General features: G+C 33.1%; 41 protein-coding genes. 10 read left to right on the top strand and 31 right to left on the bottom strand.

Features of this window, described 5'->3' with window-relative positions; genetic code table 11:
- Positions 1 to 45: 45 nt before the first annotated feature.
- Together DM397_RS05385 and DM397_RS05380 are read right to left on the bottom strand one after the other, a co-directional pair.
- Positions 46 to 1281 (bottom strand): ABC transporter permease, encoded by a 1236-nt coding sequence (locus DM397_RS05385; RefSeq protein ID WP_111376548.1) that lies wholly within the window; start codon positions 1279 to 1281, stop codon positions 46 to 48.
- Positions 1282 to 1381: 100 nt separating this feature from the next.
- Complete coding sequence (locus tag DM397_RS05380; protein WP_111376547.1) at positions 1382 to 1876, bottom strand: YkgJ family cysteine cluster protein; 495 nt, start codon at positions 1874 to 1876, stop codon at positions 1382 to 1384.
- A gap of 72 nt (positions 1877 to 1948) precedes the next feature.
- Here DM397_RS05380 and DM397_RS05375 point away from each other — a divergent pair, with 72 nt between their 5' ends.
- Both DM397_RS05375 and DM397_RS05370 read left to right on the top strand, forming a co-directional pair.
- The gene (locus DM397_RS05375; RefSeq protein ID WP_111376546.1) at positions 1949 to 2656 is read left to right on the top strand and encodes a class I SAM-dependent methyltransferase; all 708 of its coding nucleotides are present in this window, start codon (positions 1949 to 1951) and stop codon (positions 2654 to 2656) included.
- A 17-nt stretch (positions 2657 to 2673) separates the two neighbouring features.
- Complete coding sequence (locus tag DM397_RS05370) at positions 2674 to 3219, top strand: YfiT family bacillithiol transferase (protein ID WP_111376545.1); 546 nt, start codon at positions 2674 to 2676, stop codon at positions 3217 to 3219.
- Between the two features lie 78 nt (positions 3220 to 3297).
- Here DM397_RS05370 and DM397_RS05365 read toward each other — a convergent pair whose 3' ends face one another.
- The 8 genes from DM397_RS05365 to DM397_RS05330 all read right to left on the bottom strand — a co-directional run bounded on the left by DM397_RS05365 (position 3298) and on the right by DM397_RS05330 (position 9767).
- Positions 3298 to 3930 carry a 7-carboxy-7-deazaguanine synthase QueE gene (locus DM397_RS05365; protein WP_111376544.1) on the bottom strand — a complete coding sequence of 211 codons (633 nt, stop codon included), beginning with the start codon at positions 3928 to 3930 and terminating at the stop codon, positions 3298 to 3300.
- Between the two features lie 103 nt (positions 3931 to 4033).
- Complete coding sequence (locus DM397_RS05360; RefSeq protein WP_111376543.1) at positions 4034 to 5701, bottom strand: tetratricopeptide repeat protein; 1668 nt, start codon at positions 5699 to 5701, stop codon at positions 4034 to 4036.
- Positions 5702 to 5717: 16 nt separating this feature from the next.
- Positions 5718 to 6641 carry a PstS family phosphate ABC transporter substrate-binding protein gene (locus DM397_RS05355; protein ID WP_111376542.1) on the bottom strand — a complete coding sequence of 308 codons (924 nt, stop codon included), beginning with the start codon at positions 6639 to 6641 and terminating at the stop codon, positions 5718 to 5720.
- Between the two features lie 2 nt (positions 6642 to 6643).
- Positions 6644 to 6874, bottom strand: a complete 231-nt coding sequence (locus tag DM397_RS23995; protein WP_111365906.1) for a hypothetical protein — start codon at positions 6872 to 6874, stop codon at positions 6644 to 6646.
- Positions 6874 to 7674, bottom strand: coding sequence for an energy transducer TonB (locus tag DM397_RS05345; RefSeq protein WP_111376541.1), 801 nt, complete (start codon positions 7672 to 7674; stop codon positions 6874 to 6876). The genes DM397_RS23995 and DM397_RS05345 overlap by 1 nt, the downstream gene beginning before the upstream one ends.
- A 38-nt stretch (positions 7675 to 7712) precedes the next feature.
- Positions 7713 to 8270, bottom strand: a complete 558-nt coding sequence (locus DM397_RS05340; RefSeq protein ID WP_111376540.1) for an ExbD/TolR family protein — start codon at positions 8268 to 8270, stop codon at positions 7713 to 7715.
- 19 nt (positions 8271 to 8289) lie between these two features.
- Positions 8290 to 8901, bottom strand: coding sequence for an ExbD/TolR family protein (locus tag DM397_RS05335; protein WP_111376539.1), 612 nt, complete (start codon positions 8899 to 8901; stop codon positions 8290 to 8292).
- A 41-nt stretch (positions 8902 to 8942) separates the two neighbouring features.
- Entirely contained in the window at positions 8943 to 9767 is an 825-nt protein-coding gene (locus tag DM397_RS05330) for a MotA/TolQ/ExbB proton channel family protein (protein WP_111376538.1), read from the bottom strand.
- A gap of 381 nt (positions 9768 to 10148) precedes the next feature.
- Between DM397_RS05330 and DM397_RS05325 the strand changes: the two genes are divergently transcribed.
- Positions 10149 to 11666, top strand: coding sequence for a helicase HerA-like domain-containing protein (locus DM397_RS05325; RefSeq protein ID WP_111376537.1), 1518 nt, complete (start codon positions 10149 to 10151; stop codon positions 11664 to 11666).
- A gap of 140 nt (positions 11667 to 11806) precedes the next feature.
- Here DM397_RS05325 and DM397_RS05320 read toward each other — a convergent pair whose 3' ends face one another.
- The gene (locus DM397_RS05320; RefSeq protein ID WP_111376536.1) at positions 11807 to 13150 is read right to left on the bottom strand and encodes an FAD-dependent oxidoreductase; all 1344 of its coding nucleotides are present in this window, start codon (positions 13148 to 13150) and stop codon (positions 11807 to 11809) included.
- A 217-nt stretch (positions 13151 to 13367) separates the two neighbouring features.
- On the opposite strand from DM397_RS05320, the gene DM397_RS05315 reads away from it, so the two are divergent.
- From DM397_RS05315 to DM397_RS05295, 5 genes are all read left to right on the top strand, one after another.
- Positions 13368 to 13961: a GNAT family N-acetyltransferase gene (locus tag DM397_RS05315; RefSeq protein WP_111376535.1), complete on the top strand. Its 594-nt coding sequence runs from the start codon at positions 13368 to 13370 to the stop codon at positions 13959 to 13961.
- Positions 13962 to 14027: 66 nt separating this feature from the next.
- On the top strand, positions 14028 to 14822 hold the full coding sequence (locus DM397_RS05310) for a helix-turn-helix domain-containing protein (protein ID WP_111376534.1): 795 nt from the start codon (positions 14028 to 14030) through the stop codon (positions 14820 to 14822).
- Positions 14823 to 14897: 75 nt separating this feature from the next.
- Positions 14898 to 16406, top strand: coding sequence for a serine hydrolase (locus DM397_RS05305; protein WP_111376533.1), 1509 nt, complete (start codon positions 14898 to 14900; stop codon positions 16404 to 16406).
- Positions 16407 to 16734: 328 nt separating this feature from the next.
- Complete coding sequence (locus tag DM397_RS05300; RefSeq protein ID WP_111376532.1) at positions 16735 to 18183, top strand: serine hydrolase; 1449 nt, start codon at positions 16735 to 16737, stop codon at positions 18181 to 18183.
- 162 nt (positions 18184 to 18345) lie between these two features.
- Complete coding sequence (locus DM397_RS05295) at positions 18346 to 18789, top strand: hypothetical protein (RefSeq protein WP_111376531.1); 444 nt, start codon at positions 18346 to 18348, stop codon at positions 18787 to 18789.
- 123 nt (positions 18790 to 18912) lie between these two features.
- On the opposite strand, the gene DM397_RS05290 is transcribed toward DM397_RS05295, so the two are convergent.
- A complete protein-coding gene (locus DM397_RS05290; RefSeq protein WP_111376530.1) occupies positions 18913 to 21303 on the bottom strand; it encodes a penicillin acylase family protein in 2391 nt (796 codons plus the stop codon).
- Between the two features lie 107 nt (positions 21304 to 21410).
- Here DM397_RS05290 and DM397_RS05285 point away from each other — a divergent pair, with 107 nt between their 5' ends.
- Together DM397_RS05285 and DM397_RS05280 are read left to right on the top strand one after the other, a co-directional pair.
- Positions 21411 to 22967, top strand: coding sequence for a hypothetical protein (locus DM397_RS05285; RefSeq protein WP_111376529.1), 1557 nt, complete (start codon positions 21411 to 21413; stop codon positions 22965 to 22967).
- A gap of 175 nt (positions 22968 to 23142) precedes the next feature.
- A complete protein-coding gene (locus DM397_RS05280) occupies positions 23143 to 24939 on the top strand; it encodes a hypothetical protein (RefSeq protein ID WP_111376528.1) in 1797 nt (598 codons plus the stop codon).
- A gap of 55 nt (positions 24940 to 24994) precedes the next feature.
- On the opposite strand, the gene DM397_RS05275 is transcribed toward DM397_RS05280, so the two are convergent.
- The 19 genes from DM397_RS05275 to DM397_RS05185 all read right to left on the bottom strand — a co-directional run bounded on the left by DM397_RS05275 (position 24995) and on the right by DM397_RS05185 (position 51345).
- On the bottom strand, positions 24995 to 25420 hold the full coding sequence (locus DM397_RS05275; RefSeq protein WP_111376527.1) for a YMGG-like glycine zipper-containing protein: 426 nt from the start codon (positions 25418 to 25420) through the stop codon (positions 24995 to 24997).
- Positions 25421 to 25847: 427 nt separating this feature from the next.
- On the bottom strand, positions 25848 to 27122 hold the full coding sequence (kynU, locus tag DM397_RS05270) for a kynureninase (RefSeq protein WP_111376526.1): 1275 nt from the start codon (positions 27120 to 27122) through the stop codon (positions 25848 to 25850).
- Between the two features lie 306 nt (positions 27123 to 27428).
- Positions 27429 to 28478, bottom strand: coding sequence for a tRNA preQ1(34) S-adenosylmethionine ribosyltransferase-isomerase QueA (gene queA / locus DM397_RS05265; RefSeq protein WP_111376525.1), 1050 nt, complete (start codon positions 28476 to 28478; stop codon positions 27429 to 27431).
- 366 nt (positions 28479 to 28844) lie between these two features.
- On the bottom strand, positions 28845 to 30074 hold the full coding sequence (aroA, locus tag DM397_RS05260) for a 3-phosphoshikimate 1-carboxyvinyltransferase (protein ID WP_111376524.1): 1230 nt from the start codon (positions 30072 to 30074) through the stop codon (positions 28845 to 28847).
- A 98-nt stretch (positions 30075 to 30172) separates the two neighbouring features.
- Entirely contained in the window at positions 30173 to 30499 is a 327-nt protein-coding gene (locus tag DM397_RS05255) for a nucleotide pyrophosphohydrolase (RefSeq protein ID WP_012022600.1), read from the bottom strand.
- Between the two features lie 3 nt (positions 30500 to 30502).
- Entirely contained in the window at positions 30503 to 32491 is a 1989-nt protein-coding gene (locus DM397_RS05250) for a DUF3857 domain-containing protein (RefSeq protein ID WP_111376523.1), read from the bottom strand.
- Positions 32492 to 32494: 3 nt separating this feature from the next.
- A complete protein-coding gene (locus tag DM397_RS05245) occupies positions 32495 to 34507 on the bottom strand; it encodes a transglutaminase domain-containing protein (RefSeq protein ID WP_111376522.1) in 2013 nt (670 codons plus the stop codon).
- A 42-nt stretch (positions 34508 to 34549) separates the two neighbouring features.
- Entirely contained in the window at positions 34550 to 36457 is a 1908-nt protein-coding gene (locus DM397_RS05240; RefSeq protein ID WP_111376521.1) for a DUF3857 domain-containing protein, read from the bottom strand.
- A gap of 64 nt (positions 36458 to 36521) precedes the next feature.
- A complete protein-coding gene (gene dtd / locus DM397_RS05235) occupies positions 36522 to 36974 on the bottom strand; it encodes a D-aminoacyl-tRNA deacylase (RefSeq protein ID WP_111376520.1) in 453 nt (150 codons plus the stop codon).
- Between the two features lie 34 nt (positions 36975 to 37008).
- The gene (locus tag DM397_RS05230) at positions 37009 to 37371 is read right to left on the bottom strand and encodes a four helix bundle protein (protein WP_111376519.1); all 363 of its coding nucleotides are present in this window, start codon (positions 37369 to 37371) and stop codon (positions 37009 to 37011) included.
- 23 nt (positions 37372 to 37394) lie between these two features.
- Positions 37395 to 38372 carry a ribosome small subunit-dependent GTPase A gene (rsgA, locus tag DM397_RS05225; RefSeq protein WP_111376518.1) on the bottom strand — a complete coding sequence of 326 codons (978 nt, stop codon included), beginning with the start codon at positions 38370 to 38372 and terminating at the stop codon, positions 37395 to 37397.
- 141 nt (positions 38373 to 38513) lie between these two features.
- Positions 38514 to 41909: a VIT domain-containing protein gene (locus DM397_RS05220; protein WP_111376517.1), complete on the bottom strand. Its 3396-nt coding sequence runs from the start codon at positions 41907 to 41909 to the stop codon at positions 38514 to 38516.
- Between the two features lie 219 nt (positions 41910 to 42128).
- Positions 42129 to 43211: a bifunctional 3-deoxy-7-phosphoheptulonate synthase/chorismate mutase type II gene (locus DM397_RS05215; RefSeq protein WP_026728420.1), complete on the bottom strand. Its 1083-nt coding sequence runs from the start codon at positions 43209 to 43211 to the stop codon at positions 42129 to 42131.
- 12 nt (positions 43212 to 43223) lie between these two features.
- On the bottom strand, positions 43224 to 44081 hold the full coding sequence (locus tag DM397_RS05210) for a prephenate dehydrogenase (protein ID WP_111376516.1): 858 nt from the start codon (positions 44079 to 44081) through the stop codon (positions 43224 to 43226).
- Positions 44082 to 44195: 114 nt separating this feature from the next.
- Positions 44196 to 45341, bottom strand: coding sequence for a pyridoxal phosphate-dependent aminotransferase (locus DM397_RS05205; RefSeq protein ID WP_111376515.1), 1146 nt, complete (start codon positions 45339 to 45341; stop codon positions 44196 to 44198).
- 83 nt (positions 45342 to 45424) lie between these two features.
- Positions 45425 to 46264: a prephenate dehydratase gene (locus tag DM397_RS05200; protein ID WP_111376514.1), complete on the bottom strand. Its 840-nt coding sequence runs from the start codon at positions 46262 to 46264 to the stop codon at positions 45425 to 45427.
- A 540-nt stretch (positions 46265 to 46804) separates the two neighbouring features.
- Entirely contained in the window at positions 46805 to 49198 is a 2394-nt protein-coding gene (locus DM397_RS05195) for a ribonucleoside-diphosphate reductase subunit alpha (RefSeq protein WP_111376513.1), read from the bottom strand.
- Between the two features lie 263 nt (positions 49199 to 49461).
- Positions 49462 to 50439, bottom strand: a complete 978-nt coding sequence (locus DM397_RS05190; RefSeq protein WP_026728414.1) for a ribonucleotide-diphosphate reductase subunit beta — start codon at positions 50437 to 50439, stop codon at positions 49462 to 49464.
- A 336-nt stretch (positions 50440 to 50775) separates the two neighbouring features.
- Positions 50776 to 51345, bottom strand: a complete 570-nt coding sequence (locus tag DM397_RS05185) for a DUF3109 family protein (protein WP_111376512.1) — start codon at positions 51343 to 51345, stop codon at positions 50776 to 50778.
- Positions 51346 to 51355 lie beyond the last annotated feature (10 nt).

The raw sequence follows: 51355 nt of genomic DNA, 5'->3' as shown, positions 1-51355 counted from the left end.
GGTTTTGAAAACCTGTCGGGTTGTATTTATGCTAAATCTCTTTATCTAATCGAAACGAATGGCTTTTACTGGAGATATTTTGGTTATTATATAAGACGGGATTAACAATACCAAGAAACAAACAGTAACAGTAAGCAAATTCAACAAGAGTATATAAATCCAATTTAGATAAACTGGAGCTTGATTAACATAATAATTTTCAGGGTTGAGCTGAATTACTCCAAATTGCTGCTGAATTAAAAGAATTGAGATTCCGATTAGATTTCCCCAGAACAATCCACGTAGAATTAAGTAAAAGGCATTATACAAAAATATTTTACGAACCGACCAGTTATTTGCTCCCATCGATTTTAGAATTCCAATCATCTGGGTTCTTTCTAGAATAAGAACTAAGAGCGCAACTATCATATTAATAGTTGCAACCATAATCATAATGCCTAAAATGATTACAATATTAAAATCAAATAACTGGAGCCAATCAAAAATGTAGCTGTATTTTTCTATAATGGTTTTTGTATCGAGATTAGACGAAGTTGATTCGTAAACTTTATTCCCAACTGCTTTAATTTCGTCAAAATCGTTGACAAAAATTTCAAACGCTCCAATTTGATCTTCCCTCCATTTATTAATTCTTTGTATGTGGCGAATATCACCTATAATGTATGTAGCATCAAAATCTTGAAATCCCGAATTAAATATAGCTGCGATTTTAAAACGGCGACTGTTTGGAAGTTTACCTTGCTCTTCTTTTATAAAAAAGGTATTGAATTCGTCTCCGACTTTCAAATTTAAACGGTCTGCTAGAAACCTTGAAATAATAACATCTTCATTTAATGCTTTTGTAAAATCTGGCAGTTTCCCTTCTACGATGTACTCCTTAATATTGTTCCAATCGTAATCTGCCCCTACTCCCTTAAATACAATCCCTTCAAATGCGTTTTCTGTTCTTATAATTCCAGCTTTACTTGCGACTGCTTGAATATGGCTTACTTCTGGAACTGATTTAAAATTAGGGTAAAAATCTTGTTTTTTCGAAATTGGAACTGTGGTAACTTCTGAATTATTATTATCATAATTAGAAATTATAATTTGGCCATTGAATGCAGAGACCTTATCTCGAATTTTTTTCTGCAAACCAATTCCAGTTGCTACAGAAACTATCATCATAATAATTCCGATCGCTATTGCAGAAATAGCAATTTTTATAATAGGTGCCGAAATACTGCTTTTATAATCTTTTGCAGTAATAAGTCTTTTGGCTATAAAATATTCTAAGTTCAAGTTATAAATTTTCTCTAGATTGATTAATTATTCCTTCCTCAAAAGTACATCTTAAAAAAGGAAAACGGAGATATTCTTGTTAACAATTGTCCGTTTCTATTTATAACGGTAATTTCTTTTTCATTTCTTCTACAATATTATATGCCGCAGGACAAATTTCAACGTTTTTCAAAGTTAAGTTTGAAATCTGATAAAATTTGTTTCTATCTGTATGAGGAAACTCTCGACAGGCTTTTGGACGAACATCATAAATCATACAATAATTCTCATTATCCAAAAAAGTGCAGGGAACGCTTTTCAAAACATAATCTTTATCCTCATCTATTCGCAAATACTGATCAATAAATTGCTGTGGTTTTTGTCTAAAATGTTTTGAAATTCGCTCAATATCTGCCAAAGTAAATAGCGGCCCTGTTGTTTTACAGCAATTAGCGCATTTTAAGCAATCCGTTCTTTTAAATTCAGCATCGTGCAAATCTTGCATTATGTAATCTAATTTTTTTGGCGGTTTCTTTTTAAGCTTATCGAAATACTTTTTATTCTCGTTATGCTTATCTTTGGCTAACTTACTTAAGTTATTTAAAATCTGTTTCAAGTTTAAAATTTAAAGTTGATATGCAAAATTAAACAACTTTAAACTTGAAACCTTAAACTTTGAACTAAAACAATGAAAGATCTTTTTGGAAAAGCGATATTTGACTTTTATACAAAAAATTCGCCTGAAGATATTATTACTGAAACTTCGATTTCTGAAGAAGATGAAATGAGTGTTGAATATCTTTTCCGTACTTATAATGAAATGCCAAAAATTGAGCAAAAGGCTTTACAATTAGCAAAAGGCAAAACATTAGATGTAGGATGTGGCGCAGGAAGTCATGCTTTATCATTGCAAATTGAACGTAATCTAGAAGTAACTGCTATTGATATTTCAGAAAAAGCGGTTGAAACTTGTCGTCTTAGAGGAATAAAAAATGCTAAAGTTGAAAATATCTTAGATTTTGAAGGAGAAAAATTTGATACAATTCTACTTCTAATGAATGGAACAGGTATTTTTGGCCAATTAAAAAATTGTAATAAATATTTATCTAAATTAAAATCTCTTTTAAATCCTGGCGGTCAAATTTTAATTGACAGCTCTGACATCATTTATATGTTTGATGAAGATGAAGATGGAGGTAAATGGATTCCGTCTGAAAATGACTATTACGGTGAGCTTGTCTTTAACATTAGCTATAAAGGAGAAAAAGAAGAACCTTTTGATTGGTTATATTTGGATTTCAACACACTCCAAAATGCAGCAATTGCCAACGGTTTTAACTGCGAGCTTATTCTTGAAGGAGAACATTACGATTACTTAGCTAAACTTTCCATTTAAAAACAAACCATAAAACCATGAATGAACTAGATTTAGAGAAGTTAAAATATCCGATTGGAAAATTTACAGCTCCAGACCAATATTCTGCAGAGTATCTTTCTGAAAAAATTACAGAAATTGAAACTCTTCCAGAAAAATTAGCAAAAGAAACAATTCATTTAACCGACGAACAACTGGACACTCCTTATCGTCCTGGCGGATGGACAGTGAGACAAGTTATTCATCATTGTGCCGAAAGCCATATGAATTGCTACGTTCGCCTAAAATGGGCTTTGACAGAAAACAATCCCGTAATTAAGCCTTATGACGAAGTACTTTGGGCTGAATTAAGCGACAATCTGACAATGCCAATCCAACCAACTCTAGATTTATTAAAAGGACTTCATTTCAGATTAGGCTATATCATGCGAAGTTTATCAGCATCTGATTTAGAAAAAACTTTTATACATCCTTCTGATAATTCAGAAATTAAACTCAAAAGAATGATTGGAATGTATGCTTGGCATGGAAACCATCATTTGGCACACATTACCTCTCTGAAAAATCATAAAAATTGGAAATAAAAGAATGTGTTTATTTTTTACACAGCTTGTATACTTCCATAAAACAGAAAATCTCTTCGTGTGAAGAGATTTTCTGTTTTATGGAATATTAAGATATTTATGAGTCTGTAATGAAACTCTCCATTTTGGATTATTCATAACATAATCAACAATAAGCGGAGTCATTTCTTCTTTTTTACTCCATTCTGGCTGAAGGAACAAAATTGCATTGTCATTTACTAATTCTGCTTGTTCTTCGGCAAAAATAAAATCATGCTTGTTGTAGATAATCACTTTTAACTCATGAGCGTTATCATACACTGTCTGAGTTGGCAATTTATTCTTTTTAGGTGAAAGACAAATCCAGTCCCAAGTTCCTGATAATGGAAAAGCACCTGAAGTTTCAATATGTACTTTTAAATTTTTCTCTTTTAAACGTTTTGTCAAAAAAGTCATATCCCATGACAAAGGCTCTCCACCAGTTACAACAACTGTATCAGCATATTTTGCAGCATTTTCCACAATTAAATCTACTTTCGTTGGAGGATGAAGTTCAGCATTCCAGCTTTCTTTCACATCACACCAATGACAACCTACATCACACCCACCAATCCTAATAAAGTAAGCAGCTCTTCCTGTATGCGAACCTTCTCCTTGAATGGTATAAAATTCTTCCATCAACGGAAGCATGGCTCCTTTATTTACTTCTAATTGTATTTCTTTTGGTAACATTATACTATTTTAAGAGTGCAAAGATAGTCAATAAAATACGGAACAAAAAAACCGATAGTTTTTTAGAACTATCGGTTTTTATATTCTCTTTAAAATTTATCAATTATTTTAAAGCTTTTATAGATTGTGTTGCATATGAATTTGCTGGATCTAAAACTAAAGTTTTATTGAAATACTCAATAGCTTTAGCTTTATCAGTATTAGCATAAGCAGCACCAATACCATTGTAAGCTTCAACAAACTTTTTAGCTACAGCTGGCTTAGCCACTTCTTCTGCACCTTTTGCTGAAATTTTAGCAACATACTCTTCGTAGTTTTTAATGATCATATCATCTTTATCTAATAAAGAGTTGATTCTAGCTTTATATAAATATGCTTCATCATAGCTAGGAGCAGTAGTTAAAATTTTATCGAAAACTGCATCTGCTTTTCCTAAAGCAACAGCATCACGGCTTTCTTTTGGTTTACTAGCATTACCATAGTATAAAGAAATCCCATAATAAACACTGTCATCTAAGTAATTTTTAGACTCAGGGTTGTTTGCTCCAAGTTCAAAAATAGATGCTGCCTGCGCATATTGTTTTTTACCGAATAATTCTTTTCCAAAATCTGCGAATTCTTCAACTACTAAAGGCTCTAATTCAATCGCTTTTTTAATATCAGCTAAACCAGCATCAAAAGCTGCTTGATTTACTGTACCATCTGCTCCAGTTCCTTTTTTAATTTTAGAAAGTCCTAAATAGTAATAATCTCTACCAATTACTTTGTTTGATGGTGTATTAATATAATCTTGAAGAGATTTAATAGCTACATCAACATTTCCGTTTTCGTAAGCAGCATATCCTAAATATCTGAAAATTCTAGGATTTACTTTATCTTGAGCAATCATTTTGTTTGCAACAGTTTCTAATTGCTTGTAATCTTTAACCAAGATCAAGAAATCTGCATGACGCATTTTAGAATCAAGAGAGTAATCTGTTAAACTTAAGTACTTCTCATAATTTGTAATTGCATTTTGCAAGTTAACTTTAGCAGTAGAAGGTTTGTTTCTTGCCCATTTATAATATGTTTCAGCAAGTTCTCTGTAAACTGGTCCGTAGCTAGCGTCTAATGCGATAACTTCATTGAATGATTTAATTGCCTCATCATAAGATTTAGCACCTTTCAATAAAACTCCTAATTGCATTTTTGCTCTCAACAAAGTATTATCAGCAGTAAAAGCATCACGGTAAGCTTTATAAGCATCGTTTTGATTGTTTGCTCCGTAGTAAGCATCACCAATTGCCAATAATGCTTGTGCGTTTTGCGGATCAACTAATAAAGCTCTTTTCAAAACTTCAGTAGCATTTTTATAATCTGGATTCTCAGAATTCATGTAAGCTCTCGCGATGTAAATAAATTCATTTACATCTTTTTTCTTCATGTCTTTAGTTGCCAAAGCAAAATTAGCTTGAGCAGCAGCACTATTCTTAGCATCAAGATCTAATTGCCCTAAACCAATATAGCTTAAGTTTTTCTTGTCTGAAGCTTGTAATCCATTATTGTAATAGATTTTTGCAGAATCGACAACAGATTGATTTAAATAAACATTACCTAAAACAAAATTTGCTTCACCATCCGAAGGTTTACTTTTGATGATTGATTTAAGGATTGTTTTTGCTTTATCAAATTGTTCAGCATCAATTGCCTTCTTTGCTTGGTTGATATCTTGCGCCTTTGCTGCGGTAGCCGAAGCAACTAATGCAAGACTTAAAATTTTAAATTTATTCATCTTTATTGTAATTAATTTATTCTTTATCTTTTATAATTTCACTTCTAATCTTTAGTTTTCGCCCTGGAGTTTTATATGGCAGCAATCCAGATTTTAAAACTATTCGCTGTCCGATATCGCCTGCTATAAATGAAGCAAAGCCCATTCCAAGTCCCGAATAACCTTGACAATTGATAATAAACAAATCACGTGCCAAAGGATATTTCCCAATTTCTAAGTCATTCTGAGTAGGACTGTAATATTCATTACTATTCAGTCCTTTAACATAAAGGACGTTTATCTTATTAATAGTTTCAGTCATATCAGGTGTTGGCTGATAAAACCAATTAATACCAATAACCCCAATCATTCCTTCATTTTCTGAAACAAATTTGATTACTTCATTATTTGTTTTAAATGAGAAAACTCCTGATTTAGGTATTTCCTTCACCTTAGCTAATTCCTTCATGTAACGAACAGTACTTGAATTAGGATTATCGAAAACTAGTCCTTTAATTTTACCATCTGTTTTACCTTGCATGAAATCAATAACACTTTTCAACGCAATTAAAGTATCATTATTGCTTTTGTTCGAAATAAAAGCAATAGCGTCATGGGCAAATGGAGTTACTCTCGGATTAATTTTACTTTTATCAAAACGAGCTCTTTCTTCTGCAGTTAAATCTCGAGTTGTAATTGCAACCTTAGTTTTTTGATTTAATAGATCATTAATTACTTCAGCTTCTGAATTTGGCTTTACTGTTATTTTTGCATTATAGTAAGTACCTTCAAAAACAGCAACCTGATCGTCTACAATTTGCTTTACTGTTTCGTCAACCGCAATATCAAGTGATCCTTTCAAAATGGTCTCTTTTTCAGTTTCACTTTTGCTTTTTTGGTTGCACATGGCAAACAAAAAGACAAAAACAACCAAACCCAAAGCCTTACTATATTTCAACATAATTATTCTTCTTTTGAATTAATTAATCTTAAAAATCTTATTCCCGAATATACAATTAGTAGTCCTCCAAAAGCATATCTGTATTTCCATTCCATGTTTAGCGGGAGTTTCTCCCAGAACATAATCATTAAACCGAGCACAAGATAAATTAAAAAAAACAGTATTCCTAAAACAAGAAGAAATCGCTCTTTGAGCGATTTCTTCTGAATATTATTAAGCATATCTTTTAACATTATTCTGCAGATTGAATAGTAATAGGAAGAGAGTATAATACCCTAACTTTTTTACCATTTTGCTCGCCGGGAGTCCATTTTGGACATTTTTTAAGAACACGAATTGCTTCTGCTCCTGTACCATAACCGATATCTCTTAAAACTTTAATATCTGTTAATGACCCGTCTTTTTCAACTACAAACGTAACGTAAACTTTACCTTTTAAACCTTCTTCTTCTGGAGTTTTGTAATTGTTTCCTACGAATTTGTAGAATTTATCAATACCTCCTGGGAAATCAGGTTTTACTTCGATACCAGCTGTATTATATACAGTGTTATCTTCTTGTACCACCTCTGCTACTGGTCCTTTTCCAACTGGCTCATCAACAGTTAAAACTGCATCTGGATCTCCTTTGATAGTCTCAGCACCAACTTTTTTGTCTTTTAAATCAACAATTTTTGGTGGGTCTTCAGTTACTTCTTCCGCTTTTGCAACCACAGGTTTAACGAATTTAACCTGATCCACTTTTGGTGGCGGTGGCGGTGGCGGTGGCATATTAGGCTTAACTTCCTCTTTTTTAGGAGGTAATTTTACCGCAGCCATCTTAACCTCTTTAACCTCTTCTTCTTCTGATGAGTCTGGCAACAAACTCGCAATAAGAGGAGCAGCAATAGCAGCACTAAAGATAAGAGAACCAATAACAAGTGCTTTCACAGTTGTTTTTCCGTTTGATTTTCTCAGCTCGTATGCTCCATATATCTTATTACGCCCTTCGAATACGATATCAAGCCACTGATTTTTTATAATATCTAATTTCATACTTCTTGATTTTTAAGTCGATAAAACTAAGATTGCTCTTATTTTTTATCTATCACTTTTGCTTCTTCTGGTGTAAACTCAGGAACAATCGCATATGTATCAACTCCAGTGATAGCCATTTCGTCCAAGATATCAACCAAATTACGGTAATTTGATTTTTTAGTTGGTTTGATGATCACAATGATTCCGTTTTTAGGTTTCCCTAAAGCTGCAGAATACGCCAAAACATTTTTCTTTTGTTTTAACAATTCTCTACGGATACCATCTTTACCATATGTAATGTCTTTTGGTCCCACTTTTGGTGATGCCAATAATCCCATATAGAAAACCATTTTATTATCGCCACCTAACATCACTGTCATGGTACGATTTTCATCTACCTTAGTTTTATCGGTTGGTTTTTCATCCTCCTCTTTATTTGGCAATGATAAATCCATCGATTGAGGTTTTGACAACGAAGTAGTTAACATAAAGAATGTAATCAATAAGAATGCCAAATCCACCATCGCTGTTAAATCGACTTTCGAATTCTGCTTTTTACTTCTTACTTTACCACCTTTACCACCACCGCCGTCGCCGGTATTTAATTCAGCCATCTTAGTGTATATTTTTTAATTAAAAGTCTCTTCCTCTCTTACCTGTAACTAAGTTAAAGGAATTGATTTTCTGATCTTGCAAAATATCCATAATTTTTCTAATTCTTGGATATTCTTCTTTAGCATCTCCCTTAATCGCAATCTGCAATTCTTTGTCATCCAAATCAATTGTAGCTCTTCTAGAAATTAGAAGCCATTCTTTTAATTGATTATCTAATGAATCCAAAGGAATTCCAGGCTGGTTTGCTTTGGTTCTGTCCGCCGCTTTCATATCAATGATTTGCTTTAAACCTGTAATTGGCACACCAAAATCATCCATAAGAGCAAATTTGGTTTTATCTTCTTCCGAAAATTCAATACCATATTTTGCACCCATTCCTTCAAGAGTTCTTTTACGAACTTCTCTTCCTTTGATGTCAAAAAATACTTTCCCTTTTCCTACTGTAATAATAGCCAAATCTGTATCTGGCAGTTTACTTATCGCAACAGAAGCAGGCATATCTACAGGCAATGCCTCAGGCACTTTAGCAGTAGCGGTCAAAATAAAGAACGTTAGCAAAAGGAACGCTACATCACACATCGCAGTCATATCTGTCGATGTAGACTTTTTTTTCATTTTTATTTTAGCCATTATCTTTTATTTTATTTTTTTTGATAAATATCAAAAATTAATTATTGTCTTAAACTTCCTCTGAATTTTCTGTAAGTATTAACGATAGTAGTACCAGCCTCATCGATAGAGTAAGTTAAATCGTCAATTTTAGCAGTAAAGAAATTGTAAGAAATAATTGCCAAGATAGAAGTAGAGATACCTGTTGCAGTGTTGATAAGTGCCTCAGAGATACCAGTAGCAAGAGCAGCTTGGTCAGGAGTACCAGCAGAAGCTAACGCACCAAACGCTTTAATCATACCAGATACTGTTCCTAATAATCCTCCTAATGTTCCTAAAGATACTAAAGTAGAGATGATAGTCATGTTTTTCTCTAACATTGGCATTTCTAATGAAGTTGCCTCTTCAATTTCTTTGTGGATTACTTCTGAAGCTTCTTCACTATTGAATCCTTCTTTTTTAACATCTTGGTATTTTACCAAAGCAGATTTAATTGCGTTTGCAACTGAACCTTGTTGTTTATCGCAAGAAGCGATAGCAGCCTCAATGTTTCCTTCTTTAATACTTCCTTGAACACTTTTCATGAATTTGTCAAGGTTAGTTTTTCCAGCAGCTTTACCAATAACAATAAATCTTTCGATAGAAAAAACAACAACCATTAAAAACATACCTAATAATACAGGTACAATAAAACCTCCTTTATATACTGTACCCAATAAGTTTAATGGATGACCTTTTTCTGCATCTCCTCCTTCGAAGTTAGCAGTATCTCCCATAACCACTTTCCAAAGAAACACCCCAACTAAAACACAAGCTACAATAATGATTCCTGTAATTATTCCTCCCCCATTTGAAGTGCTTTCTTTTTTAACTTTAACGTTTGCCATTTTTTTTAATTTTAATAGTTTTAAATAATTTTTATTTTTTAGTTATATTTAACTTGTAGAGGAGCAAATTTATACGTTTAGTTTAAATAAAAAAACTTTTTTTAATTTAATTGACCGAAATTTAACTTCAAATTAAAAAATATCTCATTAAATTGCCGGTATCATTTTTTAAATAAAACAAAAAAAAGGACGATAATTAGAAAAATTACAACGTTTTAGTAAATATTCAAAGATTCCTTTGATATCTTCTTAAAAAGCTGAGAATTTTTTTTTTATTAAATTTTCAATCAAAAAAAGCTTTTTCTTACTAAAAAAAAGCACATAAAAAGTATCCAAAAACAAAGAAATACTCATATAACAATCTAAATTACAAATAAAAACATGAATAAAAAAGAGAATTTCATTGCAGATATAACTACAGGGTACTCTTCGAAGGGAGATAGTATTATACTTGGAGGCGCAATGCTTGACGGTGAGCCAATTGCAGAAGCCCATGTCAAAATTCCTCTAAAAACTTTAAACCGACACGGATTAATTGCTGGCGCAACTGGAACAGGAAAAACCAAAACAATTCAGGTTTTTTCTGAACAGCTTTCTAGTGCAGGAATTCCTGTACTAATGATGGACATTAAAGGAGATTTTAGTGGTATTGCTAAAGAGGGTAAAGAAGAAGGTTTTATTACAGAACGTCATGCCAAAATAAATATACCTTATAATGTAGCCGCATTTCCTGTTGAACTAATGTCTTTATCCAAACAAAATGGTGTTCGCCTACGTGCTACTGTTTCTGAGTTTGGGCCTGTTTTATTTTCACGAATTTTAGACTTGAATGATACACAGGCCGGAGTTGTAGCGGTTATCTTCAAATATTGCGATGATAAGCAAATGCCTTTATTAGATTTAAAAGACATTAAAAAAGTAATCAACTATATAACCGAGGAAGGCAAAGATGAAATTGCGGCTAGTTATGGTAAAATCTCAACTGCTACAACTGGAACTATCCTTAGAAAAATTATAGAACTGGAACAGCAAGGAGGTGATTTGTTTTTTGGTGAATTGTCTTTTGAAACAGATGATTTAATGCGAATTGATGAAAACGGCAAAGGTTACGTTAATATCATCCGCTTGACGGATATTCAGGATAAACCAAAATTATTCTCGACTTTTATGCTTAGTCTTTTGGCTGAAATCTACCAAAAAATGCCTGAGAAAGGAGATGCAGAACAGCCTGAACTAGTTATATTTATTGATGAGGCGCATTTAATTTTTAATGAGGCAAGCAAAGCATTATTAGAGCAGATTGAAACGATTGTAAAATTAATTCGTTCTAAAGGTGTTGGTCTGTATTTTGTTACACAAAACCCAATGGATGTTCCAAGTGGTGTTTTAGCTCAGTTGGGATTAAAAATTCAGCATGCGCTAAGAGCTTTTACAGCAAATGACCGTCAGGCGATTAAGAAAACAGCCGACAACTACCCTACTTCTCCTTATTATAAGACTGATGAATTGCTGACAAGTTTAGGAATTGGAGAGGCTTTGGTTACTGCGCTTAACGAAAAAGGTATTCCAACTCCTCTTGTTGCCACCATGATGCGTGCGCCAATGAGCCGAATGGATGTTTTATCTCAATCTGAAATTGATGAAATAAATGGCAAATCGAAACTTGTTAAGAAATACGCTGAAGAAATTGACCGCGAAAGTGCTTTTGAAATTTTAAACAAAAAATTGACAGAAGCCGCAGAGGCTGCAGCTCAGCAAGAAGAGCAGGCTCCAGAAAAGTCATCAAAATCAGGACCGAGTACTACAGAAGTAGTTACAAAATCTGTTCTTAAAGTTGTAACAAGCGCTACTTTTATAAGAGGCGTGTTTGGAGTTTTATCAAAATTCTTAAAAAAATAAACTAACCAACTAAACCATATAAGCTTATAATTTATATAATTTATATAGCGAATTCCATTACGTATGTAAATATCAAACCCGACAGGTTTTAAAAACCTGTCGGGTTTACTAAATCTAAAGAATTTACATTATTTGAAAAGTTATGCGTTTTGCAGCAATTTCAAAATCTTGTTTTCAACTTCCGGGCTGTCCCAGATGTTTTCTATATTTTCCATTCGAAGCACTTCTTCCATAATTCCGTTTTGATAATCTCCGATAGCCAAAGCTTCGGCATAAGGGCGGTCACTAAAAGTAACACGACTATAAAGCGGAATCCATTTATCTGGATGTTTATCTGAAAAGACTTTTTCTATTTTCTTTTGCAACAAGAATTTTTCATCTGCTGTTTTGGTACTCATTTCTAAGAAATTTCGATACGAAAGTTCTGCAATCGCATCTGCATTTGGTTTTCTAGAGATTTGATATTCTGAAAATATCTTCTTCCAATCGTCTTGGTACTTTTCAATCATTTCGCTTAGAACAGTGATATCTTCAAAACCAGCATTCATACCTTGTCCGTAAAATGGAACTATGGCGTGACAAGCATCTCCAATCAAGGCAATTTTATTTTCGTAAGTCCAAGGAAAACATTTCATGGTTACCAAAGTACTTGTTGGATTTTTAAAGAAATCATTTGCCAATTCTGGAATTACTTCAATCGAATCTGGGAAATTTTTCTCGAAGAAATCTTCAACCATTTTGCGATCTGTCAATGATTCAAAAGAATTTTCTCCTTCAAAAGGCATAAACAAAGTACAAGTAAAACTTCCATCAAGATTAGGAAGTGCAATTAACATATACTCGCCTCTTGGCCAAATGTGAAATGAGTTTTTATCTAGTTTATGAGTTCCGTCTGAATTTGCTGGAATGTTCAATTCTTTATATCCCATATTCAAAAATTCCTGCGAATAATTAAACATGCTCTGACGCTGCATTCTGTGACGAATTCTAGAGAAAGCCCCATCGGCACCAAAAACCATATCAAATTTTCTTTCTTCCCACTCGCCTCTTTCGCTTTCACCAATATGAAGCGTAGCATCGTTCAAAGTAACGTCCCAAACTTTCTGTTCAAAATGAAATTCGGCTCCAGCTTCTTCAGCAAGATCGATCATTTTTCGGTTTAGTTTTCCTCTTGAAATAGAATATATAGATTCGCCTTCTTGACCGTAATTCTGAAAATTTAATTTGTCTACCAAGTGAATGGCGCGTTTATCCATCGGAATTGCGATTTCTCGAACCGAATCTCCAACACCAACTGCATCCAAAGCCTTCCAGCCACGGTTGGACATTGCTAGATTAATAGAACGTCCAGAAAAATTTATTTTTCGGATATCTGGGCTACGATCATAAACATGAACAGTATGACCCGCTTTTTTAAGATAAATTGCCAGAAGCGACCCTACAAGTCCAGAACCAACTACAGCAATTTTTAATGATGTTTGCATCGAGGGAAAATCTAATATTGGGTCGTAAAAATAACTAATAATTGTACATGACCCTTAAAATAAATGAACAAATTGTTTGCAAATAGTGATTCACAAAGATTATTCTGTTTTTTGACATTTTAAAAATATAACAAATTGTTATTTTATTTGATTTATTCGCAAAAATTAAACAACTAATTTCGCTTTCGATTTAATTCATTCTATAAAAACAAAATTCATGAACAGCGAAATTTTACAATCGGACATTATTTTAGAAAATGAAAAAGTTCTTTTAATCCCTTTTGAAGGCAAAAGAAATACAGAACTCAAAGAAATTATTTTTGATGATGAAATTTGGAGATATATGGGAATGTATATTCGAAACGATCAAGATTTTGAAAACTATATAAAAAGTACATTAAACCAAAAAGCAGACGGAATTTGTTATCCTTTCCTTATTATAGATAAACCTACATACAAAGTTGCAGGAAGCACTCGTTACGGTTATTTAAATCACGCTAGCCAAAAATGTGAAATTGGCTGGACTTGGTATGGAAAAGAATTTCAGGGAACTGGATTAAATAAAGCGTGCAAATATGAGCTATTGGATTTTGGTTTCGAACAAATTCAATTAAGAAGAATACAATTCAGTGCAGATCTTGAAAATTTAAGGTCTCAGAAAGCTATTGAAAAACTGGGTGCTGTAAAAGAAGGCATTTTTAGAAATAATTATGTTGATTCTGACGGAAACAGTAAGGATGATGTTTATTTCAGTATTATTCAGGAGGAATGGAAAAATACTAAACGAGATTATTTTGCAGAGTTTGCCTAAACAATAATGCAGAAAACTGTAATTTAGTCTGCGATTTCAGATCATGAATTCATATCGCAGACTAAAATGCAACTATACTCAGAACATTACGTAACCCAAAAAACTGAAAGATTCGTCAATAAAATTTGGTGTTTGGACAACAGCATTGGCGAAAGTCTGATCGAAAACAAACTCGTTCTACCAAACGGCTGTTTCAATCTCGCTTTTGTAACTGGAAATTCTATCGAAGTTCATACGAGTAAAGCCAAATATGAAATGAATGAAGGCGTTTACTTTTGTTCTCAAATGACTAACAAAGTTTTAGTCAACATCCATCCAAAAACGAAAGTCACAATTGTTCAGCTTCACACTTGGGCACTTTCCTTGTTTCCTAACTATGATTTAAGCGATTTTACAGATTCTATTATCAAAATTAATCTTGAAGAATTGCCTTTTAAAATTCAGATTGATTCTAATATTGAAATTATTTTAAATACAATCAACACTAATTTTGAAGCATTATCCGATTTAAATACGGAGAAAAATACCATTGAAAAAATCTGTGAGATTATTAAAAATCAAGATTCAGAGATTTCGGTTTCAGAAATCAGTACAGTATTGAAAACTTCACAGCGATTGCTTCAGATTAAGTTTAAAACGGCAACTGGGTTAACAATTAAAAAATATATTCAGATTCTAAAGTTCAGAAAATCGGTGGATCAAATGGTGAGTTCTGATTTAGAAAAGCTAAAACTAACCGATATTGCGCTCTACAATAAATATTTTGACCAGTCACATTTTATCAAAAAGTTTAAAGATGTGACTAAAACCACTCCGAAAACATTCGATCCTGATTCCTATTTTCTTTCTCATAAAAGATAAGTTTTCGCATTTGTACAATTTTGTGAGTTTTGATTGATTTACTTTTGCAAAATCATCAATCAAAATCAATTACAAATGAAAATCAATCAATCTTACTTTCGGTTAAAATTTCTTTTAATTGGAATTTCATTCATCCAAATTCAATTTGGATTTTCTCAGGAAGCTAAAAGTTCGGCTTTATATAAAACCATTATGTCAAAAGACAGTCTTCTTTTCGACATTGGTTTTAATACCTGCGATATAAAACAATTTGAAAATCTTTACACGGAAGATTTTGAATTTTATCACGACAAAGACAGCATTTCTGACAAAGCAAGATTTCTAAAAACGTTTCAAAATGGAATCTGTTCTCCAACAAGAAAATATAATTATCGAAGAGAATTAATAAACGGAAGCACAGAAATTTATCCTTTATATAAAAATGGTGTTTTATATGGCGCGATACAAATGGGAACGCACCGTTTTTATGAAAGCTCTACTGGAAATGCAGAACAAGCTGGAAGTTTTGCCAAATTTACTCATCTCTGGCTTTTAAAAAATAAAGATTGGAAACTAGCAAGATCACTGAGCTATAATCATCAAATGACAAGTTCTACTGCTGGCATATCAAATCTTTTTGATAATGATCAAGAAACCGAAAAATGGCTTAAAGAGAATAATGTTCCTACTTTAGGAATTGGAATTATTACTGACGGAAAACTAAAACAGGTAAAAGTTTTTGGTGAACTTAAAAAAGGTGTTTCAGCACCTTATAATACTATCTGGAATGTAGCTTCGCTGACAAAACCTATAACTGCCATAACAGTTTTAAAATTAGTAAGCGCCGGAAAATGGGATTTAGACGAATCATTGTACAAATATTGGATCGATCCAGATATTGCAAAAGATCCTAATTTAAAATTACTAACCACGAGAATTGTTTTGAGTCATCAAACAGGTTTTCCAAATTGGAGATCTTTTAACGAATCTAATAAATTAGATTTCAAATTTAAACCTGGAACACAATACCAGTATTCTGGAGAAGGTTTTGAATATTTGCGAAAAGCTCTCGAGAAAAAATTCCACAAAACATTAGATCAATTGGCTTCAGAATTAGTTTTTGAACCTTTAAAAATGACCGATTCTCAATTAATTTGGAATGATAAAATAGATCTTTCGAGATATGCTGTCAATTTTGACAAAAACGGCAATGCTTATGAACCGACAAAAAATAAAACTGCAAATGCCGCCGACGATTTATTGACCACAATTGAAGATTATGGCAAATTTTTATCGAGCGTAATGAACAGTGAAGGGTTAAGTGAAAAAGTTTTTGAGGATATGATTTCGCATCAAGTTCAAACCAAAAAAAACAAATACTTTGGGTTAGGCTTTGAAATTTATGACTTAGGAAATGAAAACTACGCTCTTTCACATGGTGGCGCCGACAAAGGTGTTCAGACTATTTTTATTTTGCTTCCCAAAACAAAACAAGGTTTAGTCATTTTTACCAATGCTGATGACGGCTATAAAGTTTATGAAAATATTGTTGTGCACTATCTCGGAGAAAATGGGCAGAAAATAGTTGATATTGAAACGAAATAATTTTTACCTCAATTGGATATTAACCCTAATCTAAGAACATGCTAAAGTTTTTTATCCTTTTATTATTATACATCTGTAAAATTTTGACTGCTTAATAGCATTAAAAATATTTGTTAGTTATGAGCATAGGCCAACTTTTAAAGTAACTGGTCTGTGCTCTTACTTTTTTATATTCTGAAAAAAAAATAAAAAAAAATGGATTAATCGTGAAACCAAATCGTAAATCAATCGTCTAAGATTTTATAGCATCATATAATTCCATTTATGAAGTTTCAATCATCAATCAAAATCGAATCATTCATTAATCTTAAACCATAATCAATCCATTATGAAAAAATCAATCAAACTTGTTGCACTTTTTGTTGCTTTTCAATTTTCATCCTTTAGCACATTTGCTCAAGATAAAGCACAACAAATTGAACAGCTTTTAAACAAATATAACGAATACGGACAGTTTAATGGTTCTGCTTTAGTATCCGAAAACGGGAAAGTAATTTTCAAAAAAGGTTTTGGTTCTGCCAATATGGAATGGAATATTCCGAATCAGCCTGATACTAAATTCAGATTGGGTTCTATCAGCAAACAATTTACGGCTCTATTAATTGTAAAACTGGCAGAAGAAGGAAAAATTAAACTGGATGTTCCAATTACTACTTATCTTCCTGATTATCCAAAAGAAAATGGCGATAAAATCACGATTCACCATTTATTGACGCATACATCTGGAATTCCAAATTATACCAACGCGCCAAATTTCCTTAGAGATAAAGCAAAAAATCCTTATACTCCAGAAGCTTTTGTAAAAACTTTTTCTAGTCTGCCACTTGAATTCGCTCCAGGTGAAAAGTTTAATTACAGCAATTCAGGTTATTTTCTATTAGGTTACATTATCGAAAAAATCACAGGTAAAACATACGAGCAAAATTTACAAGAAACCATTTTCACGCCTTTAAAAATGGTAAATTCGGGCTACGATCATAGTGAAGTTATTATAAAAAACAGAGCTGCTGGTTATGAAAAAGAAGGAAAGAAAATTGTCAATGCTTCGTACATTGATATGAGTATTCCGTACGCTGCAGGATCTTTATACTCTACTGTAGAAGATTTGTATTTATGGGATCAGGCGCTTTATACCAATAAATTGCTTTCTGAAAAATCAATGGAATCTTTATTTAAACCTTACATTAAAGCATGGAATGTTTTTTATGGATATGGATGGTCAACTTATGAAGTGCCAAACGGAAACGATAAATTGACTATTGTTGAGCACGGAGGTGGAATCAACGGATTTAAAACCGTTATCTCTCGCATTCCTAAAGATAAAAATCTTGTTGTTTTATTGAATAATACTGGCGGAACTGTTTTAGGCGAAATGAATACTGCAATTCGCAATATTTTATACAATCAGCCATTTAATCAGCCGAAAAAATCATTAGCTCTTGACTTATTAGATGTTTATAATGAAAAAGGAGTTATTGCAGGAACAGATACTTATAAAAAACTAAAAAATGATCCAACTTATGCTATTAAAGAAGGCGATATGAACCGAGTTGGATATCAATTATTGCAAACTGGAAAAAAGAAAGAAGCCATTGAGGTTTTCAAAATCAATGTCGATACTTTTCCAAAATCTGGAAATGCTTATGATAGTTTAGGCGAAGCTTATTTGGCTGATGGAGATAAAAAACTAGCAATGGTCAACTACAAGAAATCTGTTGAACTAGATCCAACAAATGAAGGCGGAAAAAAAGTTTTAGAAGAACTTTCTAAAAAATAAAGACAGATAATTATAGCTTAAATTCTTAAAAAAAAGCTCCGAAAAAGCAGATTCAAAATCTATTTTTTCGGAGCTTTTTTTGTTACAACTTGGGACATTCAAACCTAATGATTTATTTTTCTAAAATACTATTTTAGCCCACCCAAAATAATTGAATGACCTATGAAAAATCTAAAAAATCACAGTTTATTAGCTGTATTACTATGCCTTTTTATTTCTTCTAAATCTTTATCGCAAAGCCATCAGCCTCTGATGCCAAGTCAGCAAAACAAAATTATAATTGATAAAATTGTTGAAGCGGCACGTTATAAAAACTATGTGATTGATTTTTGCTTATCTAAAATAAATGAAGCTTCGGCAAAAGAAGGTTGGAACGAGCAAAAGGCAATGGAAGTTACCCAAAGCATCAATTACAAAAATTTCAGGGATGCAATCTACAATAGTTTTGTTGTTTTTGATGAAGTTGAACTGGAAACTTTATTAAAAGCCTACGAAAAAGACTCAGCTTATCAGACCCAAAATGTAATGACCAATAATAAAGTGCTTATTAATAATCTGAACATTTTTGCGGATGATATTGTGAAGGGGAAATATCTTTTGAAATAAGGTTCAGAGGTACAAAGTAACAAAGGAGCAAAGTTTTTCTTTGCGCATATATCTTTGTCAAAGTTCAAAACTTTGACAAAGATTGTAACTTGTAACTTCAAACCTGAAACCTGAAACCAAAAACTATTTCTTCGGTTTTAAAACCAATTTTGTTGATGTTTTTATGATTTCGTCTTTATTCAATTTCATTTTTCTGAACTTTCCTTCGTTGTACATTTCGGCTTGATCGCTGTAGTGTTTACTGAAAGGATTTCCAGATTGACCTGTTGGCAAAATACTCCAGCTATTTTCTACATCGGCAAAATCGACAATTCTTCTTGTTGAAGGTCCACCTTTGGTGTAATATTTTCCTTCATCATTAAATCCGAAGAACAAATTATTGATTACTTCATTTGAACCTGGAGAATTGAAAGGGCCAACATTAAATAATCCACGAAGTGCTTTGACTTTTCCTAATGGATGTTCGTGTTCTACCGTATGTACTTTTCCCCAATTCCATTCTGAAATGTTTTCTCCTAACTGATTCTGCAGAGCAATAACAGCATCATGAAAAGATTTTGAAACAACCTCTGTTCTCGTTTCTTTCACATTTTTTGTTTTGATATTATCCCACCAAATCGAATTTTCATTTTTTATCTGGTTGGCAATAACTTGTTTTCCTAAAGAAATTCCTAAAAACAAATTGAAGTTGTCTTTGCCCATTTCGTCTTCAAATGTGTTTTTCAGATACAAATAAATCCATTTGTTGTAAATCGTTGGCGCAACATCTTCAATATTTGTTGTTCCTTTCCAAGATTTTAAAACACCCAAAACCTCTTTTTCATTATAGGAAAGCGGTTTATTATCTAAAGCTGCAATTAAGTTTTTAGTCGTTTCAACGGCAACATTCGAAGTATTATCATAAATCATTTTGCTAATGGCTTCTTTATCCCAATCTGATTTTGCATCTAAAATTCCAGAAATTCTTTTAGCGCGATCTTCTGGCAGATAATATCCTGGATATAAATAACCATTGTCTATAGCTTCCGGCTGATTATTGGCAGAATACACATATCCCCATTCTGGATTTTCAGCTAATGGATTTTTTTCAAAATCTAAAAACTTCGTAATATCATCTTTTCCGCTTGAACCGTCTAAAATTAAATGAGTGTTAACTCCCTCATTATGTCGATACAATTTCCCGCTCGCCCACCAAGCCACGTTTCCTTTGGCATCGCCGTACATTACGTTCAACCCAGGAGCAGCAATTAAGCTAACAGATTTCTTAAAATCCGTAGTGTTTTTAGCGTGCGAAAGTCCATAAGCCGCATCTAGAATCAATATTGGTTCTCTCGTATACGTCCAAGACATTGCGATTGGATTTTTCTTTTCTAAACGATCTATAAAATCATTCATAATCGGGCCATGACGCGTAATCTTAACTGTCAAAATCACATCTGAAGAATCTTTTACTTTAATCGTTTTTTTTCTGATCTCGTATTCACTAAAACCTGTCGGTGTCTGATATTGAGAAGTATCGTCTGCTTTGTTTTTTTCTTGATAAAAATCAATATCATCATTTTCAAACATCGTTAAGCCGTAAGCATAATCTCTATTGTGCGCCAAAAGCGGAAACGGAGTTCCTGCCAAATAACAACCGTACAATTCATGTTTCGGAGTTACAATATGTGCTTCGTACCAAGTTGCAGGTTGAGAAAATCCGATATGCGGATCATTCGCAAAAATAACTTTTCCAGTTTTCGATTTATGAGGCCCGACAACCCAGCTATTACTTCCAACAAACGGCGGAATCGGAGATTGATCCAGCATTGCAGTTATAGATTTTGAAATCTCGGTGTATTCTTCAGTTTTCTCTTTTGAGATTTTAATTCTAGTATTGTTGAATTCTCCTTCAATACCTAAATCTTTCAAATAAGCAGCGCCGTATTTGTTTTTTATGTCTGTTAACAGCGGATCTGTTTTCTGCGCCATAGCAAAACTAAAAGACATATATCCGAAAATATTATAAACGTCTTTTATGGTAAACTTTTGCTTTTTCACGCCAACCAAACTAAATTCTATCGGCGTAACTCCTTCCTCCAAATATTGATTAATTCCATCCAGATAAGCTTGAGTCAGTTTATAGCTTTCGCTGTTTTTATCCAACCTTGCAATCGCTTTTGCTGAAGCTTCTTCAATTCCGATTCCAGCAAAAAATTTATCATTTTTAAGCGCAACACCTCCAAAAATCTCAGAAAGACGTCCTGGCGCGATTCGGCGTAACAATTCCATTTGCCATAATCTTTCCTGCGCATGCACATAACCAAGTGCTCGCATAGCATCTTTTTCAGAATCTGCATAAATATGAGGCACTCCAAAATCATCAAAATAGACTGTGGTTTCTTTCTCAAGATTTTTTAATTCTAATGAACCTTCATATTTCGGTTTTAAATGAAAAATATAAGCGCACAAACCAATCGCAAGAATCACAATAAGAACCAATAATGCCAACAGAATTTTTTTAATTATTCTCATATTCTAAAAAAAATGAAATTTGTAATGATATAACTTTTCCGCAAAATTTTATAAGAGACAACCGTCTTTAAAACTCTAAATTTATGTATTTAAAATTAATACTATAAATGTCCATCTATAAAAAAATAGCTCTTGTAGTAATTTCTCTGCTTCTCCTTGTAATTCTTACCAATATCGGATTGAATTACTGGATCAAAAAACAGCTTCCAATCATTATTCACGAAAAAAATAAAACGGCTTATAATATCAATTATGAAAAAATTGAAGTCTCACTTTTTTCTAGGAATATCAACGCACAGACTTTATTGGTTAGCCCGAAAAATGAACCAAAAGATAGCAAAAATGGACTTTTTTCGAAAATCGAATCTATCACTATAAAACATTTCAATATTTGGGATTTAGCTTTTCGGGATATCATTCAAGCAGAAAGTATAATTATCAATAAACCGCGAATCATTTTATACAAAAAAGGCGAAAAATTAATCAATAACAGTAAAAGCATTGAAAAAGAAATTATTGATCCTTTTCGAAAAATTATTGCAGTTTCTAATATTTACCTCAACGACGGATCTGTTGATGTTGTCTCTTTAGATACAGAAAAACCTATTTTCAGCATAAAAAAAGTTCTTTTAAAATTGGAAGGAATATTAATTACCGATGCTACATTAAAAGAAAAAATTCCGCTTCAATATAAAAACTACGCCTTGGTTTGCGACAGTTTGTTTTACAGACCAAATGGTTTCTATTACATCAATATTGGAAAAATAAGTACCGAAAAGAATTTTTTAAAAATCAACAACTTCTCAAATCTGCCTCAATTTGAACGCCGAGAATTTGTAAAACGTCTTGAAAAAGAAAAAGACATTTACAATTTGAAATTTGATTCGGCTCAAGTTGAAAAAATGGACTGGGGTTTCAAAAATAATCGCTTTTATTTCAAGGCAAATTCGCTTGTAATTCATCATTTTGATGCCAATATTTACCGTGGTAAAATGCTGAAAGACGATCCGAGCAAAAAATATCTTTACAATCATTTATTGCGAAATCTAAAATTTCCGCTTCAAATTGACACATTGCAAGTTTTAAAATCGAAACTGGTTTACGAAGAAGAACTTGATTTTGCAAAAGGCCCAGGAGTTTTAACTTTCGATAAATTCAATCTGCAAGCGACCAATTTAAAAAGCGGTTTTGGCTTAACAAAAATAGACGACGTAAAAATCAAAGTCAAATGTATTTTTATGAAAAATTCTCCTCTTGATGTCGATTGGAGTTTTAATGCACTAGACAAAAGTGACGGATTTCATATTCAAGGCGTGATTTCGAATTTTAACGTTCAGGGAATGACAAGATTCACCAAACCCTATATCAACACCACTTTTACTGGAACTTTTAACAAATACCGTTTTAATTTCTACGGAAATGACAATGGCTCAAAAGGAAATGCTTCTTTAGATTATGACGATCTCACAGTCAAATTATACCAAAAGAAAAATCCCGAAAAAGAAGCAAAACTAAAAACGGCTGTTGCTAATTTATTAGTCAAAAACGATTCAAAAGAGGGAGCCAAAACTGCCGAAGTTGAAGTAGAGAGGCTTCAAGACAGATCGTTCTACAATCTTTTGTGGAGAAGCATTGCAGAATCTTTGAAGAAGATTTTGATTTAGGAGTTTTTTTTAGCCACGAATTACACTAATTTTCACTAATTTTTATTGGCTGATTTAAAAAATCAATTTGTGTTAATTAGTGTAATTCGTGGCAACCAATCTGCAAACCTGACATTTATCAGGTTTTAGGAGAAAATATTTTTTTTCATTTGTCACTATTTTAATCCGAATACAAATGACAAAAAATAATCTGCATACTTTTCATATTCCGGTAATGGGACTTGCTTATACAATTGACAGTCCTATTCGAGTAGCGCAGTACGGAATTTCATCTGTTGTTGCTTTGGCCGACGATGATCTGATTGAGAAGATGCGTAATTTTTACAGCACAAAATTCAACATTCCTTACGAAGAAATTACTCAAAAATTTCATGACTACCGCGCTGAAAGAATTACCTCTTATTTAAATTTAGTCGATAAAATTGTAAAAGAAAAATTCGAAAATTTCAAAACAGAATTGACAGAAAGCAAAACGGCTTTAGAAAACTTCATGTCGATGCTGCCGAATACTTCTGATATTAAAAAAGGGTTCCAAAATTTATTGGATGACGGAATTGCTTTTAAGGAAAATATTCAAAATTACATCGAAACACATCTTTTTCCAGGGGAAATTGATGTCAATATTATGACGAAATTAGACAAAGATAATTTCATCAAAAACGAACAGCTTCCAATTGAATTTAATGACGCCCATGCCGCGTTAAGAGGTTTTGCCAAGAGTAATTTGGAATCTTCTGTTGTACTTTCTGCAGGAATGAATCCGAGATTGTTTGGCTATTTCGAAAACTTCAAAGATTTTTTTCCGAATGAAAATAATGAACTGAAAAAGAAAATCATCTTAAAAGTAAGTGATTTTAGATCAGCTATGATTCAAGGAAATTTCTTGGCCAAAAAAGGACTTTGGGTTTCAGAATACCGAATCGAATCGGGATTAAATTGCGGCGGACATGCATTTGCAACTGATGGCCTTTTATTGGGCACTATTTTAGAGGAATTCAAGCAGAAAAAAGATCAGTTGATACAATCGGCCCACGATTTAATGATTAAAGCTTTACAAGCCAAAAATCAGCCTATTCCTGAAAATCCTTTAGATTTAAAAATTACGGTTCAAGGCGGTGTTGGAACTGCATCAGAACATGAATTTTTATTAGACAAATACAATGTTGATTCTGTAGGTTGGGGTTCGCCATTTTTATTGGTTCCTGAAGCAACATCTGTAGATAAAGAAACTCGCAATTTGTTGATGAATGCCAAAGAAGATGATTTTTACTTAAGTAACATTTCACCTTTAGGAGTTCCTTTTAATACTTTGAAAGGAACTACAAATGAATTTTTAAAGCAAAAACGAATTCATGAGAATAAAGCAGGAAGTTCATGTCCGAAAAAGTTTCTAGCGCTAAGCAAAGAATACGACCCACATGGAATTTGTACAGCTTCAAAAAAATATCAGGATATAAAACTCGAAGAATTAGAAGCAAAAAAAGACTCATTATCTACTTATGAATTCGAGAAAAGCAAAATCAAAATCACCGAAAAATCATGTTTATGCGTTGGTTTGGCTAATGCTTCATATCTAGAAAATGATATTAAAATAAAAGGTCAGGCACAAGGCGTAGTAATTTGCCCTGGACCAAACTTGGCTTATTTTGATCAGGAAGTTTCTTTAAAAGACATGATCCAGCATATTTATCAAGGCAAATCGGTTATTAGAACTGAGCGCCCAAACTTGTTTATAAAAGAGCTTAAAATGTATGTTGAATATTTTAGAAACGAAATTCAATCTGTTTCTGGAGAACTTACAACAGCTCAACTTAAAAAATGGACTACTTTTAAATCTAATCTGTTAGATGGAATTGAGTATTATAAAAATTTATTTGAATCGACGTCAGTCTTTAAGGGTGATCTGAATCAACTCGATTCTTGTAAATCAGAATTAGTTGGTATAAAAATTCCCGTTTCAGAGTTGGTTTAAAAATGAAAACCCCAAATTAAATAATAATTTGGGGTTTGTTTTTATTTTATAGAGACTATTCTTTCTTTTTGTTCTTACTGTCAATAACAGCTCCTGTTCCAGTTCCTACTGCAGCTCCGGCTAAACCACCAATTATAGCGCCTTCTCCTTTTTTCTTACTGACAATTGCGCCAGTTGCCGCTCCTACTCCAGCACCAATTACAGCACCTTTAGCAGTTGCGCTCCAACCTTTCTTTTTTGCTGGTGTAGCTGCTGTTGCATCTTGCTGATGTACTACAACGACTTTCTCTTTCTGAGCTTCGATCTTCTCTTCATTTAATTTTGCCATTTCAGTCTTCATCGAATCGATAATACGCTGTTTGTTAATCTCAACTTTCATTGAATCAATGCTGGCTTGTTTGGCTTTATTTATATCTTCTTTACTTTGATTTTGGCAAGAAGTTAAAAATATCACGGTCAATAAAATATATAAGCCTTTCATGATTATAAGTTTTTAAATAATTATACATCACAAAGTTCTTAATATCTGCTATAATGGTTATTACAGAATTTTTAAGAAAGTTTATAAGATTTGAAGATTTCTGCGGTGTTTCTCGCTAAGTTTTATTTTTTAAACTAAATGATTTTATGCTCGCAATCCCGATACCTATCGGGAGCAAAGACGCAAAGTTTTATTTTTTTAAGTTCAATTGCGTCCAGCTTTAGCTGGATGAAAAATTAATCAAAAGAAAAAGGCTTTAGCCAAACAAGTATAGTTTGGCTAAAGCCCTCTTAACTTCATCTTTAATACCTCCAGCTAAAGCTGGAGGCTATTGAAAAAAAATCTTTTTTAATCCTTTTAATCTGTGGCTTTAAAAAAACTTTACGTCTTTGCTCCCGATAGCTATCGGGATTGCGAGCAATTACTCTTACTTCCCTAAAATTCCTTTTTTCAAAATCTGTCCAAAGTCATACATATCTTCATAAGAACAATACAAAGGAACTGGCGCAAGACGAATAACGTTTGGTTCACGCCAATCTGTAATGACACCGTTTTTCATTAAATAATCAAATAAAGCTCTTCCTTCTCCGTGCAAAAATACCGATAATTGAGAAGCTCTTTCTTCTGGATTAGATGGTGTAATGATCTCGAAAGTACTTTCTACTTCTTTATCAATTTCGTGCAAAATAAATTCTAAGTAAGAAGTAATATGGTCTCGCTTTTTAATTAAAGCATCCATTCCAACCTCAGCAAACATTTCTACAGATGCTAAATATGGCGCTAAAGATAGAACTGGTAAGTTGCTAATTTGCCATCCGTCTGCTCCGTGAACAGGATCAAAAGTAGGTTCCATTTTAAAACGGCGCTCTTTGTTGTGTCCCCACCATCCTGCAAATCTTGGCAAATTTGAATTGTGATGTTTTTCGTGAACAAAACAACCAGAAGCATTTCCTGGACCTGAATTCATATATTTATAACTGCACCAAGCCGCAAAATCTACATTCCAATCGTGAAGTTCTAATTTGATATTTCCCGCAGCATGAGCCAAATCCCAACCCACTTTTGCTCCAACTTTTTGTCCAGCAGCAGTTATGGTTTTAATATCAAAAACTTGTCCTGTATAATAATTTACTCCGCCAATTAAAACTAGAGCCAATTCATCTCCAACTTCTTCGATTTTGGCTAAAACATCTTCTAGACGAATATTATGTTCTCCTTCTCTGCGTTTAATTTCTACAATCGCATCTTCAGGTTTGTAACCATGAAAATTCACTTGACTTTGAAACATATACTGATCTGATGGAAAAGCTTTTTCTTCGCAGATAATTTTATAACGCGTTTTAGTCGGCTGATAAAATGAAACCATCAATAAGTGAAGATTTACTGTCAAAGTATTCATTACTGTAACTTCTGACGGAAGCGCTCCAACAATCTTGCTCAACGGTTCTGCAAATCTTTCCTGATAATCCCACCAAGGTTTTTCAGCATAAAAATGACCTTCAACAGCCAATTCTGCCCAATCGTTCATTACTTCATCAATATAGGCTTTGGTGCGTTTCGGCTGCAATCCTAATGAGTTTCCAGTGAAATAAATTACTCGTTTATCATTTACTTTCGGAAAAATAAATTGATCCTGATAGTGGTTTAATGCGTCTTTCGAATCTAGCTCTCGTGCAAATTCGCGTGTATTTTGAAAAGTCATTGTGTTTTTGTTTTGCCTGCTAAAATAACAAAAATTGTTTGTTTTGTTTCAGGTTGATATGCTTTGTGTGTTTTTTAACGCTAAGTTCGCAAAGTCTTTTTTTCAAGGCTAACGTTTATAAACGCTAAGTTCGCAAAGCTTTGCGTTCTTTTGTTTCTGGTAAACACATACTGAGCAAAAAAACTTTGCGCTCTTTGCGTTTAAATTTCTCAACGAATGTCAAACTTGAAACCTGAAACTTGAAACAAATAAAAAACCCGACAGGTTATAAAAACTAGTCGGGTCTTTTTATATAATAAATGTTAATTACAAGATTAACATCGCGTCTCCGTAAGAATAGAATTTGTATCCTTCTTTGATCGCTTCTTCGTATGCTTTTTTCATTAAATCATGACCGCAGAAAGCAGAAATCATCATCAATAATGTTGATTTTGGTGTGTGGAAATTTGTAATCATACAGTTTGCAATACTGAAATCGTGAGGAGGGAAAATAAATTTATTTGTCCATCCTTCGTAAGGATTTAAAGTATTAGCAGAAGAAACAGAGCTTTCAATTGCACGCATAGAAGTTGTTCCTACAGCACAGATACGTTTTTTCTTTGCTTTACCTTCGTTTACGATATCACAAGCTTCTTGAGTAATGATTAATTCCTCAGAATCCATTTTGTGTTTAGATAAATCTTCAACCTCAACTGGGTTAAAAGTTCCTAAACCAACGTGTAAAGTTACCTCGGCAAAATTTACTCCTTTGATTTCTAATTTTTTCAAAAGGTGTTTTGAAAAGTGTAAACCAGCAGTTGGTGCCGCTACAGCTCCTTCTTCTTTCGCATAGATAGTTTGGTATCTTTCTGCATCTTCAGCAGTTACTTCTCTGTTGATGTATTTAGGAATTGGAGTTTCTCCAAGTTCTGTCAATTTGTTTCTGAACTCTTCGTAAGAACCATCGTATAAGAAACGTAAAGTTCTACCACGAGAAGTTGTATTATCAATTACCTCAGCAACTAATGAATCGTCATCACCAAAATAAAGTTTGTTACCAATACGGATTTTTCTAGCTGGATCAACCAAAACATCCCAAAGGCGTTGCTCAGAATTTAATTCTCTTAATAAGAAAACTTCAATTCTCGCTCCAGTTTTTTCTTTGTTTCCGTACAAACGTGCAGGAAAAACTTTTGTATTATTAAGAATTAAAACGTCTCCGTCATCAAAATAGTTGATCACGTCTTTAAACATTTTATGTTCGATTGTGTTTTTTTTACGGTCAATTACCATTAAACGAGATTCATCTCTATTTTCTGCTGGGAATTCAGCCAAAAGTTCTTTCGGTAAATTGAAATTGAAGTGTGATAATTTCATATTTGAGTTGTTGATTTTAGAGTGTAGCTTTTAGATTTGTTTATCTAAAAATTTAAATCGGTTGCAAATATACGATTGTGAGATAGGCGTTGTCAAGTGTTTTGACGTTTATTTTCAAAAGTCCTTGATTTTGTGAGGTTTCGGGAAGCATTAAAAATGTGTTTTTGGAACCATATAAGTGAGATAAGTTCATATTAACTGGAATTTTAAATACTGGGTTCTATATGTTAAACCCGACAGGTTTTGAAAACCTGTCGGGTTTGCTTTTAGATACACATAAAAAAACCTCTGGTTAAAACCAGAGGCAATGTTTTATTACGCTTTAATTTAAATGAACTTATATTTTCTTATATGGTTCAAAAAAAATTACAATTCTGATATTTGAAAGTTTAAAGCTTTTAAATCATTCCAGAAATCTGGATACGATTTAGAAACTACTTCAGCATCATCAATAATAATTGGCACTTTGATAGCTAATGGAGCGAATGCCATTGCCATACGGTGATCATTATAAGTTGCAATATGAATATCGTGTTTTATATTATCAGATTTTACTAAAGTTAAACTGTCATTAGTAACAGAAATATTTGCTCCTAATTTAGTAAGCTCAATTCTTAAAGCTTCTAGTCGGTCAGTTTCTTTAATTTTTAAAGTATGAAGTCCTGTTAAATGACATCCAATTCCTAAACCTAAACAAGTTACTACAATTGTCTGAGCGATATCTGGCGTATTATTTAATTCAAAATTTATATCTTGATAATTGAATCCAGCTACTTTTTCCAAAGTCATTTTATTGTTTTGAAAAGTCGTTTTCACGCCCATTTTTTCATAAAGAGAAACTAATTCTGAATCTCCTTGAAGGCTGTTTTCTTTGTAACTGCTCAAAGTAATTTTTGCTGCATCAGCCAAAGCAACTAAGCTAAAGAAATATGAAGCAGAACTCCAGTCAGATTCTACAACCATTTCTTTTGATTCAACCGCTTCTTTCGGATAAACTTTGATTACATTTCCTTCAAAACTTGTTTTAATATCTAAATCAGCCAGCAAAGCCAAAGTCATTTTGATATACGGAATTGAAGTAATTTCTCCTTCCAAAGTCAACTCTAAACCATTGTCTAATTTTGAAGCCACTAACAAAAGCGCAGAAATATATTGGCTGCTCACATTTGCTGCCAAGTTTACTTTTGAAGCCGTAACTTTTTTTCCTTTAATTCGAATTGGCGGATATCCTTCTTCTTTTTCATAAGAGATTTCAACTCCCAATTGTCTTAAAGTATCAACCAAGATTTTGATCGGACGTTCCTGCATTCTGCTTGAACCTGTCAGGACTACTTCCCTACCTTCATTAACCGAAAAATAAGCAGTCAAAAAACGCATTGCAGTTCCTGCGTGATGAATATCTACAATTTCGTCATTTCCAGCTAGAGCTTTCTGCATTACTTCGCTGTCGTCTGAATTTGAAGTATTGGCTAAAGTAATATTTGGAAATAATGCTTTTAATAACAATAAACGGTTCGTTTCACTTTTAGAACCTGTAATATTTAGTTGCGAATCATCAATTGTGAATGGTGAATTCGTCGTTAATTTTAAATTCATGATATTAGTTATGAGTTGCGAATTATGAGTAACATAATCCAAGCGTGCAATTTACCACTCCTCGCCCGTAAATCAAAATTCACGCTGAAATTTCACAATTATTTCAATTTATCATTGTTTTTGTGACGATCTTTATCTCTAACCGATTTCAAATCCATTTTTTTGTCGAAAGCGGCTTGTAAATCGATTCCTGTTTGATTAGCCAAACACAGCACTACGAAAACAACATCTGCCAATTCTTCTCCTAAATCTTTGTTCTTGTCGCTTTCTTTTTCAGATTGTTCTCCGTAACGGCGCGCAATAATTCTGGCAACCTCACCAACTTCTTCTGTAAGCTGTGCCATATTCGTCAATTCGTTAAAGTAACGAACTCCATGTTCTTTTATCCAGGTATCAACATCTAACTGTGCATTTTTCAAATCCATCTTCTATATCTTTTTAAGAATTATTTTTTCATTTTGGCTTACGATCATCTTCTGAAAAAACTCTTTTATCATTCCGTAATCCTCTGCTGCAAAAATACTATTGTTGATTTCTTTTTGGCTTACAATTTGAATTTTGTTTTCTGTAACTGAAAAATTTAAGATAAAGGACATCTGTTTGTCCTCTGAAGTTATTTTTACCGGCTTTGGAATAGATTCTACAGCATATCCTTCTGGAATCTGAATACTAAAATTGTACTTTTCCATGTTTTTATATCCGAAATAAACTGGCATTTGTCTTTTTTCCTGATTGAAAGGATTTTTACTTCGCGTAAAAAACAATAGTGGATTGACAAAAATCTTACCCTGGATAATATCCGAACGACTGCCTGAAGCAAAAGAAAAAGTTTCAATAATAGACTGATCTAAATTTGATTTCTGATTCTCTATTTTATAATTTGAAATACTCAAACCTCCTAAATTATTCTCAAATTTTTCCAGATAAGCGTCTTCAGATTTAGTTTTGTTTTCTTCTCTAAAACTATAGGCATCATATTCTGTTCTTTGAACTCTAGCCTGCCCGTTCATTTTTCCATCAGGGTCAATTTTGACAACAAGGCTGTAAATCTCTTTCGACTGTATTGCTGGATCTAATTCAATTTCTTGCGAATTTCCATCTTTCGTAATTAACCTCCCTTTCCAATTTAAAACATTTAATGGCAAAATGTTAGGAGCTGTAAGCTTACGAGTTGCATCCAAAAGAATTCTTTTACCATCAATTTCGGCTGCCGCTATAACGTAATTGAATCCTGTTCTTGTGGGATAAACCGGAAGTCCATTTTGGATTGTACTTACCAAAACAGGATTTGCTTCTATACCTGCTGCTCGAAGCATATTTATCAAAATAAAATTTATTTCTGCAACATTTCCTGTTTGTTCTTTATAAGCTTTTTCAACTCCTTTTTCTGTATAACAACTATTAATTTCGTTCCAATTCATTCGATTTTTGACATACGTAAAAATCAGATTCAATCTTTCTTTTTTATCGTCTACGTTACTCAATAATGTATTCAGATCATCCGTAAATAAAGCCCCTTGATTAAGCTGTTTTCCAAAACTTTCGTCTTTAAAAATAGTTTTTGCAACACCTTCCCAAGTTAAACTGTAGTCTTTAACAGGCTGATCAGGAAGACGAACCCTTTCAAGTTCTTGCTGAATGCTTCCCCGATAATTTTCAAGATTATTAATATAAGGTTCTTCTTTTAATGCTGGAACATCTTTTCCTGTATAAAAAGTTTCAATTTGTTTATAGCTAAATGAGTTTGTCTGATTATAAGCGTTGTCAAAGCTCTGACTGGCATTTGTAAATTTAGATTCCGTTTCAAGCGGAATCCCTCCAATTAAAAGCGGTTTATAAATGTAAAACTCCGGTATTTGTGTTTTATAATAAAAATAGTCAACAGGAATATCAAACTGAATATCAAAATCAGGAAACTTAACCAGATTCTCGGATCTTAAAACATATTTGTATTCAATAATAGACCCTACTTTTACATTTGGTAAAGTAATCGTCTTTTCTTTCCAATACTTATTAATCTTGGTTTTAAATTCTCCCTGATTATTTAGTTTTGTTTTTACGATATTTCCATTTTCTAAATTATAGGTAACTACATCCGAAAATTCTAAACGATCTTCGTTTAACTTTTCATAACCGATATAAAAACGCACCTTCTGATCGGCCCAACTTAGACCTTCTTTCTTATAAATTTTAATTTTTACCTCGCAGACATGATTGGCATAAAATCCAACATCTTTGTTATAGCCAAAATAAGTCCTCCCTTTCTTAAACAAGATAGCAGCGGATGCGCTGCTATCTTTAGGATGAACTTTCTCGTTTAACTCTACAATCGTTACTTTGCCCAATTCATAATTCTGAGCTTGAATGGTAATTGTAATCCCAAAAAAGGCGATACAAATTAGGAGAAATCTCGGCATAATTTAAATACGTTTTAAAACGATTTTTTCTGTTTCTTTGGCTATCATCGTCTTATAATATTCTTTTAGCATTTCGTATTTTTCAGCAGAAACAATTGCTTCATTTATCTGATGTAAAATAGACAATTGTAAAGTATCTCCGTTGGCAGCAATATTAAATTTAAAAGCACCTAGATTATCTTCCATTGATAAAGCGGCTGGAGTTGGCAATGTTTCTACTGCAAAACCTTCGGGGATTTTAATTGTAATATTATATTTATCAGCAAAAGGATAACTAAAATCAACTGGATATTCTCGTGTTTCCTGTTTAAAAGGGTTTTTATCGTTGGTGAAAAACAACATTGGACTTACGTATATTTTATCACCAATTAACTCACATAGATTATTTCCCGTAAAAGAATATGTTTCTATAATAGGAAGAAGAATATCTTTTTCATTTGTTTTTGAATATTCACTAATTTCAATTTTATTATTTTGGTTTTCTAGTTTTTCTAAATATTCTTCTTCTTTTAAGCTTTCAATATTACTTCTTGTAATCATTGCATTATAATCCATGCATTGTCTTCTTGTTTTACCCGTAATTTTTCCTGTACCATCAATACTATAATTCATAAAGACATTATCGGCCGAAGTTTTTTCTGGCATTAAATTAATCTCTTCCGACGACCCGTCTTTTCTAATCAATCTTCCAGACCAATTTAAAACTCTTAGCGGTAAAACATTCGGAATCGAAAATTTTTCTGAAGCATCTAGTAAAATATATCCGTTTGGAGTTTCGACAGCAGCAATTACATAATTGAATGCCGTTCTGTTTGGAAACAGGGCAATTCCGTTTGAACGCGTACTAACTAAAACTGGATTTGCAGTTAAACCCGAATAACGCAACATTGCTGTAAGCATTAAATTTATATCGGCAATATTTCCCGTTTTTTCTTTATATGCTTTTTTTACACCATTATCACAGCCATAACCAACATAACTATTCCATTTTACATTTGATTTTACGTGATTTAATATAGCCCAAATTTTCTCCTCAGGTGTATTAAGCCCTGACAGTATTTTTTTCAAATCCTCTTCAAAATACCCCGTTTTATTTAATTCAGGACCAAAATCGTCATATTCATAAATTGTTTTTACAACAGAACTCCAATCTGTTGAGTACTCTTTCATTGGGCGATTAGGAAAACGGGTCATAGATAACTCATATTGAACACTAGAAGTATAATTATCTATATTGTTTACGAAGTTCTCATCTTTCAATGCAGGAAAATCTTGGGCCACATAAGTAACTTCTGTTTCTAAATAATCTATATTATCCGAAGAAAATTCTGTCTGAGATACACGTCCTCCACTTCTTTCTTTACTATTAATCGTTATCGTTCTCGGGTTTTTTAATGTCGCTATCTTTGGAAATATGTATCCTTTCTGCATTGGTTTAAAGACATAATATTCTGGGTAAGCAACCTTAAATTCAGAATAATTTACAGGAATTGAGGTTTGAAAATCCCAATCACGAATTATACGATCACTCGGACATCTAACAGTGTATCGAAACTCTATTACAGAACCTTCTTTTACATTTGGCATCGTAATTTTCTTCTGGCCCTTATATTTAGAAATAACCTCATCAAAAGTCCCATCGCTTTTTAATTTAGTCTTTTCTATTTTACCATTAACCAAATTATAAGTTATTGCATCTGAAAAAAACACACGTTCTTTTAAGTTAGTGGTATTATAATACCAAACCTGTTGATTAGCCCATTCATAACCTTCTTTTTTATAAATTTTAATACGAGTTTCGACATCGGTCATCATGTAAAAACCGTCATTTTGGTCAAACTCCATTCTGGAAATTCCTTTTTTATAGAGGACCGCCGCCACTGCAGATGAATCTTTTGGATGTACTTTCTGTTCAAGTTCAGCAATAGAAACCTTTCCTAGCTTGAATTCTTGAGAAATTAATTTTGGACCTAATAGCAAGATCACGGTGAGACTAAATAGTTTAATAATTTTCATTGGTAATTTTGGATTATTTTGGATTATTTTGGATTTAAATAATTAGTTTTTGGTTAGTATTATTTTAGCGTTATCATTTCTAGAAACTTGCTCCATAAACAAGCGGTACTCATCATATTCTTTGTTAGAATATTTCCCTTTGTTCAGGAACATAGACCTTTTATAAGTTAACTTATTATTTTCTTTTTTTATGATTTCGGTTTTGTACTCACCGAATTTTCCTTTTAACTCATAATTTGAGGGGAGAAATTCGATGCTGTAACCATCTGGCAAATTGATCTCGATTTCATCTGTATCAAAATAGCCACGCTGAATTTGAAATGGATTTTTGCGGTTTCGCATTCTTTTTATATTTCCTGTATACTGATTAAAAGCATCAACTACAAAAATCATTTTATTACCTGTCAGCATTCCATAATTTACTGCACTTAACTGAACATCTTCAGTAAAACGAATGTTCTCTTTATCGTTGGTAAAAGTAATTTTACCCAATTTCAAGTTATTGATATTATCCCAGTAATCTTTGTAGTGTTCCTCTTTTTCATTTGGTTGCATATTTTCTACTCGAGATTTAGTGGCATATTGGCTTCCTTGTGAGGCTATTTTTAATGTCCCATAAAAATTTCCAGCTCCATCAATTGTGTAAATCCCTTTCCCTTCTTGAGTATTTCCTTTGTCATCGTAGATTTTGGTACGAACAATTTCACCTCCTTCTGGTTTCACAACCAAAACATCACGATCATCAGTAAAAGTCCCTTGATAACCAAATGGGTCATCTTGACTAGTACATTCTAGCCAGATGTAATTATCTTTATTTGGAATTGCGAGAATCATATGGTTTCCTTGCATCGATACAAAATCAGACTGAATATCTGCTTTGTAACGATCGCCATATAAAATAGTGTTATATGACGGAACATCTACAACTTGCAAAAGTGCTTTTGTATAATTTGACAATGCTTTACAATCTCCGTATCCTAAACGATCTACATCATTGGCCAACATAGGTTTCCAACCGCCAATGCCAACCGCAATGTTTACATATCGAGATTTTTTCTGCACGTAATCATAAATGATTTTGGCCTTCTTAACAGGATCTTTTTCATCTCCAACAAGAGCTTTTATCTTGTTTTTTGTTTCTTCGGGTAAAACAGTAGTTCCCGTTAAGATTTTATCGCCATACCATTTACCGAATGCCTCCCAAGTGGTAGCATTTCCATCTACTCCTTCTAGGTGGAAGTTTTCTAACCCCATCATAACTTTAGGAAAAAGATCTGAAGGAGAAGGACTAAGATCCTCTTGTTTTTGAGCAGGAATATTTGTTGCTATATAACTTAAATTGGTATCAGTATCGGCTATCTTTTTTATGTTGAAATTGTCAACTCGGAATTCTTTCTTCTTGAATCCCAATCCTTTCGGAAAATTAACATTCAAAACACATTTTTCCACACTTAAATAGTAGCCACCAATAAAATACCATTGTGGTATAAAGGCGGTATTTGAAGTTTCAGTTTCGCACGTAAAAGCAATTGTAAACGGATATGAAATTGGGGTATAATCTAAATAAAGTACTCGATTATCTGAAAAAAGAGTGCTCCCGCTCACAGCGCTTTCATCTCTAAAATCTTTTCTTTTTATTTTTTTGATTTCATTTCCTAAAGCATCATAAACTATAGCTTCAATATTCTCAACTGAAGTTGTTTTATCATAATGACTAAAAGCATCAATCTCTTTTAAACCTTTTTCATTTAAAACAGAGACAACCCTTTGAGTTTTGATATTCATACTTCTTTGCGAAGCAATGACAATATCCATCTGGTCTAAACGAAGAACAGCATTCGCATTTTGTGTTAAACTATCGGGAATAGAAAATATAGGGTAAATGCTCTTTTGAGCAGAAATATTGGCGGTAAATAAAATAAAAAATAACGCGCAAAACAGGTTTTTCATTAGTAAGTATTTTCGTCAAATATATATTATTTTCAGAAATCCTTAACAAATGTTTAATAATATTTTACTCCCTGTTTTTGCTATCCATTACAATGGTAACTGGTCCGTCATTTAGAAGACTGACTTTCATATCTGCACCAAAAATTCCAGTTTGCACTTTCTTTCCAAACTCTTTTTCTATAGCACTAACAAAGTTCTCATACATCGGAATGGCAAAATCTGGTTTGGCTGCTTTTATATAAGAAGGACGATTTCCTTTTTTTGTAGAAGCATGAAGTGTGAATTGGCTGACTACAATAATATTGCCATCAATATCTTGAACCGAGCAGTTCATGACATCATTTTCGTCACCAAAGATTCTCATTTTTATGATTTTCCCAGCAAGCCAATCAATATCTTCCTGAGTATCGGCTTCTTCTATTCCAACTAAAACCAATAAACCTTTTTGAATATCTGCAACAATTTTAGAATCAACTGTTACTGATGCTTGGGAAACTCTCTGGACAACTACTCTCATAGAAAATTGTGAATTGTGAATGGTAAATTGTGAATTATGTAGCGCTTAGTTTTTGCTTCGAGGTTATAATAATTGAAGCTAAAATTTTATTTATTTCTACAATATCAGACTTTATAGATTGAAATTGAATCTCATTTAGGTAATTGGATTGAAAAAGCAATTCCAGCCAATAATCTGTTTCGTTTGCTTCTTTTTGTGCAATTGCAAGTTTATGAATAAAGTCCTTTTTACTTTCTGCTTGCTCAGATTCTCTAATTAATGCACCTATTGCTGTTCCACTACGAAGTAATTGTTTACTCAGAACATATTCCTTTTTATCATATTTTAAAAATTGAAAAAGTTTAATAATCCTAAGTGCAAAATTAAAAGACTTTGTTTTAATTATGTTATCAGCCATAATTCACAATTTACCATTCACAATTATTTACGTGTTTCATCACTCGCTGCACGATCTTCACCATACGTATCAGTACGATAGTGCTCATCATCACCTTCAAGGATTTTAAGATAACTGTTGTAGCGTGACCAAGCAATTTCATCTTTTTCCAATGCTGCTTTTATGGCACAATGCGGTTCTTCTTTGTGTAAACAGTTGTTAAACTTACATTGATCTTTCAATCTGAAGAATTCTGGAAAATAATCAGTGATTTCTGTTGGCTCCATATCAACGATTCCGAAACCTTTAATTCCTGGAGTATCAATAATTCGAGCATCAAAAGACAAGTCGTACATTTCTGCAAAAGTTGTAGTATGTTGTCCTTGCTTACTTTGTTCTGAAATTACTGTTGTTTTTAAATGAAGACTAGGTTCCATGGCATTGACCAAAGTTGATTTTCCAACTCCAGAATGTCCAGAAAACATACTTACTTTCCCGATCATCATTTCTTTCAATTTGTCAACACCTTTATTTTCTGTCGAAGAAATTCTCAAACACTTATATCCAATTTCTTGATAAATGTGTTGCAAATAAAGCTGATCATCTAAAGTCTGATCATTTAAAGTATCAATTTTATTAAAAATCAAAATAGCTTCAATTCCGTAAGCTTCGGCAGTAACCAAAAAACGGTCAATAAAACTTGTAGTTGTTGGCGGATTATCAATTGTAACCAATAAAAAAACCTGATCAATATTGGAAGCAATAATATGAATCTGCTTAGACAAGTTAACCGATTTACGAACGATATAGTTTTTTCTTTCGTGGATATTATGAATCATTCCCGTAACAGCATCAGAAGTTTCTTCTAATTCATAATCGACTATATCGCCTACAGCAATTGGATTGGTACTTTTTATACCTTTCATTCTAAATTTCCCTTTCATACGGCATTCTATAAAATCTCCTTTTTCAGATTTTACGGTGTACCAGCTTCCTGTAGATTTATAAACGGTTCCTGTCATTCTTTAATTTTAGATTGCTGATTTTAAATTTTAGATTGCTTTTTTAACCTAAAAAAATAAAAGGCAAAATTACGTTTTTTAGAATTGAACAACGCAACTTCGCCTTTTAAATTTGAAATCTAAACTTTGGATTTCTGAATTTTACCAATTAATTTCGGCCAAAACCTCATTTTCTTTTACTTTTCCTAACTGAATTGTTTTCAAAGTTCTCGATACTTTGCCAGCTTTAGTAGTATAAATTTCAATCATTACAGTTGCTGGACCATTTTCGGTTAATTCAGTTTCTCCAAAATAGTTACTTTTAATTTGGTATTTGCCTTTCACTGCATTTCGAACTAAATATTGCTCTGGACCATAACCTTCTGTAAAATCTTTTGAAAATCTACCGCCAATTGCTGTGTTTGTGTGACTATAATAGCATTCTTCTCCAGTTGGTTCAATTACATGTAAATCTAAATCGACATCCATTTGATTCCAGTTCATTATGATTCTGATGTCAACTGGCATTTTAGCAATATATTTTTTGTCTAGTTTTCCTGTTTTTAATCCAGAATGCTCAGACATTAAACGGTTAATATCCATTAAAACAATATCCTCTACCCCTTCATATTGTCCACTCATTTCTCCATAATAATTTACTTCAAGTGATTTTACCAATTCATCAAACGCCTCTTGATACTTTCCTGTATCTTCAAGCGTTAAGGCATAGTCTCTACGGCTTTGTGGTTCATGTTCTCTCCATTTTACAACCTGTTTTGCTGTAAACACAGCATCATTATAATCTTTCCACTGACGTAAAGTATAAGTCAAAGTTTTATATAACTGATGATTCTCTAAACCTAAATCAGCAATGTTACTGACAATTAGCAATGCCTTTTTAATATCGCCCTGATTGTAGAAAAAATGAGCCACATCAAAATAAAAACTCGGATTTCTTTCCTGCGATTTTCTTAAATCAAGATACAAATCATATTGCTTTTCTTTTGGTGCAGATGCCAGTGCTTTTAAATACAATCGATCTGGATTCCAACTTTTTGTCTGAACAACTCCACTATTTGAAGACTTCTTTTTTGTTGTTATAATAATAACTCCATTTACTCCCAAACTACCATAAGCAGAAATTCTTGCAGCATCTTTTAAAACCTCTACCGTTTCGATATCATCTGATTTTAAATCGGTCACTTCACCCTCATAAAACTGACCATCAACTATAATTAAAGGCTTTTTTGAATCTCCAGCGAAATAACCTCTACTGAAATTTGCATCTTGCAAAAGATCTTTGTTTTTTGAAGTATCTTCTGCAATAGCACCAGTAACATCAGATTTTTTTTGAGTCCCGTATCCTACAGTTATTGTGTCTTGTAATTTAGTAAAATCCGAATCTCCCCTAATTACTTCACTTCCAACTTTTTTGTCTTTTATATCAATAATTTTTGGTGGATCTTCTGTAATCTCTTGCGATTTTGCTACAACTGGCGCTACAAATTTTACCTGATCCACTTTTGGCGCAGAGGGCGGAGGAGGTGTATCATATACAGCATTATCTTCCACAATAACTGTTGATACTGGTCCTGCTCCAACTGGTTCATCGATTGTTAAAACAGCATCAGGATCTCCTTTAATAGTCTCAGATCCTACTCTGCTTTCCATATTTCTAGCTCTATTTCTACCATTTGGAGGTGGCGGTGGCGGTGGAGCTTGTCTATTATACTTATATTTAGATGCTATTTTTTGTCCATTATACTTAGTATTCTTTTTCCACCAAGCATTTATATTTCCAAAATAACTTTCAATACTTTCCCAATTATTCTTTTGTAGCGCTAATGCAGCGTCATGCTCCTGCTTTTTAATTCGATCAAATTCTTCGCGCAATTCTGCTGGTGGCAAAATATCATACATAATATAATCACGAACATTTTCGAGAACAATCAATGACGTATTTTTGGTTACAATTCCGAATTTCTTTCCTAAAATCTCAATTTCATCTGCATTTTTAGTGTATTGCAATTCAAGATTAGCAATTTTTTTCTGTGCCCAGAGTTTTTCAACATTGATATCAGCAGTATTTTGGATAGTTGCATCTAAACTTATTTTTCGCTCTAAAATAGCTTCATTATAGCCAAATAACAACGTAATTTCATTTTTCGGATTTAGTGAAATTCCCGAAAAACTAAAATTCCCAGAAACTGAAGTTCCTTCCATCGGAAATAAATCGGTGACTGTCAAATTCTCTTTTATTCCTAAAAATTTCAAATTGGTATTTGTCAATTTATCCAAAGCTATTTCAGCATTTATCTGATTTAAATTGATAAAATTACCGCCGGTTTTCGTTGACGAAAAATTCAGAAAAGCAAAATCAGCAGAAACTGAAGAGGTGATAGAATAAATTGGCTTTTTTGTTTTTGGCAGAAGGTTTTCACTCAAAGATGATAATCCGTCTGTAAAAAACAAATATTCATCCTGACCTGAAAAGTTCAATTGCGAAAAACGAGTTCCGCCATCGTATCTTGTTTTTTCTAAAACAGCTTTTAGAGCAGACCAATTTCCTTCAGAAATAATATATTCTTGTTGTTTATCAAAAGTATAATTCAAAAAGTACAATGTAACTTTTGTATTTTTTATCTTCTGAAAATAAGCATCCAATAAACTCAATTCTTTCTTCAAATCACGATTTTGACAACTCAAAGAATTATCCCAAATTAAACCAATTGAGGCGGGTGATTTTTTAGCGGTTTTATTTCCTTCGATAAAAGTATTTCCATAAAAATAATACTGTCCCCCAGCATTCTGCATTACGACACTCGGAATATTTTGCTGAATCGGAATTTTAAAAACCAATTTTTCTTCAGGCTGGTAATTTTCTTTTTTAACCGAAGCCTGAAAAGATTGATCCCATTTTGAAAACACAATTTCTTTTCCTGAATTTTCAGCAACAGTTGGCGTACTTGAAGCCCCTAAAACCGAAACATTAATTTCAAATTTATCCAACTTTTTTGGATAACGGCTCAAAAACTGATACGCCAAATTATCTTTATCTGAAGATGAAAGTTCTTCTTCATAACCAATAACTACGGTTCTTTCTCCATTTGGCATTAACGGATAGATTCTGGTTTTAAAGTTATTTCCATCGACTTTTTCCAATAAGCCTGGATCTACGCGACGATGTTCAATTGCTTCAAAGACTTGTTTCCCTTTATTTTTATTTACTGGAACAGCTTCACGAAGTTTCCCATTAATATCAATCGCATATCTCGAAACCGAAACATTTTCTGGAAGCGGAAAAATAAGTTCTGCCTCCATTTGTCGTGTACCCGAATTAAAAAAATGCATTTCGGCTGTCGTATAAGCAATATTGCCAACGATTTTTACATTAACTTTCAACTGACTCATTCGCACCTTCTCAGCTTCTTCCCCTTTAACGGTAAGTTCAGGGCTTTGCGCAAAAGCTTTTGTGCCAATAAAGACCAGAAAGAAAAACAATACATTCAAATTCAGTTGAAAAATGTGTCGTATAGATGAAAACATTTTTAATTTCATGATACAAAAATTAAGGTTCATATTGTTATAGAGAACAAAAAACATCAAAAGGTTGGGAAGATAATACTTATTTTCAAAAAAAAATCTCCAAAGCCCGAAAGCAATGGAGATTTAATATAAAAAACAATCTATTTTCAATATTATGCTATAAGAAAACTCAAGACAAAGTTTAGAATAAACTTAAATTAACTTATATCACTTATATGGCTTAAAACAAAATTATGCGTTGAAAATTTTCTCTTGGTGACCAATACTTTCTTGGTGAATTGCTTTGAACATTCTCAAAACAAATTCTTCAGTAAGACCTTTTTTCTCACCTTCTAAAATCATTTTTCCTAAGATTTCGTTCCAACGGTTGTTTTGAAGAATCGCAACGTTAGCATCTTTTTTCACTTGACCAATTTCATCAGCTACTTTCATACGTTTTCCTAACAATTCTAATAAGTTAGCATCCAAAACGTCGATGTTAGCTCTTAGTTTTTTCATTTTTTGGCTGTACTCATCTGTAGTATCGTCCGTTTTTCTGATAGTCAAATCTTTAATGATTTGTTTCAAAGCATCAGGAGTAACTTGCTGTGCCGCATCAGACCAAGCGTTGTCTGGATCGATATGCGTTTCGATAATCATACCATCGTAGTTCAAATCTAAAGCCTCTTGAGTTACTTCGAAAATCATTTTACGATCTCCTGTAATGTGAGATGGATCGATGATTAATGGTAAATCAGGGAATTTATTTTGCAATTCGATAGCAATCTGCCATTCTGGAATGTTTCTGTATTTTGTTTTTTCGTAAGTAGAGAAACCTCTGTGGATAACTCCCAATTTCTCGATTCCAGCCATGTGCAAACGCTCAACACCACCTAACCATAAAGCTAAATCTGGGTTTACAGGGTTTTTCACCAAAACAATTTTGTCAGTCCCTTTTAATGTATCAGCAATTTCTTGAACTGCGAAAGGGTTTGCAGTTGTACGTGCACCAACCCATAATACGTCGATATCATGTTCTAAAGCTAGTTTACAGTGAGCTGCAGTTGCAACTTCAGTTCCCATTAATAAACCAGTTTCAGCTTTAGCTTTTTGCAACCATTTTAATCCAATTTCACCAACACCCTCAAATCCTCCAGGACGAGTTCTTGGTTTCCAGATTCCAGCTCTGAAAACGCTTACTTTTGAATCTTTCAATTCATGAGCAATTTTCAAAACCTGATCTTCAGTTTCTGCACTACAAGGTCCAGCTATCACAAGTGGGTGATTTAAATTGAAATCTTCTAACCACTTTCTCATTTCTTTCTTATTTTCCATCGTTTTTATAGTTTACTTTTTTATAGTTATTCCGTTTAATATTTCTCTAATTTTATTTACACTTTCCATTTCTTCAAAAATGGCGTTGTAATTGTCGTCTGCCAGCAAATCTCTAAACTGAGTCAAATTTGCAATATAACCTTCTAAGGTTTCCAGAACGTATTCTTTGTTTTGTTTAAAAATGGGTGTCCACATTGCTGGTGAACTTTTTGCCAGACGAACGGTGCTTTCAAATCCACTTCCCGCCATATCAAAAATATCTTGTTCGTCTTTTTCTTTTACCATTACTGTTTTTCCGAGCATAAACGAACTAATGTGCGATAAATGCGAAACATAAGCAATGTGTTTGTCATGCGAAACGGGATCCATATATCGAATTCTCATTCCAATTGAAGTAAAAAGATTTAATGCTTTTTCCTGTAATTTAAAAGCAGTCTTTTCGACTTCACAGATAATGTTTGTTTTTCCTTGAAACAAACCTCTTATTGCTGCTGATGGACCCGAAAATTCAGTTCCTGCAATTGGGTGCGTGGCAATAAAATTTCTCCTTTTCGGATGATTGGCCACCACATCACAGATTGGTTTTTTGGTCGATCCTACTTCAAAAACAATTGTCTTGTCTCCAACTGCATCCAGAACTTTAGGCAAAACTGTCAGCGCTACATCTACTGGAACCGAAACGATTACAAAATCTGCTTTTTGTAAATCTTCAAAGCTTCCCGCTTCATCAATAACGCCAAGATCAATTGCTTCCTGCAAATGTTTTTCGTTATTGTCAATTCCTAAGATAGTCGCATCAGGATAACGTCCTTTGATGTCTAACACCATCGAACCGCCTATTAACCCTATTCCTATTACGTATACTTTCATAATTTTTTAAATTCCAAGTCTTAAAATTCCAAATTCCAATTAAATGGCTTCGACTTCGCTCAGCCTGACAATCTGGATAAAAGTCTTGATTCTTGCTTCTAAAATCTCAATACTCTAAAATCGATCAATAGCTTCTTGTACTTTTTCTTCTTTTACACACAATGAGAATCTGATATATCCTTCGCCGTTGCTTCCAAAAATGGTTCCCGGTGTGATGAAAATATGTTTCTCATATAATATTTCGTCAATGAACTTCTCCGCTGATTCGATTCCTTCTGGAAGTTTTGCCCAAACGAATAAACCAACTCCTTCTTTATATACTTTACAGTTTAGCTTTTCAGCTAATTTCTCCGTTAATTCTCTACGGCGTCTGTAAATTTTGTTTTGGTCTTCGAACCATGATTTATCACATTTCAAAGCCGCTATTGCACCTTTCTGAATTCCGTAATACATCCCGCTGTCCATGTTGCTTTTTACTTTTAGGACTGCATCGATAATTTCAGGATTTCCTAAAACCATTCCGACTCTCCAGCCTGCCATGTTGAATGTTTTACTTAAAGAGTTTAATTCTAAAGCCACATCTTTAGCGCCTTCAACTTGCAATAAACTCATCGGATTATCATTCAAAACAAAACTATACGGATTGTCGTTGATCAATAATATGTTGTGTTTTTTAGCAAAAGCAACCAATTTTTCAAATAACGCTAAACTTCCTCTCGCTCCTGTTGGCATGTGCGGATACCCCAACCACATAATTTTTACTTTCGAAAGATCCAGTTTTTCCAGAGCTTCAAAATCTGGTTCCCATCCGTTTTCTTCTTTTAAATCGTAATAAACCGGAACTGCCTGAACCAAATTGGTCACCGAAGTATAAGTCGGGTAACCTGGATTCGGAATCAAAACGTGATCGCCTTCATTTAAAAAGGCTAACGAAATATGCATAATTCCTTCTTTCGAACCCATTAGAGGTAAAATCTCATTATTCGGATTCACTTCAACACCAAACTGATCACGATAAAAATCTGCCATCGCCTGCCTCATTTCTGGTAATCCCTGATAGCTTTGATAACCATGTCCGTTTTCGTCTTGAATTGCGGCAGCGACTGCTTCAATTACTGCTTTTGACGGACTCAAATCAGGGCTTCCAATTCCCATGTTGATGATCGATTTTCCTTCAGACATCAACTGACGAACTTCTCTTAGTTTTGATGAGAAGTAGTATTCTTCAACTGTGTCTAATCGTTTTGCTGTTGTAATCATTGTTTTTAATTTTTGCTGTATGCTTTAAGCCTTAGGCTATATGCTTTTTCTTTTTTGACTTTAAGACTTTCGACTTTCCAACTTTAAGACTCACTTAAAGGTTTTGTATTTTTATATTCTCCCAACACTTTAAAATATTCTGCCATGATGTTTAATAATGTTTTGGCTTTTGCAAAATCTTCGTATTTCTCGAATGTTACATCTACGAAGAATGAATATTTCCAAGGCGTTTCAATTTTTGGAAGCGACTGGATTTTTGTCAAATTCAGTTTGCAATCACTCATTACATTTAAAACTGCCGCTAAACTTCCTCTTTTATGATCCAATTCAAACTTTACAGAGGCTCTGTTGATTTCGCTTTCTGGCAAAAATGAATTTTGTTTTTTAATGATTACGAAACGTGTCATATTGTTTTTGATCGTTTGAATCGATGGTGCAATAATGTCAAGATCGTACATTTCAGAAGCCGTCACACTTGCAATTGCTGCAATTCCAGTCAACTGTTTTTCTTGAATTCTTCTTGCTGTTTCGGCTGTATCTTTATCCTCAACCAATTTGATATTTGGATATTGTTTCAAGAAATCCATACACTGCAAAAGTGCCATTGGGTGCGAATGAACTTCTTTTATATCTTCAATTTTCTGACCTTTTAAAGCCATTAAATTCTGTTGAATATTTAAATAATGCTCTCCAATTATGTGTAAATTGTTCTTGTCAATCAATGCATAATTTGGAATAATCGGCCCTGCAATTGAATTTTCGATCGCCATTACAGCCTGATCAGATTTTCCGGCAATAAGGCTGTCGATCAATTCTTCAAAAGATAAACATTCATCAATATCCACATTTTCAGAGAAATACTCTTTCACAACCTGATGATGAAATGATCCTTTTATACCTTGTATTGCAATTTTCGTTGTCATATAGTCAAAAAAAAATCCTGATTTGCATCAGGATTGTATATTAGTTTTATTTGTCTTAAAATTTTTCTCAAATAACCATAGCACAATCCTGACTTCTACTAAAGAAGAAATAAAAATTGTTGCTAAAATAAAAACGGTTACTTGCCATTTTGTTTGTGTTTTGTTTTAAATTCTCTGCGAATGTATAAATTATTTTTAGTGCACCAAAAAAAAGATTGCATTTTATGAAACAAAAAAGGATTTCTTAACAAATTTAGCAGGTTTTGTATGATAATATAAAAAAATGGGCTTAAAATGAGATATTTATAATGGCTTTTTCTAAGGGACTAAGATGCTGAGTTGCTAAGGTTCTAAGTTTTTTTCGCCACGAATTCACGAATTGACTCAAATCATTGTGGTTATTTAATTCAAATTTCACAGATTTAAAAAATAAAATTCGTGAATTTGTGGCGAAAATTAAAACATAAAAAAGCAGCTATCATTACAATAACTGCTTTTCGTATATTAAATTAAAAATCTAAAATCTAAAATCTAAAATAATTAAGACCCACACATTTCACAATCCTCAGGATCTGCAGCTTGTGCTTTAAGCAACATCGCTTTGTAATCCTCAACGCTGATTGCTTCAGTTTCTGCAACTAATGACGGAGCTGTTTCTTCTTTTTTATCGTTGTTTAATGTGAATTTAATCGCATCTACAGCCGCTTTTGTTCTTAGATAATACATTCCTGTTTTTAAACCAGATTGCCAAGCATAGAAGTGCATTGAAGTCAGTTTAGAATAGTTTGCATCCTGCATGAACAAGTTCAACGATTGAGACTGGTCAATAAAATATCCTCTTTGACGAGACATATCGATAATATCTTTCATCGACATTTCCCAAACTGTTTTATAAAGATCTTTTAAGTCTTGCGGAATCTTATCAATATTTTGAACAGATCCATTATGACGCATAATTTCTTGTTTCAAATCTTCGTTCCATAAACCAAGTTTTACTAAATCTTCTAGTAAATGTTTGTTTACTACGATGAATTCTCCAGACAATACACGACGTGTGTAAATGTTTGATGTATATGGTTCAAAAGCTTCGTTGTTTCCTAAGATTTGAGAAGTAGAAGCAGTTGGCATTGGCGCAACTAATAAAGAGTTACGAACTCCATGCTCTACAACTTCTTTTCTTAATGAAGCCCAGTCCCAACGGCCAGATAATTCTTCATCTTTCATTCCCCACATATTGTGTTGGAATTCTCCTTGAGACATTGGCGAACCTTCGAAAGTTGAATATGGACCTTCTTCTTTTGCCATTTCCATAGAAGCGGTTACAGCAGCGAAATATAAAGTTTCGAAAATCTCTTGATTTAATTTTTTGGCTTCATCACTTGTAAACGGCATACGCAACATAATGAAAGCATCTGCTAAACCTTGTACACCTAATCCAACTGGACGGTGACGCATATTAGAATTTTCTGCTTCTTTTACCGGATAGTAATTTCTGTCGATTACTTTGTTCAAGTTACGAGTTACACGTTTTGTAACATTGTAAAGCGCTTGGTGATCAAATTGTCCGTTATCAATAAACATTGGCAAAGAGATTGAAGCCAAGTTACAAACTGCAATTTCATCTTTAGATGTAAACTCCATAATCTCTGTACACAAGTTAGAAGAACGAATAGTTCCTAAATTCTTGTGGTTCGATTTACGGTTTGCTGCATCTTTGTACAACATATATGGCGTTCCAGTCTCGATTTGAGATTCTAGGATTTTCTCCCATAATTCACGAGCTCGGATTGTTTTTCTTCCTTTTCCTTGAAATTCGTAATCAGTGTATAAAGCTTCAAATTCTTCTCCATAAACATCATACAATCCTGGACATTCGTTTGGACACATTAAAGTCCAAGTTGAATCTTCCTGAACACGTTTCATGAATAAATCTGAAGTCCACATCGCGAAGAATAAATCTCTTGCGCGCATTTCTTCTTTTCCTGTATTTTTCTTTAAATCTAAGAAATCAAAGATATCAGCATGCCAAGTTTCGATGTAAATCGCAAAACTTCCTTTACGTTTTCCACCACCTTGATCTACATAACGAGCAGTATCGTTGAAAACTCTCAACATCGGAACAATTCCGTTTGAAGTTCCGTTTGTACCGCGAATGTAAGATCCAGTTGCACGAACGTTATGAATAGAAAGTCCAATTCCCCCCGCTGACTGCGAGATTTTTGCTGTTTGTTTTAATGTATCGTAAATTCCGTCAATACTATCATCTTGCATTGCTAAAAGGAAACAAGAAGACATTTGAGGTTTTGGGGTTCCTGCGTTGAACAACGTTGGTGTTGCATGCGTAAAGAACTTTTTAGACATTAAGTCGTAAGTTTCAATAACCGATTTTAAATCGTCTAAGTGAATACCAACAGAAACACGCATTAACATGTGCTGCGGACGCTCCACGATTTTTCCGTTTATTTTAAGAAGATAAGAACGCTCTAAGGTTTTAAAACCAAAGTAATCGTAATTAAAATCTCTTGTATAAATGATATGAGAATCTAAAAAAGCAGCATTTTCCTGAATTACTTTGTAAACATCATCAGCAATTAATGGCGCATCTTGACCATTTCTCGGGTTTACATAGTGATACATATCTTTCATCGTTTCTGAGAAAGATTTTTTGGTATTTGAATGCAGGTTAGAAATTGCTACACGAGCTGCCAATTGAGCATAATCTGGATGCGCAATAGTCATAGAAGCCGCCGTTTCTGCTGCAAGATTATCCAATTCAGAAGTCGAAACCCCATCATACAATCCTTCGATAACTCTCATAGCTACCTTAACTGGATCTACGAGCTCATTCAAGCCGTAACACAATTTTTTGATTCTTTCTGTAATCTTATCAAACATTACGGGCTCTCTGTGGCCATCTCTTTTTACTACATACATAAGCTTACCATTTATAGTTATTGAAAAAATGAAAGTAACTAGAGAACGGACTCCAGTACTTAAACATTGCGTGTTTTTAAATTATTTTTTGAGAATTACCAAATTCTCAATAGTTACTCGTTTCAAATTCGAAAACCGAACTTAAATACGTCAAAAATTGTTATTGAATCTACGATTTGGGGAAAGAGACTCAACCTTAAAATATTCTTGTAATCTTTTTTCAGCGTCTCTTGAAGAACAGTCGCTAAAAGTATTTTTGTTGTCTAAAAATCTGCATCAAATGAAATTTTCTGAGCATCACTATCTGTGTTCATTACACCAGATTTTTGATACTCTGCAACACGTTTTTCAAAGAAATTGGTTTTTCCTTGAAGAGAAATCATGTCCATGAAATCAAACGGATTCGCTGATCCATACACACGCTCGCAACCCAATTCTACTAATAATCTATCAGCAACAAATTCTAGATATTGCGTCATCAAAGTAGCATTCATACCAATTAAACTTACCGGAAGAGATTCTGTAACAAATTGTCTTTCGATATCTAAGGCGTCAACAATGATTTCTTTGATTCTATCTTTTGGAACTTTGTTAACCAAGTGATGATTGTGCAAGTGAACTGCAAAATCACAATGTACACCTTCGTCACGAGAAATCAGCTCATTAGAGAAAGTCAAACCTGGCATTAAACCACGTTTTTTCAACCAATAAATTGAACAGAAAGCTCCTGAGAAAAAGATTCCTTCAACTGCAGCAAAAGCAATAAGTCTTTCAGCAAATGAATCAGACTCGATCCATTTTAAAGCCCATTCTCCTTTTTTAGCAATAGCAGGAAAAACTTCTAAAGCATTAAACAATTCTGTTTTCTCAGCTTCATCTTTAACGTAAGTATCAATTAATAAAGAATACGTTTCACTGTGAATGTTTTCCATCATAATCTGGAAACCATAGAAAAACTTCGCTTCAGCATATTGAACTTCATTTACAAAGTTCTCAGCCAAATTCTCATTTACGATTCCGTCAGAAGCAGCAAAGAATGCAAGAATATGTTTAATGAAATATCTTTCATCATCATTCAATTTATTATTCCAGTCTGTCAAATCTTGGTGTAAATCGATTTCTTCTGCAGTCCAAAAACTCGCTTCCATCTTTTTATACCACTCCCAAATGTCATGATGTTTAATCGGAAAAATAACGAAACGATTTTTATTTTCTTGTAATATTGGTTCGATTTGTGACATGACAGATTCTGTTAATTTTTTTATTGAATTTTTACACATTCAGTGCACTACAAAGATTGTCATTTCACGTCAAAAATAAAAGCCAAACTTATTCACAATCGGGCGTAGTTTTTAACAAAGGCTAAAATTTGAAAAATTTTTCAGACAATAATTAATTTACTGCAAATGAATGATTTAATAGCTATTTCACCCTTCAAAAGCCCTGTAAAATATAGACTTTTTAGAATAAAATGCAAGAAATTTTAAATAGTTTTAAAAAGTTTTTTTTGAGTCAAAACTTTATTTTTTCGAGTCAAAACTTGTAGTCAAAAAGACCATCATTTTGATTGTAGGTTTTTACGAATTTTTAAGTTCTTCAGCTACTTTTTCAAGTTCCAAATACCAATCTTCGCCAAAGCGTCTAATCAGTGCTTCTTTTACAAATTTGTAAACTGGAACTTCTAATTCTTTCCCTAACGAACAGGCATCATCACAGATATCCCATTTATCATAATTTACCGCCGCAAATTCTGTGAAGTCTTTTACACGAATTGGATATAAATGACAAGAAACTGGTTTTTTCCAATCTACGATTCCTTCGTTATAAGCTTGTTCGATTCCGCAAAGTGCCGTTTTTCCGTCAAAAATTACGTAAGCGCAATCTTTATTATCAATAAGCGGAGTTTCAAGATCACCATCAGTTCCTTTTACCCAAGTTCCTTGAGCTTCGATTGCCTCTATTCCTTCTTTTCGTAAAAAAGGTTTCACTTTTGGATAAATTTCTTCTAAGATTTTAGTTTCAGCCTCATTCAAAGGCGCGCCCGCATCTCCATCAACGCAACAAGCTCCTTTACAAGCAGACAAGTTGCACACAAATTCTTTTTCCAGAATGTCCTCTGAAATAATAGTTTTACCTAACTGAAACATGATATTTAAT

Source organism: Flavobacterium nitrogenifigens (assembly GCF_003254565.1).
Taxonomy (GTDB): domain Bacteria; phylum Bacteroidota; class Bacteroidia; order Flavobacteriales; family Flavobacteriaceae; genus Flavobacterium; species Flavobacterium nitrogenifigens.
Note: the sequence above shows the minus strand (reverse complement) of the source record. Positions and strands in the feature narration are given on the sequence as shown.

What these genes read in the sequence shown, in the direction of transcription:
- DM397_RS05375 (WP_111376546.1), top strand. Translation starts at nt 1,949, where the DNA reads ATGAAAGATCTTTTTGGAAAAGCGATATTTGACTTTTATACAAAAAAT.
- DM397_RS05370 (WP_111376545.1), top strand. Translation starts at nt 2,674, where the DNA reads ATGAATGAACTAGATTTAGAGAAGTTAAAATATCCGATTGGAAAATTT.
- DM397_RS05365 (WP_111376544.1), bottom strand. Translation starts at nt 3,930, where the DNA reads ATGTTACCAAAAGAAATACAATTAGAAGTAAATAAAGGAGCCATGCTT.
- DM397_RS05360 (WP_111376543.1), bottom strand. Translation starts at nt 5,701, where the DNA reads ATGAATAAATTTAAAATTTTAAGTCTTGCATTAGTTGCTTCGGCTACC.
- DM397_RS05355 (WP_111376542.1), bottom strand. Translation starts at nt 6,641, where the DNA reads ATGTTGAAATATAGTAAGGCTTTGGGTTTGGTTGTTTTTGTCTTTTTG.
- DM397_RS23995 (WP_111365906.1), bottom strand. Translation starts at nt 6,874, where the DNA reads ATGTTAAAAGATATGCTTAATAATATTCAGAAGAAATCGCTCAAAGAG.
- DM397_RS05345 (WP_111376541.1), bottom strand. Translation starts at nt 7,674, where the DNA reads ATGAAATTAGATATTATAAAAAATCAGTGGCTTGATATCGTATTCGAA.
- DM397_RS05340 (WP_111376540.1), bottom strand. Translation starts at nt 8,270, where the DNA reads ATGGCTGAATTAAATACCGGCGACGGCGGTGGTGGTAAAGGTGGTAAA.
- DM397_RS05335 (WP_111376539.1), bottom strand. Translation starts at nt 8,901, where the DNA reads ATGGCTAAAATAAAAATGAAAAAAAAGTCTACATCGACAGATATGACT.
- DM397_RS05330 (WP_111376538.1), bottom strand. Translation starts at nt 9,767, where the DNA reads ATGGCAAACGTTAAAGTTAAAAAAGAAAGCACTTCAAATGGGGGAGGA.
- DM397_RS05325 (WP_111376537.1), top strand. Translation starts at nt 10,149, where the DNA reads ATGAATAAAAAAGAGAATTTCATTGCAGATATAACTACAGGGTACTCT.
- DM397_RS05320 (WP_111376536.1), bottom strand. Translation starts at nt 13,150, where the DNA reads ATGCAAACATCATTAAAAATTGCTGTAGTTGGTTCTGGACTTGTAGGG.
- DM397_RS05315 (WP_111376535.1), top strand. Translation starts at nt 13,368, where the DNA reads ATGAACAGCGAAATTTTACAATCGGACATTATTTTAGAAAATGAAAAA.
- DM397_RS05310 (WP_111376534.1), top strand. Translation starts at nt 14,028, where the DNA reads ATGCAACTATACTCAGAACATTACGTAACCCAAAAAACTGAAAGATTC.
- DM397_RS05305 (WP_111376533.1), top strand. Translation starts at nt 14,898, where the DNA reads ATGAAAATCAATCAATCTTACTTTCGGTTAAAATTTCTTTTAATTGGA.
- DM397_RS05300 (WP_111376532.1), top strand. Translation starts at nt 16,735, where the DNA reads ATGAAAAAATCAATCAAACTTGTTGCACTTTTTGTTGCTTTTCAATTT.
- DM397_RS05295 (WP_111376531.1), top strand. Translation starts at nt 18,346, where the DNA reads ATGAAAAATCTAAAAAATCACAGTTTATTAGCTGTATTACTATGCCTT.
- DM397_RS05290 (WP_111376530.1), bottom strand. Translation starts at nt 21,303, where the DNA reads ATGAGAATAATTAAAAAAATTCTGTTGGCATTATTGGTTCTTATTGTG.
- DM397_RS05285 (WP_111376529.1), top strand. Translation starts at nt 21,411, where the DNA reads ATGTCCATCTATAAAAAAATAGCTCTTGTAGTAATTTCTCTGCTTCTC.
- DM397_RS05280 (WP_111376528.1), top strand. Translation starts at nt 23,143, where the DNA reads ATGACAAAAAATAATCTGCATACTTTTCATATTCCGGTAATGGGACTT.
- DM397_RS05275 (WP_111376527.1), bottom strand. Translation starts at nt 25,420, where the DNA reads ATGAAAGGCTTATATATTTTATTGACCGTGATATTTTTAACTTCTTGC.
- kynU (WP_111376526.1), bottom strand. Translation starts at nt 27,122, where the DNA reads ATGACTTTTCAAAATACACGCGAATTTGCACGAGAGCTAGATTCGAAA.
- queA (WP_111376525.1), bottom strand. Translation starts at nt 28,478, where the DNA reads ATGAAATTATCACACTTCAATTTCAATTTACCGAAAGAACTTTTGGCT.
- aroA (WP_111376524.1), bottom strand. Translation starts at nt 30,074, where the DNA reads ATGAATTTAAAATTAACGACGAATTCACCATTCACAATTGATGATTCG.
- DM397_RS05255 (WP_012022600.1), bottom strand. Translation starts at nt 30,499, where the DNA reads ATGGATTTGAAAAATGCACAGTTAGATGTTGATACCTGGATAAAAGAA.
- DM397_RS05250 (WP_111376523.1), bottom strand. Translation starts at nt 32,491, where the DNA reads ATGCCGAGATTTCTCCTAATTTGTATCGCCTTTTTTGGGATTACAATT.
- DM397_RS05245 (WP_111376522.1), bottom strand. Translation starts at nt 34,507, where the DNA reads ATGAAAATTATTAAACTATTTAGTCTCACCGTGATCTTGCTATTAGGT.
- DM397_RS05240 (WP_111376521.1), bottom strand. Translation starts at nt 36,457, where the DNA reads ATGAAAAACCTGTTTTGCGCGTTATTTTTTATTTTATTTACCGCCAAT.
- dtd (WP_111376520.1), bottom strand. Translation starts at nt 36,974, where the DNA reads ATGAGAGTAGTTGTCCAGAGAGTTTCCCAAGCATCAGTAACAGTTGAT.
- DM397_RS05230 (WP_111376519.1), bottom strand. Translation starts at nt 37,371, where the DNA reads ATGGCTGATAACATAATTAAAACAAAGTCTTTTAATTTTGCACTTAGG.
- rsgA (WP_111376518.1), bottom strand. Translation starts at nt 38,372, where the DNA reads ATGACAGGAACCGTTTATAAATCTACAGGAAGCTGGTACACCGTAAAA.
- DM397_RS05220 (WP_111376517.1), bottom strand. Translation starts at nt 41,909, where the DNA reads ATGAAATTAAAAATGTTTTCATCTATACGACACATTTTTCAACTGAAT.
- DM397_RS05215 (WP_026728420.1), bottom strand. Translation starts at nt 43,211, where the DNA reads ATGGAAAATAAGAAAGAAATGAGAAAGTGGTTAGAAGATTTCAATTTA.
- DM397_RS05210 (WP_111376516.1), bottom strand. Translation starts at nt 44,081, where the DNA reads ATGAAAGTATACGTAATAGGAATAGGGTTAATAGGCGGTTCGATGGTG.
- DM397_RS05205 (WP_111376515.1), bottom strand. Translation starts at nt 45,341, where the DNA reads ATGATTACAACAGCAAAACGATTAGACACAGTTGAAGAATACTACTTC.
- DM397_RS05200 (WP_111376514.1), bottom strand. Translation starts at nt 46,264, where the DNA reads ATGACAACGAAAATTGCAATACAAGGTATAAAAGGATCATTTCATCAT.
- DM397_RS05195 (WP_111376513.1), bottom strand. Translation starts at nt 49,198, where the DNA reads ATGTATGTAGTAAAAAGAGATGGCCACAGAGAGCCCGTAATGTTTGAT.
- DM397_RS05190 (WP_026728414.1), bottom strand. Translation starts at nt 50,439, where the DNA reads ATGTCACAAATCGAACCAATATTACAAGAAAATAAAAATCGTTTCGTT.
- DM397_RS05185 (WP_111376512.1), bottom strand. Translation starts at nt 51,345, where the DNA reads ATGTTTCAGTTAGGTAAAACTATTATTTCAGAGGACATTCTGGAAAAA.